The 57,079-nt window shown below is 62.4% G+C and carries 54 protein-coding genes and 3 tRNA genes (1 of these 57 cut by a window edge); 22 read left to right on the plus strand and 35 right to left on the minus strand.

The window, feature by feature from the left end:
• On the minus strand, positions 1-1,241 hold a 1,241-nt coding region (locus AAFM29_RS04320), incomplete at its 3' end, for a 3-methyl-2-oxobutanoate dehydrogenase (2-methylpropanoyl-transferring) subunit alpha (RefSeq protein WP_341711588.1).
• A 77-nt stretch (positions 1,242-1,318) separates the two neighbouring features.
• Positions 1,319-2,275 carry a thymidylate synthase gene (gene thyA / locus AAFM29_RS04325; RefSeq protein WP_341711589.1) on the minus strand — a complete coding sequence of 319 codons (957 nt, stop codon included), beginning with the start codon at positions 2,273-2,275 and terminating at the stop codon, positions 1,319-1,321.
• A 91-nt stretch (positions 2,276-2,366) separates the two neighbouring features.
• On the opposite strand from thyA, the gene AAFM29_RS04330 reads away from it, so the two are divergent.
• The 4 genes from AAFM29_RS04330 (at position 2,367) to AAFM29_RS04345 (ending at position 4,895) form a co-directional block, all read left to right on the plus strand.
• Positions 2,367-3,515 carry an aminotransferase class I/II-fold pyridoxal phosphate-dependent enzyme gene (locus AAFM29_RS04330; RefSeq protein ID WP_341711590.1) on the plus strand — a complete coding sequence of 383 codons (1,149 nt, stop codon included), beginning with the start codon at positions 2,367-2,369 and terminating at the stop codon, positions 3,513-3,515.
• A gap of 131 nt (positions 3,516-3,646) precedes the next feature.
• A tRNA-Pro gene (locus AAFM29_RS04335) sits at positions 3,647-3,723 on the plus strand.
• 85 nt (positions 3,724-3,808) lie between these two features.
• Positions 3,809-4,237 carry a low molecular weight protein-tyrosine-phosphatase gene (locus AAFM29_RS18080; protein WP_371830714.1) on the plus strand — a complete coding sequence of 143 codons (429 nt, stop codon included), beginning with the start codon at positions 3,809-3,811 and terminating at the stop codon, positions 4,235-4,237.
• A gap of 112 nt (positions 4,238-4,349) precedes the next feature.
• Positions 4,350-4,895, plus strand: a complete 546-nt coding sequence (locus AAFM29_RS04345; protein WP_341711592.1) for a LysE family translocator — start codon at positions 4,350-4,352, stop codon at positions 4,893-4,895.
• Between the two features lie 3 nt (positions 4,896-4,898).
• Here the strand turns inward: AAFM29_RS04345 and recG are convergent, their stop codons facing one another.
• Positions 4,899-6,962, minus strand: a complete 2,064-nt coding sequence (gene recG, locus AAFM29_RS04350; protein WP_341711593.1) for an ATP-dependent DNA helicase RecG — start codon at positions 6,960-6,962, stop codon at positions 4,899-4,901.
• A gap of 143 nt (positions 6,963-7,105) precedes the next feature.
• Here recG and AAFM29_RS04355 point away from each other — a divergent pair, with 143 nt between their 5' ends.
• The 3 genes from AAFM29_RS04355 (at position 7,106) to mfd (ending at position 11,492) form a co-directional block, all read left to right on the plus strand.
• Positions 7,106-7,543, plus strand: coding sequence for a hypothetical protein (locus AAFM29_RS04355; protein ID WP_341711594.1), 438 nt, complete (start codon positions 7,106-7,108; stop codon positions 7,541-7,543).
• A 63-nt stretch (positions 7,544-7,606) separates the two neighbouring features.
• Entirely contained in the window at positions 7,607-7,885 is a 279-nt protein-coding gene (locus tag AAFM29_RS04360; RefSeq protein ID WP_341711595.1) for a succinate dehydrogenase assembly factor 2, read from the plus strand.
• Positions 7,886-8,000: 115 nt separating this feature from the next.
• Positions 8,001-11,492 carry a transcription-repair coupling factor gene (gene mfd, locus AAFM29_RS04365; protein ID WP_341711596.1) on the plus strand — a complete coding sequence of 1,164 codons (3,492 nt, stop codon included), beginning with the start codon at positions 8,001-8,003 and terminating at the stop codon, positions 11,490-11,492.
• Here mfd and AAFM29_RS04370 read toward each other — a convergent pair.
• On the minus strand, positions 11,489-12,811 hold the full coding sequence (locus AAFM29_RS04370) for a GGDEF domain-containing phosphodiesterase (protein ID WP_341711597.1): 1,323 nt from the start codon (positions 12,809-12,811) through the stop codon (positions 11,489-11,491). The genes mfd and AAFM29_RS04370 overlap by 4 nt on opposite strands.
• Positions 12,812-12,943: 132 nt before the next feature.
• Between AAFM29_RS04370 and AAFM29_RS04375 the strand changes: the two genes are divergently transcribed.
• On the plus strand, positions 12,944-13,723 hold the full coding sequence (locus AAFM29_RS04375) for an NAD kinase (RefSeq protein WP_341711598.1): 780 nt from the start codon (positions 12,944-12,946) through the stop codon (positions 13,721-13,723).
• A gap of 97 nt (positions 13,724-13,820) precedes the next feature.
• Positions 13,821-13,895: transfer RNA gene (locus tag AAFM29_RS04380), tRNA-Asn, on the plus strand.
• 9 nt (positions 13,896-13,904) lie between these two features.
• Here AAFM29_RS04380 and AAFM29_RS04385 read toward each other — a convergent pair.
• On the minus strand, positions 13,905-14,642 hold the full coding sequence (locus tag AAFM29_RS04385) for a sulfite exporter TauE/SafE family protein (RefSeq protein WP_341711599.1): 738 nt from the start codon (positions 14,640-14,642) through the stop codon (positions 13,905-13,907).
• Positions 14,643-14,701: 59 nt separating this feature from the next.
• Here AAFM29_RS04385 and AAFM29_RS04390 point away from each other — a divergent pair, with 59 nt between their 5' ends.
• A complete protein-coding gene (locus AAFM29_RS04390) occupies positions 14,702-15,319 on the plus strand; it encodes a GNAT family N-acetyltransferase (protein ID WP_341711600.1) in 618 nt (205 codons plus the stop codon).
• Between the two features lie 18 nt (positions 15,320-15,337).
• Here the strand turns inward: AAFM29_RS04390 and secA are convergent, their stop codons facing one another.
• Positions 15,338-18,091: a preprotein translocase subunit SecA gene (gene secA, locus AAFM29_RS04395; RefSeq protein ID WP_341711601.1), complete on the minus strand. Its 2,754-nt coding sequence runs from the start codon at positions 18,089-18,091 to the stop codon at positions 15,338-15,340.
• Positions 18,092-18,183: 92 nt separating this feature from the next.
• Positions 18,184-18,486, minus strand: coding sequence for a hypothetical protein (locus tag AAFM29_RS04400; RefSeq protein WP_341711602.1), 303 nt, complete (start codon positions 18,484-18,486; stop codon positions 18,184-18,186).
• 57 nt (positions 18,487-18,543) lie between these two features.
• Between AAFM29_RS04400 and argJ the strand changes: the two genes are divergently transcribed.
• Positions 18,544-19,770 (plus strand): bifunctional glutamate N-acetyltransferase/amino-acid acetyltransferase ArgJ, encoded by a 1,227-nt coding sequence (gene argJ / locus AAFM29_RS04405; RefSeq protein WP_341711641.1) that lies wholly within the window; start codon positions 18,544-18,546, stop codon positions 19,768-19,770.
• Positions 19,767-20,567 (plus strand): inositol monophosphatase family protein, encoded by an 801-nt coding sequence (locus AAFM29_RS04410; RefSeq protein ID WP_341711603.1) that lies wholly within the window; start codon positions 19,767-19,769, stop codon positions 20,565-20,567. The genes argJ and AAFM29_RS04410 overlap by 4 nt, the downstream gene beginning before the upstream one ends.
• Here the strand turns inward: AAFM29_RS04410 and trxA are convergent.
• The 9 genes from trxA to AAFM29_RS04455 form a co-directional block, all read right to left on the minus strand.
• Positions 20,564-20,884, minus strand: a complete 321-nt coding sequence (gene trxA, locus AAFM29_RS04415) for a thioredoxin (protein WP_173214253.1) — start codon at positions 20,882-20,884, stop codon at positions 20,564-20,566. The genes AAFM29_RS04410 and trxA overlap by 4 nt on opposite strands.
• A 50-nt stretch (positions 20,885-20,934) precedes the next feature.
• Complete coding sequence (gene addA, locus AAFM29_RS04420; protein WP_371830713.1) at positions 20,935-24,435, minus strand: double-strand break repair helicase AddA; 3,501 nt, start codon at positions 24,433-24,435, stop codon at positions 20,935-20,937.
• Positions 24,399-27,398: a double-strand break repair protein AddB gene (addB, locus tag AAFM29_RS04425; RefSeq protein WP_341711605.1), complete on the minus strand. Its 3,000-nt coding sequence runs from the start codon at positions 27,396-27,398 to the stop codon at positions 24,399-24,401. The genes addA and addB overlap by 37 nt, the downstream gene beginning before the upstream one ends.
• Positions 27,391-28,113: a nucleotidyltransferase family protein gene (locus AAFM29_RS04430; RefSeq protein ID WP_341711606.1), complete on the minus strand. Its 723-nt coding sequence runs from the start codon at positions 28,111-28,113 to the stop codon at positions 27,391-27,393. The genes addB and AAFM29_RS04430 overlap by 8 nt, the downstream gene beginning before the upstream one ends.
• Entirely contained in the window at positions 28,110-29,099 is a 990-nt protein-coding gene (locus tag AAFM29_RS04435) for a phosphotransferase (protein WP_341711607.1), read from the minus strand. The genes AAFM29_RS04430 and AAFM29_RS04435 overlap by 4 nt, the downstream gene beginning before the upstream one ends.
• Positions 29,096-29,533 carry a tRNA (adenosine(37)-N6)-threonylcarbamoyltransferase complex ATPase subunit type 1 TsaE gene (gene tsaE / locus AAFM29_RS04440; RefSeq protein WP_341711608.1) on the minus strand — a complete coding sequence of 146 codons (438 nt, stop codon included), beginning with the start codon at positions 29,531-29,533 and terminating at the stop codon, positions 29,096-29,098. The genes AAFM29_RS04435 and tsaE overlap by 4 nt, the downstream gene beginning before the upstream one ends.
• Positions 29,530-31,872 (minus strand): PAS-domain containing protein, encoded by a 2,343-nt coding sequence (locus tag AAFM29_RS04445; RefSeq protein ID WP_341711609.1) that lies wholly within the window; start codon positions 31,870-31,872, stop codon positions 29,530-29,532. The genes tsaE and AAFM29_RS04445 overlap by 4 nt, the downstream gene beginning before the upstream one ends.
• A 73-nt stretch (positions 31,873-31,945) precedes the next feature.
• On the minus strand, positions 31,946-33,355 hold the full coding sequence (gene ahcY, locus AAFM29_RS04450) for an adenosylhomocysteinase (protein WP_341711610.1): 1,410 nt from the start codon (positions 33,353-33,355) through the stop codon (positions 31,946-31,948).
• A 128-nt stretch (positions 33,356-33,483) separates the two neighbouring features.
• Positions 33,484-33,948: an S-adenosyl-L-homocysteine hydrolase gene (locus AAFM29_RS04455; protein WP_341711611.1), complete on the minus strand. Its 465-nt coding sequence runs from the start codon at positions 33,946-33,948 to the stop codon at positions 33,484-33,486.
• Positions 33,949-34,121: 173 nt separating this feature from the next.
• Between AAFM29_RS04455 and AAFM29_RS04460 the strand changes: the two genes are divergently transcribed.
• Both AAFM29_RS04460 and AAFM29_RS04465 read left to right on the plus strand, forming a co-directional pair.
• Positions 34,122-34,601 (plus strand): peroxiredoxin, encoded by a 480-nt coding sequence (locus AAFM29_RS04460; protein ID WP_341711612.1) that lies wholly within the window; start codon positions 34,122-34,124, stop codon positions 34,599-34,601.
• A 78-nt stretch (positions 34,602-34,679) separates the two neighbouring features.
• On the plus strand, positions 34,680-34,958 hold the full coding sequence (locus AAFM29_RS04465; RefSeq protein WP_341711613.1) for a hypothetical protein: 279 nt from the start codon (positions 34,680-34,682) through the stop codon (positions 34,956-34,958).
• Positions 34,959-34,962: 4 nt separating this feature from the next.
• Here the strand turns inward: AAFM29_RS04465 and folE are convergent, their stop codons facing one another.
• Positions 34,963-35,574 carry a GTP cyclohydrolase I FolE gene (gene folE / locus AAFM29_RS04470; protein ID WP_341711614.1) on the minus strand — a complete coding sequence of 204 codons (612 nt, stop codon included), beginning with the start codon at positions 35,572-35,574 and terminating at the stop codon, positions 34,963-34,965.
• Positions 35,575-35,743: 169 nt separating this feature from the next.
• Here folE and AAFM29_RS04475 point away from each other — a divergent pair, with 169 nt between their 5' ends.
• Positions 35,744-36,142, plus strand: a complete 399-nt coding sequence (locus AAFM29_RS04475) for a metallopeptidase family protein (protein ID WP_341711615.1) — start codon at positions 35,744-35,746, stop codon at positions 36,140-36,142.
• Positions 36,143-36,189: 47 nt separating this feature from the next.
• On the opposite strand, the gene AAFM29_RS04480 is transcribed toward AAFM29_RS04475, so the two are convergent.
• Positions 36,190-36,266, minus strand: a tRNA-Arg gene (locus AAFM29_RS04480).
• A 44-nt stretch (positions 36,267-36,310) separates the two neighbouring features.
• Complete coding sequence (locus tag AAFM29_RS04485; RefSeq protein WP_341711616.1) at positions 36,311-36,733, minus strand: NUDIX domain-containing protein; 423 nt, start codon at positions 36,731-36,733, stop codon at positions 36,311-36,313.
• 91 nt (positions 36,734-36,824) lie between these two features.
• On the opposite strand from AAFM29_RS04485, the gene AAFM29_RS04490 reads away from it, so the two are divergent.
• Both AAFM29_RS04490 and AAFM29_RS04495 read left to right on the plus strand, forming a co-directional pair.
• Positions 36,825-37,004 (plus strand): Flp family type IVb pilin, encoded by a 180-nt coding sequence (locus AAFM29_RS04490; RefSeq protein ID WP_341711617.1) that lies wholly within the window; start codon positions 36,825-36,827, stop codon positions 37,002-37,004.
• 116 nt (positions 37,005-37,120) lie between these two features.
• Positions 37,121-37,297, plus strand: coding sequence for a Flp family type IVb pilin (locus AAFM29_RS04495; RefSeq protein WP_341711618.1), 177 nt, complete (start codon positions 37,121-37,123; stop codon positions 37,295-37,297).
• On the opposite strand, the gene AAFM29_RS04500 is transcribed toward AAFM29_RS04495, so the two are convergent.
• The 5 genes from AAFM29_RS04500 to AAFM29_RS04520 all read right to left on the minus strand — a co-directional run bounded on the left by AAFM29_RS04500 (position 37,254) and on the right by AAFM29_RS04520 (position 42,749).
• Positions 37,254-38,840 (minus strand): M48 family metalloprotease, encoded by a 1,587-nt coding sequence (locus AAFM29_RS04500; protein ID WP_341711619.1) that lies wholly within the window; start codon positions 38,838-38,840, stop codon positions 37,254-37,256. The two genes, AAFM29_RS04495 and AAFM29_RS04500, sit on opposite strands and share 44 nt — an antisense overlap.
• A gap of 99 nt (positions 38,841-38,939) precedes the next feature.
• A complete protein-coding gene (locus AAFM29_RS04505) occupies positions 38,940-39,884 on the minus strand; it encodes an acetyl-CoA carboxylase carboxyltransferase subunit alpha (protein ID WP_341711620.1) in 945 nt (314 codons plus the stop codon).
• Positions 39,885-39,893: 9 nt separating this feature from the next.
• Positions 39,894-40,772: a tyrosine recombinase gene (locus AAFM29_RS04510; protein ID WP_341711621.1), complete on the minus strand. Its 879-nt coding sequence runs from the start codon at positions 40,770-40,772 to the stop codon at positions 39,894-39,896.
• 1 nt (position 40,773) lies between these two features.
• Positions 40,774-42,417, minus strand: a complete 1,644-nt coding sequence (locus AAFM29_RS04515; RefSeq protein ID WP_341711622.1) for a hypothetical protein — start codon at positions 42,415-42,417, stop codon at positions 40,774-40,776.
• A gap of 197 nt (positions 42,418-42,614) precedes the next feature.
• A complete protein-coding gene (locus AAFM29_RS04520) occupies positions 42,615-42,749 on the minus strand; it encodes a hypothetical protein (protein ID WP_341711623.1) in 135 nt (44 codons plus the stop codon).
• Between the two features lie 75 nt (positions 42,750-42,824).
• Here AAFM29_RS04520 and AAFM29_RS04525 point away from each other — a divergent pair, with 75 nt between their 5' ends.
• The 5 genes from AAFM29_RS04525 to AAFM29_RS04545 all read left to right on the plus strand — a co-directional run bounded on the left by AAFM29_RS04525 (position 42,825) and on the right by AAFM29_RS04545 (position 47,562).
• Entirely contained in the window at positions 42,825-43,391 is a 567-nt protein-coding gene (locus AAFM29_RS04525; RefSeq protein WP_341711624.1) for a shikimate kinase, read from the plus strand.
• Positions 43,382-44,491: a 3-dehydroquinate synthase gene (gene aroB / locus AAFM29_RS04530; RefSeq protein WP_341711625.1), complete on the plus strand. Its 1,110-nt coding sequence runs from the start codon at positions 43,382-43,384 to the stop codon at positions 44,489-44,491. The genes AAFM29_RS04525 and aroB overlap by 10 nt, the downstream gene beginning before the upstream one ends.
• A gap of 112 nt (positions 44,492-44,603) precedes the next feature.
• Positions 44,604-46,004, plus strand: a complete 1,401-nt coding sequence (locus AAFM29_RS04535) for a peptide MFS transporter (protein ID WP_371830715.1) — start codon at positions 44,604-44,606, stop codon at positions 46,002-46,004.
• Positions 46,001-46,771, plus strand: coding sequence for a cyclase family protein (locus tag AAFM29_RS04540; RefSeq protein WP_341711627.1), 771 nt, complete (start codon positions 46,001-46,003; stop codon positions 46,769-46,771). The genes AAFM29_RS04535 and AAFM29_RS04540 overlap by 4 nt, the downstream gene beginning before the upstream one ends.
• Entirely contained in the window at positions 46,771-47,562 is a 792-nt protein-coding gene (locus AAFM29_RS04545; protein ID WP_341711628.1) for an enoyl-CoA hydratase/isomerase family protein, read from the plus strand. Before AAFM29_RS04540 ends, AAFM29_RS04545 begins: the two co-directional genes overlap by 1 nt.
• Before the next feature lie 39 nt (positions 47,563-47,601).
• Here the strand turns inward: AAFM29_RS04545 and AAFM29_RS04550 are convergent, their stop codons facing one another.
• The 11 genes in view from AAFM29_RS04550 to AAFM29_RS04600 are tightly spaced (at most 41 nt apart) and all read right to left on the minus strand, a layout consistent with a single transcriptional unit that may run on beyond the window.
• The gene (locus AAFM29_RS04550; protein ID WP_341711629.1) at positions 47,602-47,973 is read right to left on the minus strand and encodes a tRNA-binding protein; all 372 of its coding nucleotides are present in this window, start codon (positions 47,971-47,973) and stop codon (positions 47,602-47,604) included.
• A complete protein-coding gene (locus AAFM29_RS04555) occupies positions 47,973-50,012 on the minus strand; it encodes an acetyl/propionyl/methylcrotonyl-CoA carboxylase subunit alpha (protein WP_341711630.1) in 2,040 nt (679 codons plus the stop codon). Before AAFM29_RS04555 ends, AAFM29_RS04550 begins: the two co-directional genes overlap by 1 nt.
• Before the next feature lies 1 nt (position 50,013).
• Complete coding sequence (locus AAFM29_RS04560) at positions 50,014-50,442, minus strand: DUF6196 family protein (protein WP_341711631.1); 429 nt, start codon at positions 50,440-50,442, stop codon at positions 50,014-50,016.
• A complete protein-coding gene (gene bioB / locus AAFM29_RS04565) occupies positions 50,442-51,470 on the minus strand; it encodes a biotin synthase BioB (RefSeq protein ID WP_341711632.1) in 1,029 nt (342 codons plus the stop codon). Before bioB ends, AAFM29_RS04560 begins: the two co-directional genes overlap by 1 nt.
• Complete coding sequence (locus tag AAFM29_RS04570) at positions 51,467-51,928, minus strand: DMT family transporter (protein WP_341711633.1); 462 nt, start codon at positions 51,926-51,928, stop codon at positions 51,467-51,469. Before AAFM29_RS04570 ends, bioB begins: the two co-directional genes overlap by 4 nt.
• Positions 51,925-54,168, minus strand: coding sequence for a methylmalonyl-CoA mutase (scpA, locus tag AAFM29_RS04575; protein ID WP_341711634.1), 2,244 nt, complete (start codon positions 54,166-54,168; stop codon positions 51,925-51,927). Before scpA ends, AAFM29_RS04570 begins: the two co-directional genes overlap by 4 nt.
• A gap of 7 nt (positions 54,169-54,175) precedes the next feature.
• Positions 54,176-54,787, minus strand: a complete 612-nt coding sequence (locus AAFM29_RS04580; RefSeq protein WP_341711635.1) for a glutathione S-transferase family protein — start codon at positions 54,785-54,787, stop codon at positions 54,176-54,178.
• Positions 54,787-55,572: an enoyl-CoA hydratase-related protein gene (locus AAFM29_RS04585; protein ID WP_341711636.1), complete on the minus strand. Its 786-nt coding sequence runs from the start codon at positions 55,570-55,572 to the stop codon at positions 54,787-54,789. The genes AAFM29_RS04580 and AAFM29_RS04585 overlap by 1 nt, the downstream gene beginning before the upstream one ends.
• A gap of 41 nt (positions 55,573-55,613) precedes the next feature.
• On the minus strand, positions 55,614-56,063 hold the full coding sequence (gene mce, locus AAFM29_RS04590; protein WP_173214194.1) for a methylmalonyl-CoA epimerase: 450 nt from the start codon (positions 56,061-56,063) through the stop codon (positions 55,614-55,616).
• Entirely contained in the window at positions 56,060-56,320 is a 261-nt protein-coding gene (locus AAFM29_RS04595) for a hypothetical protein (RefSeq protein WP_341711637.1), read from the minus strand. Before AAFM29_RS04595 ends, mce begins: the two co-directional genes overlap by 4 nt.
• On the minus strand, positions 56,317-57,079 hold the 3' portion of the coding sequence (locus tag AAFM29_RS04600) for an acyl-CoA carboxylase subunit beta (protein WP_341711642.1). The gene runs 770 nt beyond the window's last position; the window shows 763 of its 1,533 coding nt (coding positions 771-1,533); its start codon lies off the right edge, out of view — the gene reads right to left on this strand; the stop codon is at positions 56,317-56,319. The genes AAFM29_RS04595 and AAFM29_RS04600 overlap by 4 nt, the downstream gene beginning before the upstream one ends.

Raw genomic sequence — 57,079 nt, forward strand, 5'->3', positions numbered from 1 at the left:
TCCTTGAGATGCCAGGGCAGCTCTTCGAACACATCCTCGAACATGGTGCGGAAGGGATGGTGGAGACCGTGGCCGAGAATGCCGTTGGCCTCGGCTTCCTTGGTCACCTTCTTGACGTGTTCGGCGGCCTCGAGATCCATCTTCTCCTGCCGCTCCTCGTCCCATTCACCGATCGCGATGAGGTGGTTCTTCAGGCGCATCACCGGATCGCCCAGCGGCCACTCGGTGCGCTCCTGCGCGCTGCGATAGCCGGTCGGATCGTCCGAGGTGGAATGCCCTTCCGCCCGGTAGGTGAAGAATTCGATCAGCGTCGGCCCGGCATTGGCGCGCGCGCGGTTGGCGGCCCATTGTTCGGCGGCGTAGCAGGCGAGCGCATCGTTGCCGTCGACGCGCAGCCCGGCGAGGCCGTAACCCAGCGCGCGCGCGGCGAAGGTTGTGCGCTCAGCCCCGGCAAAGCCGCTGAAGCTCGAGATCGCCCACTGGTTGTTGATCACATTGAGAACGACTGGGGCGTTGTAGACAGTCGCGAAAGTGCAAGCCGAATGGAAGTCACCCTCCGCCGTGCTGCCTTCGCCCACCCAGGTCGCCGCGATACGGCTATCGCCCTTGATCGCGCTGGCCATCGCCCAGCCCACTGCCTGGGGCGTCTGCGTGGCGAGGTTGCCACTGATGGTGAAGAAGCTGTGTTCGCGGCTCGAATACATGATCGGAAGCTGGCGGCCTTTCAGCTTGTCACCCTTGTTCGAGTAGATCTGGTTGATCATCTCGATCATGGGGTAGCCGCGCTGGATCAGGATGCCCTGCTGGCGATAGCTGGGGAAGACCATGTCATCCGCCGCCAGCGCCATCGAGGCCGCGACGCTTGTCGCCTCCTCGCCGGTACACTTCATGTAGAAACTGGTCTTGCCCTGCCGCTGGCCTCGGAACATGCGCTCGTCAAAGGCACGCGTCATGGCCATGTGGCCAAGCATCTTGCGCAAGGTATCCGGGTCGAGCTTCGGATCCCACGGACCGTGCGCCTTGTTGTCTTCGCCCAGCACGCGGACAAGCCCGAATGCGAGCTCATGCATGTCCTTGGGATCGCAAGTCTCGTCCGGGCGCGGCTGCTTACCCGCTTCCGGAATCTGCAGGTGCGAAAAGTCGACCGTGTCGCCGGGCCGGAACTTCGGTTCGGGAACGTGCAGCGCCAGCTTGGGGCGATTTCCGCCCTGTTGTGCCGCTCCGTCGGGCCTGTCGGCCATAGAGTCTCTCCCAGACGCAATCTTACGCGTAAGCGTTATATTATTTCACGCGCGCGAAACGGTCAAGGGGAGCCGGATCACACGGCGACGGGCGCCTTGATGGCCCCGTGCGGCGTGTAGTCGCGAACCTCGAAATCCTCAATCCGATAGTCGAAGATCGTGGGCGGCCGCCGCAGAATAACAAGTCGTGGCTGGCCCACCGGTTCCCGGGTCAGTTGCTCTCGAATCAGGTGTTCGTGATTGAGATAAAGGTGGGTGTCCCCACCCATCCAGATGAACTCGCCCGGCTCCAAGCCAGCCTGTTGCGCCAGCATGCATTGCAGCAGGGCGGCCGACCACAGATTGAAGGGCAGACCCAGCGCAACGTCGCAGCTACGCTGGTAGAGCAGACCGTTGAGACGCCCGTCGGCGACGTGGAACTGGTAGGTTTTGTGACACGGGGGCAAGGCCATGCGGTCGAGCTCTGCCACGTTCCAGCCCTCGACGATGTGCCGCCTGCTACCGGGATTCTTCTGGAGCGACTCAACCACTTCGGCGACCTGGTTGATCCCCTGGCCCTTGCGGAACAAACCCCCGGCCACCGGTTGGTAAGTTGGCCAGTCGACCCATTGTTTGCCATAGACCGGACCGAGATCACCCCAACGCGCGGCAAAACCTTCATCATCGGCGATCCTCTGGACGAAGTCTTCCAGCGCGATCTCTTCACCGGTTTCCTCGACGTAGCGCGCGTGCGGCCATTCGTTCCAGATCTTCACGCCCTGCAGGACGAGCGGCCTGATGTTGGTATCGCCGGTCAGGAACCACAGCAGCTCGCGCGTCGCGGTCTTCCAGAAGACGCGCTTGGTCGTGATAAGCGGCATGGCCCCGTCCGCGAGATCGAAACGCAGCATGGCCCCAAAGACCGAACGCGTGCCGATCCCCGTGCGATCGACCCGCTCGCTACCGCCAACCCAAATGCGCTCCATCAGGTCGAGATATTGCTGTTCGAAATGATCGCTGGCGGCCGACATCGTGCTTTCCATCAAGCGGGCCATGGGAGAATGGAGTGGACAGCGGCCCGTCGCAATTGCGCATGGCCTATCCATCCACAATGCTTGCGATACAAGGGCGGATCGAGGGGGCAAGATGGCACTGCAATTCGATCCACAGGACGAAATCATCTGCATTGGCAGTCATCGCGAACTGGCCGACGATGGATCGGTCCTGCCGCCGATCGCGCAGGCCAGCCTGTTCCGCCAACCCGACATGGCTACCCTGTTCGACGGTCTCGCCCGAGAGCACGAAGTCGCGGTCTATTCGCGCGGGACAAATCCGACGCTTTCCGTGCTGGAGGATGCCCTAGCCCGGCTCGAGCGGGGCGAGGCATGCAAGTGCTTCGCCAGCGGCATGGGCGCCATCGCCGCGACCCTGACCGCCTTTCTGGAGGCTGGCGACCATGTGCTGTTTGCCGGCACGATCTATGGCCCGACCATCGAACTTGCACAGCGACTGGAAGGTTATGGCATTTGCTGGAGCCGCACCGATGTGACCGACCTTGGCGGCATCACTGCCGCATTGCGCCCCGAAACACGCGTCCTCTACATGGAAAGCCCAGGCTCGATGTTGTTCGGTCTGCTGCCCATCGTCGATCTCGCCGCCTTGGCCAGGGACCGCAGCATCGTCACTATGCTCGACAACAGCGTAGCAACGCCACTGCTGCAGAAGCCGATCGAACTTGGTGTCGATCTCGTGCTTCACAGCTGTTCCAAGTATATCGGCGGGCATAGCGATCTTGTCGGCGGAGCCGTGGTAGGGAGCGCCGCCCACATCGAACGCATTTTCCGCAAGGGTTTGCTCCTTCTCGGGGCTGCAATGGCACCGTTTACAGCATGGCTGTGCCTGCGCGGCTTGATGACGCTCCCTGTGCGCCTCGCCAAGCACCACGAAGATGCACTCACCTTGGCCAGCTGGCTTGCCGAGCATCCTCGCGTGCGTCGCGTCTTCCATCCGGCCCTCGCTAACGATCCACTCCTCACGCAACAAATGCGGGGCCATTCAGGCCTTTTCTCGTTCGAAGTCGACGGTAGCTTTGCCGATGCCATCGCAATCGCCGACCGCTTGCGCGTCTTCGGCCGCGCCGTCAGCTGGGGCGGACCGGAAAGCCTGGTGATGACCGGCCACAAAGCGAACCCGGTGGAAGTTTCACCTGCCCTTCCCGCATCCCTCCTGCGATTGTCGGTGGGGTTCGAAGGTGTGGCGACACTGCAGGAAGATCTTGATCGTGCCCTCGGCTAGCCCGTTCGACGCCACCGCTGTGCGATTAATTTCGAGCGGCCCGTGTTTGCGCTTGAAAGCCATGGGCCCCGTCGCTATTGGGCGCGCCTGCTTCGCACCCGCCGCATCAAACCGCTGCGGGCCGATCCGGTCGGGGAGTAGCTCAGCCTGGTAGAGCACTGTCTTCGGGAGGCAGGGGCCGGAGGTTCGAATCCTCTCTCCCCGACCATTTCACTTGCGCTGGCGCAGGCCAACCGCAAGCGCGGGAGGAAATCCTGACCACCCCCTCCGTCCTGTTCGTCTGTCTCGGAAATATTTGCCGCTCGCCTTTAGCTGAGGCCGCCTTTCGTCGTGCAGCCGAACGCGCAGGACTGGCTGTCGAAGTCGATAGCGCCGGAACCGCGGACTATCATGTGGGCGAGCCCCCCGATCCGCGCAGTATCGTCGAGGCGGCGCGTCACGGGATCGACATTCGACACTATCGCGGCCGACAGCTCTCGGTGGAAGATTTCCATCGGTTCACCTGGATAGTCGGCATGGACGCTTCCAACATGACGAACATCGCGCTTCGCAACCCGGGCGATGGTAAGGCGCGCATCGTCATGTTGCTGGATCTCGTGCCTGGCCGTGAAGGCGCGGATCTGGCTGACCCTTGGTATGGTGGCGAAGATAATTTTCGCGACACCTGGGCCGATGTCACTGCGGGCGCCGCAGCCCTGGTCAGACTGCTTGGCAAGACGTAAGTATAAAAATATCAAGGATATAATGCAGATGCCTTCCGCCGAATATTTGATCGCATTCACCATTGCTGCGGCATTTCTGACTATCGTGCCGGGTCTAGATTCGGCGTTGGTCATGCGGACTGCAACCGTCGAATCGGCACGCCGTGCCCTTTTCGCAGGACTGGGTATCGCAGCAGGTTGCATCGGCTGGGCGGCTATCGTCGGCGCGGGGTTGGGCGCTCTCCTGGCCGCATCGGAAATCGCCTATACCGCACTCAAATGGTGTGGCGCGCTCTACCTGTTTTATCTGGGCGTGAAGCTGATCCGCTCCCCCAGAAAGTCGCTAGATGAAGCTCCTGAATCGAACGATAAGGGGGCTGGTTCCGGTTGGTTCCTTCGCGGTTTCCTCACCAACATGCTCAACCCGAAGGTCGGCGTCTTCTACGTCTCATTCCTACCCCAGTTCATTCCGGCTGGCGCCCACGCCTTCCTCAGCAGCCTCCTGCTGGGCTCGATCCACGGTGCGTTGGGCGTGATCTGGTTCGCGATCCTGATCGCGGCGACGCAACCGGTTGCTCGTGTGCTGCGGAAACCAGCCGTGCTCCAGTGGCTGGACCGGCTGACCGGCGGTGTTTTCATCGCCTTCGGCCTTCGCTTGCTGGTGAGCGAGCAGCGCTAGAGGCTAGCCACCGCGCAAGGTCTTAACCCCATAGTCGCGCTCGAAAAGGTAGAGCAGCGTCCGCGCGGCTTCGCCTCGAGGGCCCTCAAGACCGCCATCGCGCTCCATCAAGAGACGCGCATCGTCATAGGCGGTCGGAAGCAACGCGGTGATCTGCTCAAGGCTGGCGACGGTAAATGGGGTATCGCCCGACTGGCGCGTGCCCAGCAGTTCACCCCCACCCCGCAAGCGTAAATCTTCCTCGGCGAGGCGGAAGCCGTCTTGCGTCTCGCGCATCAGGGCAAGTCGCTCACGCGCGGTCTCCGAAAGCGTATCGCCACGCAGCAGGACACAGACCGACTTTTCCGACCCCCGCCCCACTCGGCCGCGCAACTGGTGCAACTGGGCCAGACCGAAACGTTCGGCCTGCTCGATCACCATCAGCGTTGCGTTGGGGACGTCGACCCCCACCTCGATAACGGTGGTTGCAACCAGCAGCTTGGCATCGCCGCTGGCAAAGCGTTCCATCGCCGCGTCCTTCATTTCGGGCGCGAGCTGGCCATGCACCATGACCACATCGCGTCCAAAGCGCTGCTCAAGGGCGGCAAAGCGCGCCTCGACCGCGGCAATCTCCTCCGGCCCGTCCATCTCGCGCACCATCGGGCAGACCCAGTAAGCCTGCCGCCCCTCGGCAATCTGCGCCGCAAGGCGATCGACCAGAAGTCCGATCTTGTCCTGCCCCATCACTACCGTTTCGATGGCCTGGCGCCCCGGCGGCAATTCGTCGAGCTTGCTAACGTCGAGCTCGCCATATTGCGCCAGTGTCAGGGTGCGCGGGATTGGCGTAGCCGTCATCGCCAGCACATGCGGCGCACGGCGCCCCTTGCTCGCGAGCATCAGCCTCTGGCCGACGCCAAAACGGTGTTGCTCGTCAATCACGACCATCGCCAGATTGTGGTAGCTAACCTTGTCCTGGAAGATCGCATGGGTGCCAACAACGATATCGATGCTGCCGTCGAGGAGATCCATCAGCGTCGCCTCGCGCGCCTTGCCCTTGTCGCGTCCGGTCAGCAGGGCAACCCGCGCGCCCGTCGGCTCGGCCATCCGGCGCAGGCTTTCGAAGTGTTGCCGAGCAAGAATCTCGGTCGGAGCGAGCATGGCCGCTTGTGCACCAGCTTCGACCGCGATCAGCATGGCCTCAAGCGCCACCACGGTCTTGCCCGCGCCGACATCGCCCTGAAGCAAGCGCAGCATCGGCGAATCCTGCGCCATGTCGCCTTCGATTTCGGATATCGAGCGTTTCTGCGCGCCCGTCAGCGGGAATGGCAGGTCAAGCTTGGCCCGGTAGCTGCCGTCTCCACGCAGCGGTTGTCCCTTGCGTTTGCGATTGTCTGCACGCACCAGCATCAATGCTAGGCTGTTCGCCAATAGTTCGTCATAGGCCAGCCGATCGCGGGCGGTGGCGTTTTCACCTTTGTGCGCCAGGACCACGGCGTCTCGCCATGCTGGCCATTCTTCCTTCTCGACCTGGCGGGGTTCGATCCACTCAGGCAGCTCCGGGGTGCGCGCCAGCGCCTGTTCCACCAGCGCCGCGATCTTGGGCTGGGTTAGCCCTTCGGAAAGGCGATAGACCGGTTCGCATAGCTGCCCCAAGGTATCCCCGCCTTCTTCCACCACGTGATCGGGGTGGACGATCTGGAGCATGTCGCCAAAGCGTTCCAGCTTGCCCGCAACCCAGCGAGTCTCGCCCACAGGCAGCAGCTTCTTCGCCGAATAAGATGCTCGCCCGAAGTATGTCAGTGCAAGGATATTGCCCGCGCTGTCCTGTGCCAGCACGCGATAGGGCGCGCGCGCCGATCTTCCCGAGCGATGCTCGGTAACAGCAAGGCGAATAACGATCTGCTCGCCCTCTCCTGCCTCGTCGAGATTGCCCACAACGCGGCGCGAAACGAAACGCTCTGGCAGATGGTAATCAAGATCGCGAACCCGCGTCAGACCGAGCTTTTCGAGGGGCTTCTTAAGTTTCGGCCCGACGCCGTCGAGCGCATCGGTCTCAGTGAAGAGCGGATTGAGGATATCGGGCCGCATCGCTGCCTAGCGTTAGAATATCGACGGACCAATGCAAAGCCGTAGCCGGGTCTCTTTCCCGGCATTCCCAAGCACGATTATGTCTAATTGAAATTCCGTGCTACGCCCTCGCTCAGGGTTGCTTAGTACATGGGGGGATTGCCATGCTTAGTAACTTCAAGACCATCGCAGCTGCCGTCGCGATCGCTGCACTGCCGGTGTTCGCTGCGCCGGCCCTGGCACAGGATGAACCGGAAGAAGCGCGGACCACATATATGGTCATTCTACTGAAGCTGGCGCCAGATGCGGGCGACCGGTGGAGCGAGCTGATGGAGAAGTACTATGCTCCAGCCGCAGCAGCAGCAGGACTACCCAAGACCGAAGTACACTGGATGATGGACGGCAGCTGGGATCTCATGTTGCTACGCCCAATGCCGCGCGGCATGTCAGCCCTCGACACCCATGCCTCCCCTGAAAGGAAGGCATTCTGGGCCGAGCTGATCAAGATCGCCGGCAGCGAAGAGAAGGCGAAGGAGATCAATGCGGAGGACGACAAGCTCGTGTCGGAGTCGGTTCGCTACTTCTCGCATACGCACCCTTGATCGATCACGTCTGATGAACCAGAGGGGCGCTTTCCAAAGCTGCGGAAGGCGCCCCTTTCTCTCATGCCCCAAGCCCTGACATTCGAAGGCCGCAAGCAACGCGCCAAGTTTCGTTCCTGGCATCGCGGCACGCGTGAGGCCGACTACATGATCGGCGGGTTCTTTGATCGCTATCACGAGGCTTGGGGCGAGGAAGAACTGGCCTGGTTCGAGGCCCTGCTCGAAGAGGATGATGTCGACATCATGGCCTGGGCGCTCAAGGCCCAGCCGACCCCTCCTCGCTTCGAAGGGCCCCTTATGGCAGCGATGCAGCAACTCGACTACGTCGACATCCCCCGTTGACGCGCGGGCGCTGACCTTTATCTGACCAGCTTGAACACCGCACCCCCTTCCCATTCGGGCAGGGGGCAATCGTGCGTGCACGCAATGCCCATTTTGACCAGACGCCAGGATTCCGATGCCCGACCTCTCCCAGATCCTGAAAGCCCGCGATGCACTGACGCTCGCACAAGTCGCGCGCGGTGCGCAGCCCCTGGTCATGGCGGATCTTGCGCGCGCAAGCGCGGGTCGCGCCGTCTTTATCGCCCCCGATGATGCGGCAATGCGTGGGGTGGTCGAGGCTGCCGGATTCTTTGCCCCCGAACTGGAAGTAGTCGAGTTCCCCGCATGGGACTCCCTGCCTTACGACCGCGCCAGTCCCGCGCTGGCGATCAGTGCGCGCAGACTCGCCACATTGCATCGCTTGCAGACGGGCAAATCCAAGGCGCAGCTCGTGGTGACCACGGCCAACGCCGTCCTCCAGCGCGTGCTGACGCCCTTCCGAATTCGCGAGAGCGTGCGCGAGTTCAAGGTGGGCAGCGAAATCGGTCGCGAAAGTCTGGCGGCGCTGCTCCAACGGCAGGGCTACAGCCGTACCGACACCGTGATCGACAAGGGCGAATATGCCGTTCGCGGTTCGATCGTCGATATCTTCCCCAGCGGGATGGAGGAAGCGCTACGGCTTGATTTCTTCGGTGACGAACTGGAGAGTCTTCGCAGCTTCGATCCCAACACGCAGATGAGCACGGGTCGGCTCGAATCCCATCTGCTCTTGCCCGCGAGCGAGGCCCTGCTGGACGAGGACAGCATCAAACGCTTCCGCGGCCGTTACCGCGAGATGTTCGGCGCGCACGCTACCCAGGATCCGCTTTACGAGGCCGTCAGCGAAGGTCGGCGCCTGGCCGGCATGGAAAACTGGCTGCCCCTGTTCGAAGAACGGCTCGCAACCCTCTTTGATCATCTCGGCAAGGACGACCTCATAGTGATCGACAGCGCCGCGCTTGGTGCGGCAGAAGAACGCATCAAGGACATCGGCGACTATTTCGACCAGCGCAAGGCCGCCAGCGGGCAAGCGAAAGGCAGTTATCGCCCGCTCGATCCTGCGACACTCTACCTTGCGCAGGATGAGTTCCGGACCGCGCTGGCCTCTACCCCCGCGCATCGGGCAACCCCCTTCGACGAGCCTGAGAGCGGCAAGGTCGTCAGCTTCGGATTCCGCTCGGGTCGTGATTTCGCGCCTGAGCGCGCCCGAGGCGACAATGTCTATCCGATACTTGCCGATCATCTGAAAGCCCTCGGCAAGGCAGGCAAACGCCCGCTGATCGCCGCCTATTCCAAGGGCAGCCGTGCGCGCATCGCCTCCATCCTCGGCGAGGCGGGGGAGTCGGTACAGCTTGCCGAAACCTGGCAGGAGGCACTTGGCCTCTCGGCCAAGGGCAAGCCTGTTGCGATGATCCTGCCGTTGGAGGCAAGCTTCGCCAACGACGAGATTGAACTGCTCACCGAGCAGGATATCCTCGGCGACCGGCTTGTAAGGCGGAAGAAGAAGCGGCGCGATGCCGACGCTTTCCTCGCCGAACTTCAGGCGCTGAGCGTGGGCGACCTCATCGTCCACACCGAACACGGGATCGGCAAATACCTCGGGCTCGAACCGATCAGTGTCGGCAAGTCGAAGCACGATTGCGTGATGTTGGAGTACCGCGGCGGCGACAAGCTCTACATCCCGGTCGAAAATATCGATGTGCTCAGCCGCTATGGCAGCAGCGAAGAAGCGGTGATGCTCGACAAGCTGGGCGGTGAAGCCTGGCAGAAACGGCGCGCGCGGCTCAAGGAACGTATCCGCGAGATTGCCAGCGAGTTGCTTCGCACAGCGGCGGCGCGTGCACTGCGCAAGGCGCCTGTGCTGGAAGTCGAACAAGGCCCCTATAACCAGTTTCTCGATCGCTTCCCGTGGGAGGAGACCGAAGATCAGGACCGCGCGATCGGCGACGTGCTGGCCGATCTCGAAAGTGGCAAGCCAATGGACCGGCTAGTCTGCGGTGATGTTGGCTTCGGCAAGACCGAGGTCGCGCTGCGCGCCGCGTTCGTTGCCGCAATGAACGGCCAACAGGTCGCGGTGGTCGCCCCCACCACGCTCCTCGCGCGCCAGCATTTCGAGAATTTCTCGACACGCTTCAACGGTTTCCCGCTCAAGGTCGGCAGGCTCTCGCGCCTGGTCCCCGCCAAGGAGATGAAAGATACCCGCGACGGGCTGGCAAGCGGCGATATCGATATCGTCGTCGGGACTCATGCGATCCTGTCGAAGCAGACCGAATTCAAGAACCTCGGCCTGGTGATCGTCGACGAGGAGCAGCGCTTCGGGGTCAATCACAAGGAAAAGCTCAAGCAGTTACGCGCCGATGTGCACATGCTGACCCTGACAGCGACTCCGATCCCTCGAACGCTGCAGATGGCAATGACCGGGCTACGCGAGCTTTCGACGATCCAGACCCCTCCGGTCGATCGTCTTGCTGTGCGAACCTACGTGATGGAATGGGACGATATGGTCATGCGCGAGGCTCTGCTGCGCGAGCATCATCGTGGGGGCCAGAGTTTCATCGTCGTTCCGCGCATTTCCGACATGGAAGGCGTCGAGGAATGGCTGCGCGAGCACGTGCCGGAAGTGAAATTCATCGCCGCGCACGGCCAGATGGGCGCAGGCGAGATCGAAGAGCGGATGAGCGCCTTTTACGAGGGCAAATACGATGTGCTGCTCGCCACCACGATCGTGGAAAGCGGGCTTGACCTGCCAAGCGCAAACACCATCATCATCCACCGTGCCGACATCTTCGGCCTGGCGCAGCTCTACCAGTTGCGCGGCCGCGTCGGTCGCTCCAAGCTCCGTGCCTACGCCTATCTCACCTACGCCGCCGATACGCAGTTGAGCGAAGTAGCCGAAAAGCGACTCAAGGTACTGGGTGACCTCGACAGCCTTGGCGCGGGCTTCCAGCTGGCCAGCCATGACCTCGATATTCGTGGTGCCGGCAACTTGCTGGGCGACGAACAGTCAGGGCATATCCGTGAGGTCGGTTTTGAACTCTACCAGTCGATGCTGGAGGATGCGATTCTCGCTGCCAAGGCAGGCGAGATGGGACTGGAGGCGAAGCGCGAAACGGTGAGCCCGCAGATCACCGTCGATGCCCCGATCATGATCCCGGAGGACTATGTGCCCGATCTGGCCGTCCGCATGGCGCTGTATCGTCGCCTGAACGACGCGCAGGACAAACCGGAGATCGAAGCCCTCGCAGCCGAGATGATCGACCGCTTCGGCGATCTTCCTGCTGCGACCGCCAATCTTGTCCGCCTGATCGAGATCAAGCACCAGGCGATCGAAGCCAATATTTCCAAGATCGATGTCGGTGCGGCGGGAACGCTGGTGACCTTCCATCAGGATAGCTTCCCCGACCCGGCGGGCCTGCTCGCCTATGTCGAGCGCCTGCAGGGAACCGCCAAACTGCGGCCTGACATGAAACTGGTAATCAGCCGTGCATGGGGCTCTCCAGAAAGCCGCCTCAACGGGCTGTTCCAGCTCACCAAGGGATTGTCGGGCATCGTACGCAAGGCACAAAAGAGCGAAAAGAAGGCTGCTTAACTCACTACAAGGGAAAGAAATTCCTGCGGCACAACAGGCTCGGAACGCAAGAACCCCTGATAATACTCGCAGCCCTCGGCAGCGACCAATTCCCGCTGGGCATCATTCTCGACGCCTTCGACGACGACCGCGAGGTCCAGCGCCCGTGCCATAGCAAGGATCGCGCGGAATACCGCCAGATCGCGTTCGTCTTCCAGCACACCGTCGATCATCGATCGATCGAGTTTGATGCAGTCAATCGGCAGAACTTTGAGGTAGCGGAAGTTGCAGAATCCCGCGCCGAAATCGTCCAGCGCCAGGCGAATGTCGAAGACTTTTAGCTGGTCGAGCACGTGCCCCACGCGATCGAGATCGGCGAGCAATACCTGCTCGATGATTTCGAGCGTGATCCGATCGAGTGGAAAGCCCGTCCGCTCGGCAAGGCGCGCGAACTCAGTCGCGAAACTTTCTGCGGCAAGGTCTGCGGGCGTGATGTTGAGCGAAAGTCGCAAATGCCGCGGCCAATGCACCGCATGCTCAAGTGCGCGCTGGGCGATATGACGTGAAAGCTGCGCAACATGGTCTGCGCGTTCGGCAATGTGGAACAGCGAACTGGCTCCAATCCGTCCGACGGTCGGATGGTGCCAGCGCGCCAGGGCCTCCGCCCCGATCACCCTGTCGTCTGCCAGGGCATATTGGGGCTGGAACAGGATCTCGATCTCGTCCTTGTCAATCGCCGCCAGCAGGTCTGCCTCGAGCTCGCGATAAGAGCGGCCAAGTCGCGCCACTTCGCCCGTCGACCAGTCGATACGGCGGCCGTGCCCTTCACGCATGCGAGCCTGAACTTCCGAGAGTCGGTCGAGGATACGATCGGGAGGGTCGCCTTCAGTCACCCGCATCAGCGCGATGCGCGGCCACAGCCGCAGGCTTGCCCCGCCCTCTTCGGGATTTGCAATCGGCATGGCGATCGCGTCCGCCAACGCTTCAGCCAGCCATTGCCATCGTTCGCGGCTGCATTCCTGACGCGCCAGGAGAAGGAAGGCCCCGCCACTGACCCTGGCCGCCAGCCAATCACTCGATTCGAGCTCGTCAGCGGCAAAATGCTTGATTCGCTGCGCGACTTCTACCAGCGCCCCGTCCCCGGCGCTCTCGCCAAAGGCGACATTGACGGTGTCGATCCGCCCGAGCGAAATCATCATGGCGTGGATTGGGCTAGGCGCCGCCTTGGTTGGCCGATCATTTTGCCAACGGACAATCATGGCACGGGCATGCGCCAGATCGGCCAAGCCTGTAAGGCCGTCTCTCGACCCATGGGCCATTTCGGTGGGGACACTCGCCATGAGAACGCTCTTATCGCGGTCGCGCGGGAGTTATGCCAGCAATTCCGCTCTGTTGCCAAATGGGACGCACCCCCATAGGAACGCCCGGCAACCCGGCGCACCCAACGCCTGGTCGGGAGGAAGCACGGGATTATGGCCGAATACAGCCGCCTTGCCTTGCTGGCATCCGATGCTGAGCGGGCGCAGGAAGCAGCAACGCTCTACCGCGAAACTTTCGACTGGGTGCCGCTCGACGAGGCGGACGCAGTGGTCGTCCTCGGTGGCGACGGCTTCATGCTGCAAAGTCTGCACGCTATGCTGGACAGCGGACACATCCTGCCCGCCTATGGCGTGAACCTCGGTACGGTCGGGTTCTTGATGAACCGCAATCGCAAGACCGACACGCTGCTCGGCCGGATCACGCGGGCCAAGCCGCACACGATCGCCCCTTTGCTGATGCAGGCGGTCACGCAGGATGGTGAGCGGCACAGCTGCTTCGCGATCAATGAGGTTTCACTGCTTCGCGAAACGCGCCAAACCGCCAAGATCGAGGTATCGGTGGACGACAAGGTCCGCATCCCCGAACTGGTCTGCGACGGCGTGCTGTTGGCGACACCTGCCGGATCGACGGCTTATAATCTGTCCGCAGACGGCCCGATCCTGCCGCTCGATTCGCAACTCCTGGCCCTGACCCCGATCAGCCCATTCCGTCCGCGGCGTTGGCACGGTGCCATCCTGCCAGATCGCAGCGAAGTGCGGCTCCGCGTGCTCGAAGAGGAGAAGCGCCCAGTCAGCGTGGTGGCCGACCAGCGCGAAGTCCGCGATGTTGCCGAAGTGCGCCTCGCCATCGCCCGCGAGAGGGAGCTCACGCTGCTGTTCGACCCGGGTCATTCACTCGACGAACGCATCGTTGCCGAGCAATTCGTGGTGTGATCGGCAACGCCGCTGTGCATCGCACAAGAATTGCCAAATGCCCGCTTGCCAAACCGGAATCGCCCCCATATAGGCGCACCCCTGCCTGACGGGCTGCTCCCCGATAGCTCAGCGGTAGAGTAGGTGACTGTTAATCACTTGGTCGTTGGTTCGAATCCAACTCGGGGAGCCATTATTCTTCTTACAATCCGAGCAGAAGCCGTCCGCCTACCCAGATGGTGAGTGCGGCGGTAGCCCAGCGTATCCATGTTTGCGGCAGGTATTTCAGGGCCAGAAGGCTGCCGATCTGGCCACCAATCGCCACAGCCAGCAGCAACGGCAATCCGGTGTCGACGGCCAGCGCGAGACGCCCCGCTCCGCCCTTGAGAATCTGTCCTCCCAAACCGAAAATCGAATTAATCAGGATGAACAGGCTTGCCGTAGCCGCAATCGCGCGGGGTGCGTTCCAGCGCGCCAGGTGCAGCAAGGGGGCGAGGAATATCCCACCACCGATCCCCACCAATCCCGCGAGGTAGCCCAGGGGCGCAGACACGACTGGCATGTAGCGCGCGGCCCATGTCGGATCTCCCTCCCGTGCCTTGACCGGCAACAGCAAGGTCAAGCCGGTCAGCACGAGGCTAGCACCGAGGATCGCAAGAAAGGCCGCTTCGTCGATCGGGGTCAACCCACCGAGGAAGGCGGCAGGTGCAGCAATTGCCGTCAGTAGTAGGGCACCACGCCACGGCGTAACTCCCGCTCTCGCGAAGCGGATCGATCCGCCAGTGACCACCACAATATTGCAGGCCAGTGAGAGCAGCGGGAATATGCGGTAATCGATGCCCGAAAGCGCCAAAAGGGCGCTGTAGGTCGATCCACCCCCGAAACCGACACTGGCGTAAAGAATCGCGGTGAGGAAAAAGCCGATTGCCAGGATGAACATGCGCGTGACCTAGACGCTCCCCTGCCCCACAGCTAGCCTGCTTTCGAGGGAGAAAACAGATGCAGGCCAGTGACATCGATCTGGGTCCCGAGTTGAAACGGGCGGATCGCGGCGATGCCGCCATTATCGGCAACATCACTGCCGATGCTTTTCGCAACGACCCCTTCAACCTGTGGCTGTTCGGGAACTTTGCGGGGATCAGGAACCTGTTCAACCTGCAGGCGCGGCGGATCTACGTGCCGCGCGGTTATTGTTATTCGCTCGGCAACGAGGGCGCCTGCATGTGGATGTTGCCTGGCGGCGATGCGAACTTTAGCTTTTGGGACTATGCCCGGTTCGCCATCCCGACCGCCGTCCTCTGCGGCCCCGGTGCAGTGAAGCGTGGCGTGCGCACAGGCGAAGCGATGGACGCGCGCCATCCGGGTTTTGAGCACGCCTATCTGTTCAGTATCGGAGTCAGGCCAGCTTCGCAGGGCAAGGGATTGGGCCGCAAGCTGATCCAGCCAGTACTCGACGCCTGCGACCGTGCAGGCCTGCCTGCCTATCTCGAGAACTCGAACCCGCAGAACACAGGGTTCTACCGCAGCTGCAGCTTCGAAGAGATGGGCGATCCAATCTTGCCGGAACCGGACAGCCCGCCGCTCGTGCCGATGGTGCGCCAGCCCCGCCACATTTAGCAGCGGGGCCGGTCTGCCTCAGGCGCTGATCGCGCCGTGACAATGCTTGTACTTGTTGCCTGACCCGCAAGGGCAAGGCGCATTGCGGCTGATCTCCAACCCAGCAAACGGGTTGTCGGAGACAGAGCCACCAGGCCCTACTGCGGCACGGGGGCTACCGGCAAGCGACCCGAACAGCTCTGCACGCCCCGCAGATCCATCGCCATCATTCGAGTCCTCAAGACCCGAAAGCGGATCGATATGCCCCGTAAGAAAATCCGGTAGATCGGGCAGCGACATCTGGGGGAGCGGCTCAGGTTCCTGAATCTCGATCCGCATGAGCTTGCCGGTGACCGTTTCACGCAGCTTGTCGAGCATGTTCTCGAACAGGCTGAAGGCTTCCTGCTTATATTCGTTCAAAGGCTGCTTTTGCGCGTGGGCGCGCAGGCCCACCACCTGGCGCAACGCATCGAGCGTCGAGAGGTGATCCTTCCACTCGCCGTCGAGCTCCTGCAGCAGAACGCTCTTCTCGATCCGCCGCCACAGGCCGGCATCGTCCTTGGCCAGCTTTTCTTCCATCACGCGATCAGCGCTTTCGCGGACGCGCTCTTCGATCAGTTCAGGCTCGACGTGGTCTTCCTGCACCCACTCTTCGATTGGGAAGTGCAAGCCCAGCACTTCGCCGAGCTTTGTCTTGAGACCTTCGACGTCCCACTGTTCCGGATAGGATCCAGGAGGGCACGCAGCGCCGACCATGGCGTTGATTGCATCGTGGCGCATGTCGACCACAACATCATCCACCGCCTCGCTATCCATGATCTCTGCGCGTTGCTCGTAGATTACTTTGCGCTGGTCGTTCATCACGTCGTCGTATTGTACGACCTGCTTGCGGATTTCGTAGTTGCGAGCCTCGACCTTCTTTTGCGCGGTCTCGATGGCCTTCGAAAGCCACTTTGAGCCGATGGCCTCACCATCTTCCAGGTTCGAATTCATCATGCGGGCGAAGAGCGTGTCCGGGCCGAAGATGCGCAACAGGTCATCTTCGAGGCAGAGGTAGAAACGGCTGAGTCCCGGGTCACCCTGGCGGCCCGAACGACCGCGGAGCTGGTTGTCGATACGGCGGCTTTCATGCCGCTCGGTACCAAGCACGAACAGGCCACCAGCATCCAGCACCCGCTGTTTCTCCGCCGCGATCTCGGCCTTGATCCGATCGATAGCGGCATCGCGCCCTGCCCCTTCGGGCATATCGCTGAGTTCATCCTCGATACGGAATTCGAGATTGCCGCCCAGCTGGATGTCGGTGCCGCGGCCAGCCATGTTGGTGGCGATGGTGACCGCGCCGATCCGGCCGGCCTGCGCAACAATATGTGCTTCTTGTTCGTGGAAGCGCGCGTTCAACACCGCGTGCGGCACGCCTTCCTGCTTCAGGAATTCGCTCAGTAGTTCGCTTTTCTCGATCGAAACGGTACCCACCAGCACCGGCTGGCCAAGCTGGTTCTTCTCACGGATCGCCTTGGCGATGGCTTTGAACTTGTCTTGCGTGTTCTTGTAGAACTCGTCTTCTTCATCAATGCGTTGCACGGGTACGTTGGTCGGAATCTCGACCACGTTCATCTTGTAGATGTCCCAGAATTCCGCAGCTTCGGTCGCGGCGGTGCCGGTCATGCCCGAAAGCTTGGGGTACATACGGAAGTAGTTCTGGAAGGTGATCGAAGCGAGTGTCTGGTTCTCGGGCTCGATCTTCACCCCTTCCTTCGCTTCGACTGCCTGATGCAGACCATTCGACCAGCGGCGACCGTCCATCATGCGACCAGTGAACTCATCGATGATGACGACCTTGTCGTCCTTCACGATGTAATCGGTGTCGCGCTTGAACATGTGTACCGCGCGAAGTGCCTGGTCGAGGTGGTGGACCACCTGGGTGTTTACGACATCGTACAGGTTGTCGGACTGCAGCAGGCCCTTCTCGATGAGGATTTTCTCGACCTCTTCAGTCCCTTCCTCGGTCAGCTGGATGTTCCGCTGCTTTTCGTCCTTTTCGTACCAATCCTCGGGGAACTGCTTCACCACTTCATCGATCGCGATGTAGAGTTCGGACTTGTCCTCGGTCGGCCCCGAAATGATCAGCGGGGTACGTGCTTCGTCGATCAGGATCGAATCGACCTCATCGACCACGGCGAAATTGAAGGGGCGCTGCACCATCTGGCTGCGCTCATGCTTCATATTGTCGCGCAGGTAGTCGAAACCGAGTTCGTTGTTGGTCGAATAGGTGATGTCGGCGTTGTACGCGTCACGCCGTTCAAACTCGTTGAGGTTGGGCACGATCACACCGATCGTCAGGCCAAGGAACTTGTGCAGGCGCCCCATCCACTCGGCGTCACGGCGGGCGAGATAGTCGTTGACGGTAACGACGTGGACGCCCTTGCCCTCGATTGCGTTGAGATAGGTCGCCAGCGTGGCCACTAGCGTCTTGCCCTCACCGGTGCGCATTTCGGCGATTTCGCCACGGTGAAGCACGATACCGCCGATCATCTGCACGTCGAAGTGGCGCATGCCAAGCACGCGAACCGATGCCTCGCGCACGGTGGCAAAGGCTTCGGGCAGGATGTCGTCAAGCGTCTTGCCTTCGGCCAATTGCGTGCGAAACTTGTCGGTCTGGGCAGCAAGCTCGGCATCACTGAGCGCCTGAAGCTGGGGTTCCAGGGCGTTGATCTGATTAACGATCTTGCTGAGCGATTTGACGTAGCGATCGTTGGAAGAGCCGAACACGGCCTTCATCACGGTGTTGAGCATGGATGGGATACCTTGGGGTGAATGCTATCTGGCAAATGCCCGCGCACCAGATCGGTGCCGAGCAAGCGGGAAAATCGTAATTCTGCCGGGCTCTATTCGAAGGCGCGATCGACGCCGAACATCACCGTGGGAATAACCACACGCACGCTCTCGCAAGGGCGGCATGGCGTAACCTTTTCACCCCGCGAGCGTTGCTGACGCTGGCGTTCGGCACAGGTGACCTTTTCTGCCTTGCCCGAGTCATCCGCCTTCTGCGTAAGCTCGAGCGTGGCCCCCATGGCGTCGAGAACACTCGCATGCGCAGGCGCATTCACGGCAGCAAGGCCGGTGATCAATGCGAGGCAGGTTAGCAGGCGACGCAACATGGTGGAGACCAGATAAGCCCTCACTCCCATCGCGTCCACCCCTGCATGGCCGTTTACCAGACGCCCAAGAGTTCCTATCGGCGCGGAATGGATCTTGAAACATCGCCACTCGCCCGGCCCTTCCCCCAATTGCCCCCAATAGAGGGGGTCACGCTGCGCGTGGCACGGGCGCACTACAAGACATGGGATCGCTGCGATCTGACACTGGTTGAGGTCGCGCCCGGCACGGCAATCGCCGGCGTCTTCACCAAGAGTGCTTGCGCATCGAGCGAGGTTGAGCTGGGTCGCGAACACTCCAAGGCGGGCCGTGCGCGGGCGTTGGTCGTCAATGCGGGCAATTCAAACGCCTTCACCGGCTATCGCGGACGTGAAGCAGTCGAACAAATCATGGCGCAGGTCGCCGAAGCATTGGATTGCTCGCCGGCCGAGGTCTTCGTGTCCTCAACCGGGGTGATCGGCGTCCCCCTGCCAAAGGACAAGGCGCGCGAAGGCGTTGCGGCAGCCTTGAGTTCCAACCCTTGCGGTTGGGAAGAGGCGGCGAGCGCCATCGGGACGACGGATACTTTCACCAAGGGCGCCGGCGCCTCTGCGATGGTCGGTCAGACCAGGGTCGAGCTAGCTGGCTTCATCAAGGGTAGCGGCATGATCGCGCCCGATATGGCGACGATGCTCGGCTACATCTTCACCGACGCAGCGATCGAGCCCGGATTCCTGCAAGAGATGATGTCGCAAGCCAATGCGGCGAGCTTCTCCTGCATCACCGTCGACGGCGACACGTCGACCAGCGATACGGTGCTGCTTTTCGCCACCGGAAAAGCGGGCAATGCGCCAATCACCGGTTGGACCGACCCTGGTGCCGATGCATTCTACAGCGCCCTGCTGCAGGTCTGCCGTGAACTCGCGCATCTAGTGGTGCGAGATGGCGAAGGTGCGCAAAAGTTCATCGAAATTGCGGTCGCGGGTGCTGCCAGTGACGAAAGTGCGCGCCGTGTGGGATTATCCATCGCCAACTCACCGCTCGTGAAGACTGCGATCGCCGGGGGCGATGCCAATTGGGGACGCGTCGTCATGGCGGTGGGCAAGGCAGGCGAACCGGCTGACCGCGACAGGCTCTCGATCGGCTTCGGCGGAACCTGGGCAGCCAGGGACGGGCAACCACTGCCCGATTACGACGAAACACCGGTCGCAAGGCACCTGTCTGGTCAGGACATTCGCATCGATGTCGATTTAGGCGTCGGAGATGGTCGGGCAACGGTTTGGACCTGCGACCTGACGCACGGCTACATCGCGATCAACGCCGATTATCGCTCATGAACACACTCGATCATTCGATCCACGCGCTGATGAAGCGCGTGACCGAGCAGGCCATCCTGCCGCGGTTTCGCAACCTCTCGGGCCGCGAGATCATCGAAAAGGCAGAAGACGATCTTGTCACCATCGCCGATCGCGAAGCCGAACAGATACTGGCCGAAGGGCTAAGCCTGATCGACCCCTCACTGGCCATCGTCGGCGAGGAGGCGGCCCATGCTGACAAAGGGGTGCTGGACCATCTCGGAAGCGATTGCTGGATCATAGACCCTATCGATGGGACCCATAATTTCGCACACGGCCACGCACCATTCGGCATCCTGCTCGCTCGCGCCAGCGGCGGCCTGGTACAGTCAGGTTGGATCTACGACTGCGTTTCCGGGCGGTTCTGCAGCGCACATCGCGGCGGCGGAGCCTTCGTCGATGGCGAACGCGTGACTGCCCGCTCGACCGGCGAGACGCCACCGGTGGCGGCAATCTCGGTCATCTTCCTGGAACCCGGACGACGCGAGTTGGTCCATGAGCACGTATCGCCGCATTACCGGACGGTTGATGCGCCACGCTGCGCTGCGGAGCAGTATCCGCGGCTGGGGCTTGGCGAGAACGATGTATCCTTCTTCGAGCGAACGCTCGCTTGGGACCATGCGGCCGGTACGCTTTGGCTGGAAGAAGCCGGAGGCCGAGTGGCGAGACCTGATGGCTCACCCTACCGCGTCGACGAATGGGCGCGGCGCGGACTTATCGGCGCGGCGAGCCCTGCCCTGTGGGAACAGCTCGCCGCGCTATATTCGAAACTGGATTAAAGAACGCTCTCAAGCCACTGCTTGAGCTGGCCCTTCGGTGCCGCACCACGCATGTGCGCGGCGGGCTGGCCATTCTTGAACAGCACCAGGTACGGAATCGACTGGACGCCCATTCCGCCGGGAACGCTGGGATTTTCCATGATGTCCATCTTCGCGATGGTCACCTTGTCACCCAGTTCGTCAGACAGTTCTTCGAGAGCCGGTGCGATCATCTTGCACGGGCCACACCAATCGGCCCAGAAATCGACGAGTACGGGCTTGTCTGAATCGAGAACGTCAGCCTTGAAGCTGGCATCGGTAACGGCGGTGGTTGCCATGGGGGAATCTCCTGAAATCCTATTGAACCCGATGTGGGTCAAACCGACAATTACTCAAGCGGTGGTAAGACAAAGCTTTCCTGCGAGACCGCAAACGCACTCTTGTAAACATCGAGTGTAACCGGCGGCAAGGCGATGAGCTGCGGGGTCTGGGTATAGAGCACCGCCGCCTCTACCGTACGTCCAGGATAGATCTTCTCGAGAGCAGCGACATAAGCGGCCATCTGGCGCAGCGTGCTTTCCGGGACTCCCGCAACATCACTGGGCGGGCGTCGCGCGGTCTTGAAATCGACCACGGTGACCTTCTCGGATGTCACCAGAAGGCGATCGGCTGTTCCCAATACGACCTGTCCGTCAACCGTGGCAGCCAGTGGCACCTCCGCCAGCGCATCCGGCCCGAAAATCGAACCAAAGCCGGGATCGGCGAGCACCGCCAGCGAACGGGACAGCATATCCGCATGCTCCGTCGCTTCGATATCCGGGGCCTGACGCGCCAGCCACTTCCGCCCAAGCTCTTCGCGCTGGCCATCCGGAACCTGCGGTAATCGTTCCAGGAGAGCGTGAATCAGAGTGCCCCGACGTGCCGCCTGACCCGGTGGCAACGGGGGATCGCTACCCTCAGCATCCCCGAGACCCGAAGGAGAAAGGGGTCGCGGCGGGCGTGGCTCCGGCCCGACTGATCGCTGCGCCCAGTCGGGCAATGCAGGAAATTCCTCAACGGTCGAAGGCTGACTAGCGGGAATCGAGGGTGCCACCTCTCCGATCTCCCAACGTGCCCCCCACAGCGGGTCTGCCAGTCCTTCGCCGGGATCGAACAAGGCTCGCAGTCGGGCGTACCAGCTATCCTCATGCGGTCCGTTCCGGACGTCACGCGGGCCGAGCGAGCCGCCAATGAACAAAGCCTCCTGCGCGCGGGTCATGGCGACGTAGAGCAGGCGCCAGTGTTCTTGCATGGCACGAACAGTCCGTTGTTCCTCCACAAGGCGGATGGGCCCGACCTTTTCGCCCTTGGATAGCGGGGGAAGCGGCACCTCACGCGGTTCGCCCATGCCGAGCTGCCGGTCTTCGAGCGCGAGATCGCCAGACGGGTCGGGCCTGATCGCCGCATCAGCAAGGATTACTATCGGCGCTTCCAACCCCTTGGAACCGTGGACGGTCATCACCCGCACCTGATTGTCGCTCTCGCCCGCCTCACGCTTCAATTCGCCATCGCCTGCATCGAACCAACGAATGAAGCCTTGCAGGCTGGCCGTATGCGCGCTGGCGAAAGCATTGGCGGCGTTGAGCAATTCGTCGATCGGATCGTTCGCTTCGCGCCCCAAGCGCGCGACGAGCTTGCGTCGCCCATCCATCGGTCCGACGAGGATCCAGTGAAGCAATTGCTGCGGGCTGTCGAAGTCCGCGCGGCGCAGTATTTCGCGTAGGAGGTCGACCGTGCGGTGCGCAACGTCGTCCTCGGCGCGCCGCAAATGTTCCCACAGGGCTTCCTTGCGAGGGCGATACCCAAATTTGAGCAATTCCTCCTGGCTCCACCCAATCAGCGGCGAAACCAGCAGGCTGGCGAGCGTCAAATCATCGAGCGGTTGCGCGGCGAAGCGAAGCACAGCCATCAGGTCCTTGACCGCCAACGGGTTGCCGAGCCGCAGCCGATCGACTCCCGCCACCGGGACGCCGTGCCGATAAAGCCGCGCAACAATCAACGAAGCGAGGTCGCGACGCTTCTGTACCAGCACCATGATGTCGCCCGCAGTTGCCCGACGCGCCTTGCCTCGTACCAGCGTGAATCCAGGCCCCTCTGGATCGAGCCATTGCTTGATCTGCAGTGCCAGCTTGTCGGCCAGCTTACGGTCGTGTTGGCCGAGCCAGCTTTCGTCCGCCTCGCCATCCTCCAGCCCGCTGTCTGCATGTATCGTGTTCCACAGCACCACCTGTCCAGGCTCGTCGCTGCCCTTGTGCTCATCGTCACGCTGGTCGAGGCCAAGGCCATCGAAGCCGATCGCATCGATCGCACGATCGACGAACGAGAGCACGGTCTGGTTCGTGCGATAGCTGCGCCGGAGGCCGTATTCCTCGAGCCGACGGATCTTGGGTGCGCCGCGCAGTTCGGCCATAGCCTCGGCATTGGCCGCCATCCGCTCGCGGAAATAATCGCGCGCCTCACGGAAGTTCTCCGGGCTGGTACCCTGGAAGCCGAAGATCGCCTGCTTGTAATCCCCAACCGCGAAGATCGTGCGGATCCGATCGCCCTGTGCGCCCTCACCCGCAAAGAATTCGTCGGTCAGCGCCTTGACGATCGCCCATTGCGAGGCGTTGGTGTCCTGCGCCTCATCGACCAGGATATGATCGAAGCTGCGATCGAGCTTGTAGCGGATCCAATCGGACATCGCGTTGTCGGACAGCAGGTCCGCAGCGCGGGCAATCAGATCGTCGAAGTCGACCAGTCCCTCACGCTCTTTGGCCTCTTGCCACTTTAGCGCAAAGGCCCGCCCGGCTTCGAGCTGCGGTGCGAGAAAACCCGCCAGGTCAAGCAAGGCCCTGCGTTCGCCGACCGCAGCGACCGCTTCGGCGATCGCCTCCTGATTGGCTGCGAAACCCGGATCGGCTTTCTCCGCGCCCGCCATCTTGCGCGGGGCCCCATCCTTCTTGAGCAGCGTTTCGAGAAAGCCGTCGAGCGTAGCCAAGCGCTGGGTGCTATCACCAGCCAACCAGCTCGCGATGAAATCCGCCGCCTTCTGCCCCGTTGCCGCCGACCAATCGCGGCAAGCCGACTGGCAGGCCTGGAGAATACGAACCGGAAAGTTCGCATCCGAGCATGCATCTGCTACCCAGGCTTCGTTCGCATGGGCAGGAATACCGAGGAGTTGATGCACCCTCGCCACCATCGGCGGTTGCCAGCTTCCCGCGCCTTCCCACAGGTCCATTTGCTTCGCGCAGCGCATCAGCCAGCCGCGCACTGCGTCGGGGCCCTTGCGGCGGCTCATCTCGGCCACCGCACCGAGCACATTGGGGTGACCGGTTTCGAGCAATTCGGCGAGCACCTGGCGGCTCAGCAATTCACGCTCGCGGTCCTCCATCGGACGGCTGCCGGGAAGCAGGCCCGCTTCGGTCGGGAACGCAGCGAGCAAATATTGCGCGAAGGCATGGATCGTATCGATACGCAGGCCGCCGCCCGGGCAATCCAGCACACGCGCGAAAAGCGACCTCGCACGCGACTGGGTTTCAGGATCGATCGGCGCCCCTAAGTAACCCAGTTCCTGCGCCAGCTGGGTCTTTTCCATTCGCACCCAGCGCGCGAGCACCGTGTTGACGCGCACGGCCATTTCCGCAGCGCCCGCCTTGGTAAAGGTCAGGCAGAGTATCTGCGAAGGATCGGTCCCCGGTTCGAGCAGGAGCCGCAGCACCCGGGCCGACAGCACCTGCGTCTTGCCCGTCCCAGCACTGGCCGACAACCATACGCTGTCGAGCGGATCGACCGCCAGCGCCTGTTTGTCCTTGAGCGGGTAGATCGTGCCGCTCACGCCGCATCCTCTCCATCTTGCGAGGCGATCCATTCGTCGAGCCGCATGAGCTGGTCGAACGTATCGTAGGCCGGATAATCCGGATTCTCCCGCGCGGTGAACGGATCACCGCCCTTGATGAAACGTGCGATGGCTACGGCAAGCTTGTCGGCAGTATGTGGGAGGAAGTCCTCAGGCAGGACGCCGCTGGTCTTGCGCCCGACCTTGAGCGGAACGTCGACATAGCCGAAGCCATAGTCGTTATCCGCACGACCAAGCGACCAATATTCATAGCCCCCCGGTGCGCCGGTGAGTCCGTCGAACCCGTTTCGTTCGGCAATCAGGCCCAGAATCCCGAGCTGCAGCGCATAGCCCTGCTCCACCATCGCAGCGCTCGGAGGCTTGCCGGTCTTGTAATCGATGATGGCCAGCGTCCCGTCGGCCATGCGATCGATCCGGTCCGCGCGGCCGTGGACGTGGACGCCCTCGAAGGTCATCGCGCCTTCCTTTTCGACCGCCACGACTTCACGATCATCGTAGCTTTCGACCTGGTCCTGGATCCACCGCAACGCCGCCTCCAGGCGCGGCTGCCACAGCCCTCGCGTCAGGGCATCGGCGTTGGCCTCGTCCAGCACCACTTCCATGATTGGCGCCAGTGGGGCTTCAGGATCGATCCTTCGGGCAAGATGCCAGCGCTGGAGAATTTCATGCGCAATGTTGCCCTGCCACTGCGGTGACGGATCGGCGTCGAGCGGCTCGAGATCGCGCAATTGCATGATCTTGTTGGCATAGAACTGGTACGGATCGCCCAGAAGACGGTCGAGCGCGGTGGCCGAGATGTCGACATCGCGCTGTTCCGGCGAAGGAACCGGTTTCGGGCGCGGATACGGAGCTACCCGCTCGGCGCGAACCATGGCCCGGGCCAGCTCTACTGCACGCGTTTCACGGTGGCGGTCGAGCAGTTCCCCCAGCAGTGCCTCGACCCGCAGCAGGAAGCGCGAAGGGATCGCCGGACCGCCCTCGTCGCGATCGGCACGGCTCAGCACCACTTCCGGCGCGCCGAGTGCACCGGCCAAATCATGCGCCGACAACCCGATCCGGAAGTCCGCGCCCGGCACGCCGAGCGCGCGCAACACTGCTGGCGCCAGCAGTGCATCGACGCTTCCGCGAGCGGGCCAGCTCCCTTCATTCAGGTTCGCGCAGATCACCAGGTCGGCGCGATTCATGCGGCTTTCGAGCAGGCCGAGCACCTGCACCCGGGCATGTCCGCCATAGGGTGGGCGCACAGCAAGCTGTTCCATCGCATCGCGCAGCGCGACCGCCGCTTCGCCTCGCTTGATCCGAAAGTCTGCGGCGCGAGCCTGCAGGCGTAGCTCCTCGACGAACCCGGCCAGCGCACGGCCATCTTCGCGCGCCCACAGCTTTTCGCCGCACAGCGCCTCGCCCGCCGCAGCCAGCGTATCGAACAGATCGGCGAGCGCGACCTCCTCTTCCATCGCCAACAAGGGTGCGAGCACGCCCTCGACCACTGCGAACCACTCGCCAAGGCGCGGGTGTCGCTGCGATAGCTTCTCGGCGATTTCTGCAAGCGGCTTGAGCCCGCCGGCCTTGCGCGGCCCACGCAACTCCCGCTCGACGCGGCGCAATTGGCGAAGCCATGTTCCGCGCTCCATCCCGGCATCGACCAGCGGATGGCCAAGCAGTGCCATCAGTGGCACTGGCGCGGCATCGTCCGCGATCACCTCGGCCAGCAGCAAGAGCAGCCGCCCTGCGGCGGTCTGCGACAAGGGGCGTCCGGCCGAATCGTCCGCGACGATATTCCAGCGCGCGAGGTGATGGACCACGCGTCGCGCCAGGCCCCGGTCGGGAGTGATGACCGCAACCCGTTTCTCTGGGTTCTCGACGGCTTCGCGCACCAGCAGCGCGATCGCCTGCGCTTCTTCCTCGGGGTTGGCGGTTGTCATCACGCGCACCCCAGACAGGCGGCGCTTCTCTGCCGACAGGTCGACCCAGCTCTTGCTCGCCTCCGGCGGCAGGAACAGCGACCCGATTGCGTGGCTGCGTTCCGGCTCGGATGCACTCATGCCGCGACGATGCCACGGCTGCACCTCCTCGCGGCGGACGGACATGCGGTTGAGCAACAGCTTGAGATGGTATTGCGGGTGGGTAACCGCATCATCCCTGGCAAACGGAGTGTCGCCCGGCTCGGGCGCGGCACCCGCGCGGCCAAGTTCCTCCCAAACGGCATCAGGCATGGTCAGGTCGAAATCGGGCAGGATCACTGCGCCCTGCGGCAAGTGCGCGACCACGCGCAAAAGCTGGGCCAGCGAAGGCGCGGCGCTGGTCACGCCCGCCGCGATGATCGGTGTTGGAGGCGGGTTGGCCTTCCATCGCGCCGCAGTATGCTCGAAGAGGCGATTGCGCCGAGCTGCGGCATCGAGGGCACCCCATTCATCGAGTCTTGCCAGCCATTTGGCCTGGACCGTTGCAAAGAGATGCAAACTCTTTTGCCAATGCCCTGAAAGCTTGTCGTCGAACAAGTCGAGCACCCGGTCGGAGCGCAATTCCTCCGGGCCGATCCCTTCGACCAGCAAGCGATCCATCGTGGCTGCGGTCTCGCGTGCCAGGCGCAGCAAGGTCGCTCCACCTGGGGGATCGTCCATGCTCTCGCCGATCAGCTGCGCCAGTGCGAAAAGCCGACGCTGTAGGTCGATCGCCGGTGGTATGTCCGCCGCGCCCAGCGGATCGAGCAAGGGCCCCAATGTCTCGTCGAGGTCGAGATCGCCGATCACCGCCATACGCGGCATCAGCATGCCTTGTGAACCGCTTTCACCCGCATGCCGGATGAAGGCTTCGGAAATGGTTCGCCGTGCCCGGCTGCTTGGCAATAGCAGTGTTAGACGTGCGAGCCCGAACTCGTGCTCGGCGTAGCGGGGTACCAGACCAGCGACCAGCGCATCGGCAAAACCCCTGTGCGCGGCGATCGAATAAATCGTCGGTCCCGGGCGGTCAGCCACCCCTCAGCGCCTCCTCGGTCGGGGCGATATGCGCTGGCGTGCCGACCTCGTACCACAGCCCGGTGAAGGCGAGCCCAAACAGCCGCCCTTCCGCGATCGCGCGATCCCACAGCAGATTGGTCGAGAACGCGCCCTCCGGCGCATCGCGCAGCAGGCGATGCGAAACGATCTGGATGCCGGTGTAAATGAAGGGCGCGATACGGCCCGGCAGTTTGCGGGTCAGGCGGCCCGCCGGGTCCATGTAGAAATCGCCGGTTCCGTCGAAGTTGAAGGCGCGCGCGTGACTGACCACCAGCAACAGAGCGTCCATGGCATCGGGGTCCCAGCGCGCGGACAAATCGACAAAGGCATTGCGTGGACCGTCGAGCCAGATGCTGTCGGCATTGCAGACGAAAAAGGGGTCGGGCAGCAGCCCTGCGCCAAGCGCCTTGGCCATGCCACCACCGGTTTCGAGCAGGTGATCGCGCTCGTCGGATATCGTCACCGCAGGCTGCTTGCGCGGCTTGGTGTGGGCCTCGATCGAATCCGCCAGGTAGTGGACATTGACCACCGCCTTCTCGACCCCCGCATCTTCGAGCCGGTCGAGCGCACGATCGATCAATGGCTTGCCCGCAACGCGCACCAGTGGCTTGGGCGTCGCGGCGGTCAGCGGGCGCATGCGCTTGCCCAGTCCCGCAGCCATCAACATGGCGGTGTCACTGACAAGAGTGCTCACGCGATCGTCCCACCCAATTCGTCACGCAGGCTCTGAGGGATGTTCGCATCGAACCAACGTGCAACCGGTGCCATCGCCTCATGCGCGAGATCACGCTCCATCGCCGCCCACACGCGTGGGATCATATCGAGATAGCGCGGTTTGCCGTCACGCTTCCACAGGCGCGTGAAGATGCCGACGATCTTGGTATTCCGCTGCGCGCCGAGCCGGGCATAGTCGGCCTCGAAATGCTCGCCCGGCTGCGCGGCGGCACGATAACGACCGAGCATCTCATGCTCGAGCTCTTCCGAAACATCGCGACGCGCATCCTGCAACAGGCTGACGAGGTCGTATGCGGGATGCCCCACCAGCGCGTCCTGGAAATCGATCAGGCCCTGCGCCCCCGCCAGCTTGCCGGGTTCGAGCAGCATGATGTTCTCTGCATGGTAGTCGCGCAGCACGGTGACCCCGGGATCTTGCCGCCACAGCAGCGGTTCCAGCGCCTCTTCCCATGCCTCCGTCCAGCTTCTGACGTCGACGTCCAGCCCGACAGCGGGGCAGTACCACTCAGTGAAAAGGTCGACCTCACGGCGATAGATCGCCATGTCATAGGGCAGAAACGGTCCCGGCGGCAGGCGATGGAGCTGCACCAACGCGTCGATGGCCTGGGCATAGACGTGGCGCTCGTCTTCGGGATACTCGTCGATCCATTCGCGCATGCGATGGTCGCCGAAATCCTCGGTCAGCACCCAGCCCCTCACTGCGTCTTCGGCAAGGATATGCGGCGCGCAAAGGCCATTGTTCTCCAGCCAGTGCGCCACGTGTAGGAACGGGCGCGGGTCTTCATGCGGCGGCGGGGCGTGCATCAGCATGGCGCTGTGTCCACCCATACGCAGACGGAAATAGCGGCGGAAAGAGGCGTCGCCGACCAGCGGAGCGATCTCCGCCCCTTCCCATTCGGTGTCGCCAAGAAACTGGTGGATGCCTTCGGGCAGCGCGTCGCTCATGGCCAGCGGCTTTGCCAATTGTCGCCCGGGGTTACAACGGCCTGTCGACCCTCGCCCACTTTTTCGAGCGTGATCGAAAGGCAACCTGCCTCATGCGCGAAACCGCCCGCATGGTCGGGCCACTCCGCCAACAGCACCGCACCTTCGCGATAGTCGTCGAGACCCAGCTCCTCGACCTCGGAAGGATCCTCCAGCCGGTAGAAATCAGCGTGCACCAAGGGCAGGCGCAGGCCATCGTAGGTTTCGACGATGGTGTAGGTCGGCGAGGGAACTTCACCGGTGTGACCCAGTGCAGCGATGATCGCCCGGGCGAGCGTAGTCTTGCCGGTGCCCAGGTCGCCAGTGAGGGCCACGACGTCCCCAGGCACCAATTTGGCGGCTATCCGCGATCCGAAGGCCTCCATCGCGGCAAGATGCGGCAGCGGGACGCTCACGGCAAGTGGATGGTCGCCGTGGTTCCGGCGTTCTTACGGCTATGGATTTCAAGCGTGCCGCCATGCGCCTCGACCAGCTGCCGAGCCAACGGAATGCCCAGCCCCTGACGTCGTTCGATGCCCTTGCCATCCGGAGCCATGCGAATGCCTTCCAAGGCACGGGCAAGTTCGTGCTGGTTCATGCCACTGCCGTTGTCGGCGATAACAATCTTCGTCACTCCGCGGGCCTTGCCGATATCGACCACGATACGTCCACCGCGCGGCGTGCCCTTGATCGCATTGTCGAGCAGTTGCGAGATCGCGCGGCGCAGTTGCTGGGGATCGGCGGAGATCGACTTGCCCGAATCGCCCTTGAGATCGAGCGTGAGACCAGCGTCCACGATCCGCTGTTCCTCCGCACGAACGATCTGCGTGACGAAGGGCAACAGGCTGATGTCTTCCTTGCGGAGCGGCATGAGCCCAGCCTCGCTCTGCGAAAGGTCGAGCACGTTTTCGACCTGCTCGGTCAGTTTGCCGACCGAAAGCGAGGTCGCCTGCACATACTCCATTGCCTGCGGGCTCAATTCGCCAGCGACTCCGCTCGAAAGTAGCTCGGCGAAACCGCCGATCGAGGTAAGCGGGGTACGGAATTCATAGCTCATATTGGCGAGGAAGCGGGTCATCACCGCATCGGCCTCCTCCAAGGCACGGTTGCGCTCGCGCAGCGCCTCTTCTGCCTGGCGCGAGGCCGTGACGTCGAGCACGGTTAGCAAGCCATTGCCGTCCGGCAGGGGTACGCCAGCGAAATCGAGCGTGCGCCCATCGGCCATCTCGATGATGCCTTCGCGCTTCTTGCGGTCGAGTGTGGCCGAACGGATGATATTGCCGACCTGCGCAATTGCCTTGGGATCCGCCAGGTTCTGCGCGATCGCCTCGAGCAGGTCCTCCGCCTGTGGATGACCATCGAGCACCTCGGGATCGACGCCCCAGGCGCCGGCAAAGCCTCGATTCCACAGCTCGAGATGGCCATCGGGCGCAAACACCGCCAGCGCTTCGAACAGGCTATCGAACGTCGCTGTGCGCGTCCTCAACAAGGTGTCGCGCGTCGCCGACAAGGCCAGTTGTTCTGTACGGTCTTCGGCAATCATGACCAAGCCACCGTCGGGTAGCGGTTGAGCGACAATGCGCAGATGCGTGCTGTCTGAAAGCGGCCAAGCCTCTTCGTGCGGCTCGTCGCGCAGGAACCACTGGGCCAGTTCGTTGCGCCAGGCCGGGAAGTCGCGCACTTCGGGTATCCGCCCCGCCTCACGCGCAATCAGCAGCATTTGCTCAAACGTCGTACGATCGTTGACCACTCCCGGTGGCAGCGAGAACACGCGATGGAACGGCTGGTTGGCGAAGGTCATCCGGTGCTGCGCATCGAACTGTGCAACGCCGATCGATAGCTGGTCGAGCATCGAACGCTGCGCCTCACGGAACGCGCGGAACTCGCGCGCCTGCTCTTCCATCTCTTCGATATCTACCGCGTAGCCGGCAATCCCTTCTCCGACGAGTGGCAGGTCGGTCACGCGTACGGTGCGGCGCGCATTATGGATCGTCGCCGACAGGATGCGCTCTATCGGCTGACGGCGATCGGCGGCCTGCTGTGCCACCTGCGCCGCCGTACGCCCGCCGACGGTTTCGACCAATTCGATCTGGCGTGCCACAACCTGATCCGCGCTGTCTGCGCCAACCGCATCGACGTAGGCCCGGTTGACGAGCCGCAGTTTCATGTCGGCACCGCGGAACCACATCGGCATAGGCGCGGCCTCGATAAGGCCGACAAGTGCGCCGAAATCGTCACGGGCCCGCGCGGCCTCCTCGCGCAAATTGCTCAGTTCCGACTGGCTTTCGCTGTAGTCAAAGACCCAGATCAGCGCGGCACCACTCGGCGAAACCGCAGGGTCGGCCAGCGATCCCTGCAATGCCAGCGCGCGGCGTGAGCCGGGAACGGTAAGCGAAATCTTGAACGGCTTCGCCGTCTTCTGAGTGCGCCGCACGTGGCGCGTCAGCTCCTCAACCTGTTCTTCGCTGAAGCCGTTTCCATCGAGGTCCCCCAATTCACTGAGGAACTCCGGAACTCTCGCCAGTCCCAGCCACCGCGCCAACCGATCTGGCGCTTCGATTCTGCCGTCGGTCCTTACCAGTAGCGGGACTGCGGGAGATTCCTCGATCATCCGCGCCATGCGCAAGGCAGAACGACGGCTGGCGACCGATTTTTGCTCCCGCCCGCTGGCACGCAGCATCACCCAGACCGCTCCAGCGGTCCACAGAGCAAGCAGCAGGCCTGCTACGGCCACCATTGCGGGCATGGACTCCATCACTCGCCAGCTATGCCCACGGGCGCGGGGATGCAATGGCAAGCCATTGCCGTTCCCCGCAAAGGATCATCGCTTAGTAGCGATAGTGATCCGGCTTGAACGGTCCTTGGACCGGAACCCCGATATAGTCGGCCTGCTTCTGACTGAGCTTGGTCAGCTTTACGCCCAGCTTGTCGAGATGCAGTGCAGCGACCTTCTCATCGAGGTGCTTGGGCAGAACGTAGACCTGGTTCTCATACTCGCCACCCTTGGTCCACAGCTCGATTTGAGCCAGCGTCTGGTTGGTGAAGCTGAAGCTCATCACGAAGCTGGGATGACCCGTAGCGCAGGCAAGGTTCACCAGGCGTCCCTTGCCCAGCACGATAATTTCCTTGCCATCGGGGAACTTCACTACATCGGTACCGGGCTTGAGCTCGTTCCATTCATAGTTGTCGATAGCGGAGATTTGAATCTCGCTGTCGAAGTGACCGATATTGCAGACGATCGCCTTGTCCTTCATCGCTTCCATGTGCGCAGCGGTGATGACGTGTTCGTTGCCGGTCGCGGTGACGAAGATGTCAGCCTTGGTCACGGCCTCTTCCATCGTCACGACTTCGAAGCCGTCCATTGCCGCCTGCAACGCGCAGATCGGATCGATCTCTGTTACGAGGACACGAGCACCGCCGTTACGGAGCGACTGAGCCGAACCCTTGCCGACATCGCCAAACCCGGCGACGCAGGCAATCTTGCCAGAAAGCATGACGTCGGTGGCCCGGCGAATTGCGTCGACCAGCGATTCGCGACAGCCATAGAGGTTGTCGAACTTCGACTTGGTCACGCTGTCGTTCACATTGATTGCCGGGAACGGCAGTTTGCCGCCCTTGGCGATGTGATAGAGGCGATGGACGCCGGTGGTCGTTTCTTCAGACACGCCCTTGATCGCCTTCACCGATGCGGTGAGGTAGCCCGGCTTCTTCGCGACAAAGGCTTGGAGCGCACGCTGGAACTCGATCTCCTCGGCATTCTGCGGTTCGGGCAGCTCGTCACCAGCTTCAATGCGAGCACCCCAGAGCGCGAACATGGTTGCGTCACCACCATCGTCGAGAATCAAGTTCGCGGTGAGATCGGGATCCTCGTCGGTCGACCAGTCGAAGATAGAGCCGACATAATCCCAATAGTCCGCCAGGCTTTCGCCCTTCACAGCGAAGACCGGGATATTGCGCGCAGCGATCGCGGCGGCAGCATGGTCCTGGGTCGAGAAGATATTGCAGGTCGCCCAGCGCACATCGGCACCCAACGCCACCAACGTCTCGATCAGTACCGCAGTCTGGATGGTCATGTGCAGCGAACCGGTGATCCGCGCACCCTTGAGCGGCTGTGCGCTCCCATATTCCTCGCGCAGTGCCATCAGGCCCGGCATTTCGGTTTCGGCGATGGCGATTTCGGCGCGGCCGTAATCGGCCAGAGCAATGTCCTTGATGACGTAATCGGAGAATGCGGTCACGCTGGGGGTCCTCGAACTGCGGGAAACGATACGCCGCAAAGGAAAGGGGCGGCGCTGATTGCGCCGCCCCTAGCCCCTCCCCGGTTCGAGGGCAACAGCCCCCTCAGCGACCCGCGCCGGGGTGCGGCCTATCGCGCGGCAAAGCGCCCGCCGATCTGGGGGCCCGGTCCCAGCAACTCGTTTGCTGCAAGCACCACGTCACCAGCGTTCTTCGTTTGCGAGAGATCGGTAGCGATCCGTTTCAGCTCGCCGCATCCCAGCCAGGGATGACCGCGGCCGTATTCGTTGGCGATCCCCACGCTCATCTTGTCGAGCGCTCGCTTGGCGCCCGAAGTGCCGTGCTGCCTGACCAGCCCCGCTTCGAGCGTGCGGGCGGCATCGTTAAGCAGAGCGAGATGAGTGGCGGAGAAACGGCCATATTGCTGCTGGAAGTTGTCGCTGCCCGTCCGACATCGCAAGGACGTGACCATCAGCATGATATCGAGGCGACGTATCTGTTCCGCCTCATCCTTGCTGAACGCCTGTGCCGCGACCGGCATTACGATCATCGCAGCCGCTGCCACCACTGCTGCGAATTTTCTGAATCCGTTCATCGCCTGCCTCCCCGCGGATCAATCCCCATTGCCGCACAGGATCAGGCTAGGCGCAGTGATTTACCGGATTTTAAAGGGCTGCGGTAAAGCGAAATTAACCAAGCGGGCGTGTTGCAAGTCCAGGCACCCCGCCCTACCTCCACGGGCGGACGGTACAGAGAAGGATTCATCCAATGACGATTTCGGTAGGCGACAAGCTGCCTGACGTAACCTTGGTCAAGGCGACCGATGCCGGACCGGAAAAGGTCCAATCGAGCGATTATTTCAAGGGCAAGACCGTAGCCCTTTTCTCGGTACCCGGCGCTTTCACCCCTACCTGCTCGGCACGCCACCTTCCCGGCTATGTCGACAAGGCCGAGGAGCTGAAGGCCAAGGGCGTGGACGAAATCGTCGCGACCGCGGTCAACGATGCCTTCGTCATGGGAGCATGGAAAGCCGCCAATGGCGCCGATGCGGTTACCATGCTGGCGGACGGGAATGGCGATTTTGCTGAGGCTGTCGGCCTGACGATGGACGGTTCGGGCTTCGGCCTGGGCAAGCGCGGCCAGCGCTGGTCGGCGATCGTCGAGGACGGCGTGGTCAAGGAACTCAATGTAGAGGCTCCAGGCGATTTCTCCGTCTCGAGCGCGGAGTACCTGCTCGGCCAGCTATAGGCCCATATCGTTCCATTTGCGGACAAACTGACGCCCCGTCTTGCGCGACTCGCAAGGCGGGGCGCAGTCATTCAGACCATGGCCAGCATTGAAACCGAGGGACCGGCCGAAACGGACCCAGAGCGCGATTTCGGCGCCCTCCTTGGCTGGGAATCACACCCTGCCGGCGAGCGCCTGATGCTGGTCATGCAGAGCTCGCGCAAGACACCGAAAACAGACAACGACGTGCGCGACTTTCGCTACTTTTTGACCAAGGAACAAGCGATCCTGCTCGGTAATTACCTATTCCGCATGGCTGGCGCGACCGCACCGCGCACCGCGCGACCAGGGCTGATCGAAAGATTGTTCGGACGCTGATCGATCAGCCGTAGCCCATCAGGCTCAGCACTTCCTTGCGGCTGCGCTGATCCTCCAGGAAGGTCCCCATCATCCGGCTGGTGATCATGCCTACACCCGGGGTACGAACGCCGCGAGCGGTCATGCAGCTGTGTGATGCTTCGATAACAACCGCGACGCCTTGCGGCTGGAGGTTCTCCCAGATGCAATCCGCAACTTCCGCGGTCAGGCGTTCCTGAACCTGCAGGCGCCGCGCGAAGCCGTGCAGCACGCGGGCCAGTTTGGAAATTCCCACGACACGGTCATTAGGCAAATAGGCGATCGCGGCCTTGCCGATGATCGGTGCCATGTGATGTTCGCAGTGCGACTGGAATGGGATGTCCTTGAGCAGGACGATTTCATTGTAGCCACCCACTTCCTCGAAGACGCGGCTGAGATGGTACGAAGGGTCTTCCTCGTAACCGAGACAATATTCCTTCCACGCGCGCGCAACCCGCGCAGGCGTGTCGAGCAACCCTTCTCGCTTCGGATCATCACCCGCCCACTCGATCAGCGTGCGGACTGCATCCTGGACGTGTTCCGGCACCGGCGGCTTGCCGCGCGGATCATCCTCGTCGGGTCCAACCAGACTGCTCACTTGCCTGTAATCCTCTCTATTCGATCCCAGATGCGGCCACGAGGGCCTCCTTTGCGGATCAGGCCGGTTTTTGCAAACCACATAGAACTCCGGCGACGCACTCCCGGTCCCAACGCCGAGTGGGTCGCGTTCAGTTGCCCCCGTGCAGACTCGCGCCCATGTTAAAGCGATGAGACACCCCTTCTCTGGTCCGACCCAGCAGGAAATGCAGCTGATGGCGGAAGAAGTTGTCTTCGCATTGCCCGAGGAGTTCCGCGTTGCACTGGGCGAGGTCGTCATGCGGGTCGAGGATTTCGCGACCCCAGAACAGCTCGAATCGGTTGGCATCATAGACCGCTGGCAGCTCACGGGCCTGTATGAGGGAGAAGCTCTGCCTGACCGTTCAATCTGGGAAAGCGGTCGCACGCCGGCGCGAATCTGGCTCTTTCGAAAACCGCTGATCGCCGAATGGTGGACCACCGGCGTCTCCATGGTCGATCTCGTGAGGCACGTGGTCGTGCATGAGGCCGGGCATCATTTCGGTTTCAGCGATGAGGACATGCACCAGCTCGAAGGCGAAGTGGACTGATCCCGGAACCACAAAAGCCCATCCCTCTTGCGAGGAATGGGCTTGTATGGCGCACCCGAAAGGATTCGAACCTCTGACCCCCAGATTCGTAGTCTGGTGCTCTATCCAGCTGAGCTACGGGTGCGCTGGAGGGCGCCACATAGGGGCGCCTTTCAGGCTTGGCAATCCCTAATCCGAAGCTTTTTCGAACAGCCCGCGGGCCAGTGCAATATCGAGCGGAGGCTTCTCGAGCGAGCCGAGTTCGCTTGGCGAAAACCACCCCACTATACCACCCTCAAGTGCCGCCACCGGGGCCCCTGACCATTTCGATTTGTAAAGGAGTATGACAAGCTGTTTGGCCGCGCCATTCGGTAGGTCCTGTGCAAATCCTGCCGGTTCAAGCTCTTCTAGAACCAACTCCAATCCAAGCTCCTCCTTGATCTCCCTGACCAAGGCAAACGACGGACTTTCCCCGATTTCCACCTTTCCGCCGGGAAACTCCCACAAGCCTCCGTGATGCTTTTCTAGCGGCCTGCGATGCATCAGCCAGCGGCCAGCATCATCGAATAGCGCCAGCGCCACCACACATGTCCATGTCGGGATTTTTTCCAAACTGCACCGCTCTTTCAAGACTTTCTTAACTCTCAGGCCAGTATCTAGTCGACGTCAGCTTCGACACAGTGACGAGTGGGGCAACGTTGCAATGGTCAAATTCCTCAAGAAATTGGGACACGACACCAGCGGCGCCACGGCCGTCGAGTACGGACTGATACTTGCTCTCATCTTCCTAGCGATGATCGGGGGCGTCCAGGCTTTTAGTGCGCAAACGATCAAGATGTGGACCGATATCAGGACCACCATCGAGACCGCAGTCGGAGCCTGAAGAAGACGGTGCAGCGGGTGTTAGGGAATTTTCAACACCTCAAGCACAAAACGATGATCGCTCGAGCCGGGGTTTCGGGGAGAGCCGGGAACGAAGACTGAACCAGGAGACGTAACATGAAGTTCATCAAGAAGCTGCGCCGCAACGAAGAAGGCGCCACCGCTATCGAATACGGTCTGATCGCTGCCCTGATCGCTGTTGCTGCGATCACCGCCATGCAGAGCCTCGGCACCCAGCTTTCGACCACGTTCAACAAGGTAAGCACCGAATTGACCAACGCGAACACCGCCTAAGTAGCCTTCGCATTATAGAAAAGGCGGCAGGAGCGATCCTGCCGCCTTTTCCTTTGCCTGAGCGAAAGGTCGAGCATCGGCTCCCGCGCACGACGATCTTGACCTTCTGGCCCGCAATCACGCCGTCATTGGCGCCTAGGCCATTCAAGACCCGGAAGCGCTCCACCTGATTGTCGGAATAGGCCATACGTGACGCCAGGCTGGCCACCGTATCACCACTGCGAACCGTGATCACATCGATCACCCGCGGAATTATGTTCCCAGCCTGCTGCGCAGTGATCCGGCGCATCGATGAAAACATCCCATTGAAAGTCGAAGCCTGGCCAGCCGGCGTGATGGCTAGGAAATGGTAGGCACGATCGCTGGCGAATTCATAAGCGAACACTGTCACGTCGACCTGGTTGCCACCCGAAGCTACCCGCGCGGTGCCGTAGGCCGCCGGCAATCCATTCACCGAGGTCCGCTGGATTGACGACGGGGTTACCTGTTGCTGGTCGCTCAATCCTGCGAACACAGCCTGCACATATGTGTTCAGATTGCCGTTATACTGACCCATCGAGAGCTGCGCCTTGCCGCTCTGCCCATTCACCGTCACCGCGCGGGTGCCATTGACCATGAAGAAGCCCTGCGGCGCGGTGAACGCAAAACGAAGTTCGGGGTGGATGAACTCCCTACCCTCGATCACCCCCTGCTTGGGATCGTCGCCATAGAGCAGGCCGTCGATACGCGTCAGGAAGGTGTCGCGATTGGTAACGCCAGACATCCCCTGTGCCGACGCATTGGCGGTTGCGACCCGGCTGGCCGGATCTGGGTGGGTAGATGCCCACTCGGGAATCGTTGCATTGTCACGCCCTTGCAGGCGGGCATCGAGCGCATTCTGCGCCGCGAGACTCTGCAGCACCGTGGCCATGGCATGTGGGTCATAGCCTGCCTGATTCAGATAGCGGACGCCAAGCGTATCGGCTTCAAGCTCCTGCGTCCGCGAGAACTTGAGGGTCAGCAGTTGCGAGCCCTGCATCAGCGTCTGGCCAAGCTGCTGGCCCAGACCGGAATTGCCGAGCAGGATGCCCGAAAGGATCGCCCCGGCAGCACCCAAGAGATTGTTGCGCTGTGCCGCGGCCTGCCGCCTTTGCGAATGGCGGGCAGCCACGTGGCCGACCTCATGTCCCAGGACGCCGGCAAGCTCGGCCTCGTTGTTCATCAGCGCGACCAATTGGCGCGTGGTGTAGATATAGCCACCGGGGATCGCGAAGGCGTTGTTCACCGGACTGTTCAGCAGTGAAACGGTAAACGAATCGCGCGCGTTACCCAAACCGGACTGCACGGCAATGTTCTTGCCCACCTGCTCCACGTAGACCGCCTGCGAACCGGTCATCGCGCCGCCGAACTCAGCGAGCAATTCGGGATGCGCTTCGGCACCCGCTTGCGCTTCGGATTGCGTGATGGGCGCGCTGGAATCGGGGATTGGCCCGCCCACGCAGCCTGAAAGAGAAAGGGACAAGGCGGCAGTAGTTATGATCAGCTTCAGCTTGGTGCGCGACATTCCGGACTCCCCATGAGTCGGCGCGGCGCCACAGCGCCGTCCGTAAGTTCGTGTATGAATTGCAGAACAGGTGGCGGGACCGATTGGTTCCCGCTCCCGTCAACCGGCGATCTGAAGGAAGCGCTCTTCACGCATGCGCCGAAGTTCGTCACCTCCGAAGCGGGACAGCTTGTCCAGCTCCTCCCCAATCGCGGTGCCCAAGGCATTTGCCGCACCCTGCGGATCGCGATGCGCACCGCCTATTGGCTCAGCCACAATGCGGTCGATCACGCCGAGTTCGGCGAGGTTTTGCGCGGTGACTTTCATCGCTTCCGCCGCATCGGGCGCCTTCTCGGCGGTGCGCCACAGAATCGAAGCGCAGCCTTCGGGTGAGATCACTGAATAGATTGCGTGTTCGAGCATGAGCACACGTTCCGCGCTTGCCAGCGCGACCGCACCACCCGAACCACCTTCTCCAACGATCGCCGCAACCATCGGCACACAAAGCGCCAGGCAGGCCTCGGTCGAACGCGCGATGGCTTCGGCCTGACCGCGTTCTTCTGCTTCGACACCGGGAAATGCACCAGACGTGTCGACCAGTGTGACCACCGGCAGGCCAAAGCGGCCGGCCAGTTCCATCAGGCGTATCGCTTTGCGATAGCCTTCAGGTTTGCCCATTCCGAAATTGTGGCGGATGCGGCTGGCCGTATCATTGCCCTTTTCGTGCCCGATCAACACGACCTTGCGCCCATTGAGCTTGGCGAAACCGCCCAAGATCGCCTCGTCATCGCCGTAGCAACGGTCGCCGCCAAGCGGGACGAACTCCTCGAACGCATACTCGACGTAGTCACGAAAATGCGGGCGTGCCGGGTGGCGGGCCACCTGGGTCTTCTGCCAGGGCGTCAGCGACTGGTATGTGCTCGCCAGGAGGTCCGCGCTCTTCTTCTCGAGACGTGCGAGTTCCTTGGAGATATCGACATCGTCACCCTCGGCCGCATTGCGCAATTCGGCGATGCGCTGCTCGAGCTCGGCGACGGGCTTCTCGAATTCGAGATAGGAAATCATCGGCACGCGCTAGTCTGATGCGGCGCGGCGTGCAAGCGGATGCCGCTCATTTACCAGCTTCACCAGCCGCTCGGCGTCGACATGGGTGTATATCTGGGTGGTGGAAATGTCCGCATGGCCCAGCAGGGTCTGTAGGGCCCTAAGGTCCGCCCCACCCTCGAGCAAATGCGTGGCAAAGGCATGGCGCAGCACGTGGGGACTGAGTTTCTCCGGCGGCAGGTCCGCGCGGACGGCAAGCTCTTTGAGCATCTGGAACAGGCGGACGCGCGAGATATGGCTGTTGCGCGACGGAAACAGCCACGGGGACCCCGTCTCACGGAGCGCAAGCCAGCGCGACATTGCCGCCTTAGCGCGTTGACTCACCGGTACCATCCGGGCCTGCCCCCCCTTGCCCGTAACCGTCAGGAAGGGCGCATCGCGCGGAACGGCAGAAAGTGGCAGTGAGACCAGTTCAGTGGCACGCAAGCCTGAGCCATAGAGCAGCTCAAGCAACGCCAAGAGACGCACCGGCGACGGTTGATCGCCTTCCGCTTCACGCTCAGCCTGGCCGAAAAGTGCATCGACCTGCTCATGTGAGAGGATCTTGGGAAGTGGACGGCGCATCGCTGGTCGCGGCAGTGCATGGGTAGGATCGTCTGTGCGCAATCCTTCATCGACCATGAAGCCATAGAACTGGCGCAAGGCCGAGATCTTCCGCGCCACGGTTGCAGGCGCCAAGGCCGACCAACCCTGCGCAAGCCGTGCTAGATGCGACGGTTTGGCATCATCCAACGAGCGACCCAACATCTCTTCAGCCTGCTCAAGATCGCGGCCATAGGCGAGGATCGTGTTGCGCGCCGCTCCACGCTCGGCAGCGAGCATGGCGAGGAAATCGGGGACGGCGCTCACGTCAGGCGCGCGCGACCGCCTCCGCGGCGATCATGCGGGCTTCCGCCTCCAGTCCAACGCGGCGGAGTGAGGAAACGATGTGGAACAGGTGCCGAGCGGTCATCCGGTCCCAGCTATCGCCCTGCATGCCAAGTCCGGCCAACAGGGCAACCAGTGTTGGATTGCCGACCCGCGCAGCGCCATCAATGGCTCGCGTCCAACGAGTTTCACCACCCAGGCTAATCGACAGCTTGCCGCTGTATTCATTGATCGTCGCCTGATCGAGACGACCAAGGCCGGCAAGACCAGCGAGCAGCATTCGCGACTTGCGCTGCCCCGATGAACCATCATCGTCGAGGAAGTTGTCCATCTCCCCATCGGTCACTGCCTGGCGCCGGTTAGGCGCGGCAATAGCCAATAGCGCCCAGCCGACCGAACCCTGCTCGACCACATTGGCCCACAGCATCGCATCGCGATCGAGTCCGGCGCTAAGCATCGATGCTATCAATTCGCCCGCATCATCCGAAAAATCCTCCTGCGCGGGCAGGCGGGCTGCAGCATAGGCGGTCAGAACCATGCGCCCGTAGGCGAAGCCACCGGCATCGCTCCACACATCGCGGATCGCGGCCAGCCGCGCTGCCGGATCGGTACCGACATAGGCTTCGCGCAGGCGCGCAGCACGGGTTGCCGCATCGCTATCCCCGCCGCCCTCGGCATGGATTTGGCCATATAGGTCAACCATGGCCGAAGCGGAAAGAATGCCGCTCTGTCCAGCAACGTCTGAACCAGCCACACGTTGAAGGAACGGCAGGGCCGGCGTTACCGCAGCGCTCTTGAGCAGAGCGGGTGTCAGATCGTCGATCAGCCCTTCGGGGACCGGTTCGCTCAGTGCATTGGCCAGTGCAAAACGCCAAGGGGTGATATCCGAGACGTCGTCCCACTCGATGGTCACAGCCTTGCCGCCTGTCCCCGCAGCGCCGGCAAATCGTTGTGCCAGGAGAACATCGATTGCGGCCATCTGGCCGCTGTTCTGCAGCCTTCTCAGATCGTTCTGGGCGCGTGTCTCTTCGCCCGCGAAGGCAGCGCAAATGCCCGAAAGCATCTTCCATTGCGCATCCTCGCGGTCAGTGCGCACCAATCTGACTGCAGGGCACGCACCGACAATGTCCGCTGTGCCAATATAGGCATCGATCGCCGCGGCGGCGAGCGCGGGCGAGTAGTTGGCGGTGTCGATATCCTGCACCAGCGCACGAGCCACCGAATATTCGCCCATCATATTGAGCGTGCGCACCCGCAGGGTCGCAAACTCGACAGGGTCCATGCCTTCGGGCGCAGCCAATCGGCTCGCGAGCGCCCGACGCAGCAATATGTGCCCCCAGCGCGAAACCATCGGCTTGTTGGTGCCCTTGAGCGCTGCCCGGACCAGTGCGGCGGGCTGCTTGGCCAGCGAACCGCCGGGCAACCCGCCTTCGCTGGTGGCGAGAACACCCGCTCGCTCCATCGAGCGCCGAGCCGCCGCAGGGATATCCGCACTCGGCTTGAGCCCAAGGAAATCGTCGAGCTCGTCGGTCGACATCTCCTCGAGCTCCTCGAGCGTCGGGAGCTTGGTCAGATCGAAGCCGGCAACTGCGGGCGCTGCGTCCTCACCTGTCGGAAGAGCCTGCACCACTTCGCCTGGACGAACGGGAGCCGACGCGGTCGGAGATGCGACCGGGGCCTGGGTGGCCCGAGGGGCCGGCACGGGAGCGGGGGCTGGCGCGGGCGTATCAAAGCCAGGGGGTAACAGATCCTCCGGCGCAGACTGCGCGAGGACCAGCGACGAGGTCAGCGCCAGTACCGCACCACCGATCAACCAACCAGATTTCATCGCGCACTCTCCGGCAGTTCCACCGCCTGCTCGATCGGATGCAGCGGCTCTTCACCCCCATCGATCAACGCCAGCGCACACAATAGCAAGAACAGCAACGCCAGCACGCCTCCGATCCGCTTCCTGCTCATGACCAAGTTTTTCGCGTCCCGTTCCAAGTGCTGATACCTTGCCCGCGCCCTAGCCCATCTCTAGGCACGGCGGCAATGACCCACGCGCTCACCTTGACCGATGCGGAGATCGCCGGGATCGCGCGCCGGCTCGACCGGCCGGTGGTTCTGGTCGGGCTGATGGGTGTGGGCAAATCTACCATCGGCAAGCGTATCTCCGCGCTATTGGGCACCGATTTCGTCGATGCCGACGAGGAAATCGAGCGCGCGGCGGATCGATCAATCCCCGAAATCTTCGCCGACTTTGGTGAAGCCTATTTCCGTGACGGCGAACGCCGCGTGATCGCACGATTGATGGAGGAGCATCACGGGGTGATCGCCACGGGTGGCGGCGCCTTTGTCGACCCCGAAACCCGCGCATTGATCCTCGAACGTGGGCTTGCCGTCTGGCTGGACTGTGCAATCGACACGCTGGTTGCACGGACTGCACGTCGCGATAATCGGCCCTTGCTCAAGGACGGCGATCCACACGAGATCCTGTCACGGTTGCGCGAACAACGCGGGGATGCCTATGCGGAGGCGCAGATCCATGTGCTTACCGATGACGGTCCGCACAACGAAACCGCATATCGCATCCTGGAGGCGATCGACGCATGGCTATGATCCCGGTTGAACTGGCCGGCCGCAGCTATCAGGTACTCGTCGGGCATGGCCTGCTCGACGATGCCGGTACTCATGCGCGGAAGTTCCTGCGCAAGGCACGCGTTCCCGTGGTGGCCGATGCCAATGCCTGGGCCGCGCATGGTGAGCGGCTGATCGGAGCGTTTGCCTCCGAGGGTTTCGAAATCGCCCTCTATGTGGTCGAGCCCGGTGAAGGTTCGAAGAGTTGGGACAGCCTTGCACGATTGGTCGACTGGCTGCTGGCGGAAGGCGTCGAGCGTGGCGACCATGTCCTAGCTCTGGGCGGGGGCGTGGTTGGCGACCTCACCGGTTTCGCCTGTTCGATCCTCAAGCGTGGTTGCGGCTTTGTGCAGCTGCCCACCACCCTGCTTGCGCAGGTCGACAGTTCGGTCGGCGGCAAGACCGCCATCAACACCAGCGCAGGCAAGAACCTTGTCGGGGCCTTTCACCAGCCTTCGCTGGTACTCGCCGATCTCGACACCCTCGCCACCCTGCCTCCGCGCGAGCTGCGCGCCGGTTATGCCGAGGTGTTGAAATACGGCGTGCTGGGTGACGTGGACTTCTTCGAATGGCTCGAAGGCCAGGGCGCGGCGGTGGTCGGGCTTGAGAGCAAGGCTCTTGAACGCGCTGTCGCCGACAGCGTCGCCGCCAAGGCCCGCATCGTGGCGGAGGACGAGCGCGAAACCACGGGAACGCGTGCGCTGCTCAATCTCGGCCACACCTTCGGCCACGCCTTGGAGGCGGAGACCGGCTTTTCCGACCGCTTGCTCCACGGCGAAGGCGTTGCGCTCGGCATGGTCCTGGCGGCACGCTATTCTGCGCGCCGCGACCTGATTTCCGATGCCGAAGCGGAACGCGTCGCTCAAGCCGTCACCAGCGCAGGCCTCCCGGCAGAAGTTTCGGACCTCGGCTTGGCCTGCGACGGCAAAGCCCTGGTCGCGCATATGCTGCACGACAAGAAGATGGATGCGGGCACCCTGCCCTTCATCCTGCTGCGCAGCATTGGCGAAGCATTCGTCGCCAAGGATGTTGCGCTGGATGATGTCGCCGGTTTCCTCGACGGTCAGCTTTCCACCACCTGATTCCGCATCATTGCTGCGCAGCATTTATCAACGTCGCTGACCGAAGATTGCGAGACAGGCCGGTTGTCAGCCGTTATCCCCCTGCCCAAACGGACAAATTGGGGGGATGGCGATGACACTGGCCGAAGCGACGCCTGAGCTGGAAAACGTGAGCCAAACCGACAGGGCCTTCCTCGGTCATCCCAAGGGCCTCGGTTATCTCGCATTTACCGAGGCGTGGGAGCGGTTCTCCTTCTACGGCATGCAGGCGCTGCTGGTCCTCTACATGACCAAGTCGCTGCTCCTTCCCGGCAATGTCGAACAAGTCGCCGGAATAGAACAGCTCCGATCGATCTTCGGCGGCATCGACGGGCAACCCTTCGCCAGCGCGATCTTCGGAACCTATGCAGCGAGCGTCTATCTCACCCCCATCCTCGGCGGCTGGCTGGCGGACCGCGTGCTTGGCAAGCGGCGGACGGTGCTGATTGGCGCGGTCACCATGGCCATCGGCCACTTCCTGATGGCGTTCAATGTGACCTTCCTGCTCGCCTTGCTCTGCCTCATCCTTGGTTCGGGCATGTTCAAGGGAAATATCGCTAGCCAGGTCGGCAGCCTCTACAAGCCCGAGGACCTGCGCCGCGCGGACGCCTTCCAGATCTTCTACCTCGCCATCAATGCCGGCGTCATCGCCAGCCCGCTGATCGTCGGCAGATTGGGTGAAACGCTGGGCTGGCACTACGGCTTCGGAGCCGCAGGTGTCGGCATGCTGGTGGGACTGGGCATCTACCTGGCTGGGCAGAAGTACCTGCCGGCGGAACATTTCGACGTTCCAGCAAGGACCGCCAAGCCATCCGAGCCGATGTCGCGCAATGATTGGCTGGCGACCATCGCGCTCATCTTGTTGATTCCCGTCCTTGCGGTCGGGATCGTACCCAACAACCAGATATTCAATGCCTATCTCGTGTGGGGCGACCGCGATTTTGCGCTCTACTGGGGCGGCGAAAAGCTGCCGACCACATGGCTGATCACGCTCGACGCGGTGGTGTCGGTGAGCTTTCTCGCCATCGTCGCAGCCTTCTATCGCTGGTGGAAGACCAAATGGCCCGAGCCCGACGAGCTCACCAAGATCATCATCGGCTCGCTGTTTTCGATCGGGGGGATGGCCTGCCTCTACCTCGCTGCCTCAACCACTCCGGTCGGCGAAAAAATCGGGTTGTTCTGGCCGGTTATGTTCCATGTCGTGAACTCCATCGGCTTCGCACACATGCTGCCCGTCAGCCTTGCGCTCTTCGCGCGGCTCGCGCCCAAACAGATCAACGCCACGGTAATCGGCCTCTACTACCTCTCGCTGTTCGGTGCGAATTCGATGGTCGGTTGGGTCGGCGGCTGGTTCGAGACCATGCCGGTCACGCGGTTCTGGCTGATCCACATGGGCTTTGCCGCCGCTTCCGGCTTCGTCTTCGCACTGTTCAAGCTTCTCCTGGCGCCGCGACTGATGCATGATGCCGCGCCGGAGGACGCCGCACTCGCATGACCCGTTTCGTCGATCTCTCGATCCCCATCACCAATGACGTGATCTCCGACCCGGAGGTGATGCGACCGAAGATCACCTACATGACCCACGAGAACACCTGGCAGCAGATTGCCATGTTCTTTCCGGGGCTGGAGAAAGACGATCTGCCCGACGGCGAAGGCTGGGCGGTGGAGGTGCTCGAACTGTCGACCCACAACGGCACGCATATGGACGCACCGTGGCATTTCCATTCGACCACCGACAATGGGGCAAGCCCTGCGCCGAGCATCGACGAGGCGCCGCTCGATCGCTTCTTTCGTCCGGGTGTGAAGCTCGATTTTTCGCACCTGCCCCACGGACATGTCGTGACCGCTGCGGAAGTCGAGGAAGCTTTCGACCGGATCGGATACACTCTGCAGCCGCTCGACATCGTGCTGGTGCAGTCGGGCGCCGTGTATGGCACCGAGAATTTCACCGACCAGGGCGTGGGCCTTGGCGCCGAAGCGACCCTATGGCTGACCGAGCGCGGGGTCGAAGTGGTTGGGACCGATGCGTGGAGCTGGGACGCGCCCTTCAGCCACACTGCCCGCCGCTGGGCCGAAAAACGCGATCCGGCAATTATCTGGGAAGGCCACAAGGCGGGACGCATTCGTCCCTATTACCAGATAGAAAAGCTGACCAATCTCGCCTCGCTACCCAGCCACGGCTTTATGTTCAGCTGCTTCCCGGTGAAGATCGAGCGCGCTAGTGCCGGCTGGATTCGGGCAGTGGCGATGATGGACGATTAATGTCTGAGGACTTCAAACTCTTCCGCGTCGAACGGCAGGATCATGTCGCCACGATCACAATCGACAGGGCTGATCGGCGCAATGCGTTGACCCCGGAGATGCTCGTTTGCCTGCGCGAGATCGCAGAATCCATGAGAGGTGATGGCGTTACACGGGCTGTCATCATCCGTGGCGAGGGCACCGATTTCAGCGTGGGTGCCGATATTGAAAGAATGGGTGGCGAAGCGCCACCTGTGGCCGTGATGCGCCGTGTTGCGCAGAATGGTGCACTAATGATCCGCGCAATTCGCGAAATCCACCAGCCTACCATTTGCCTGGTTCGGGGTGTCGCGACGGGTGGCGGGGCCTGCATCGCATCGGCATGCGATTTTCGGATCGGAACGCCTGATGCGCGGATAGGCTATGGCGAAGCGAAGCTGGGCATCAATCTGATGTGGCACGCCTTGCCGCTCGCGATTCAAACGGTGGGGCTCTCACGAGCCAAGCGAATGGTGATGACAGGCGAACTGTTTGCTTCGGACACGATGCTGGATTGGGGATTTCTCGATGAGATTGCACCTGACGGCGAGGCCGAGGAACGCGCCATGCAAATGGCACAGTATTACGCGGCCTTGCCGCCTGTCGCGGTCCAGATGATCAAGCGAAGCGCCAATGCCTGGGCAGGTGCCCTGGATCAGGCTGTGATGCACGCGGATGCCGATCAGTGGTTGCTCGCGACCCGCACAGAGGACTTTCGCGAGGCTATTGTTGCTTTCCGCGAGAAACGGCCCGGGAACTTCACCGGCGATTGAACCCACGCAGAATTGGCCAAGGCGGCCCTTGACTGGTCGTTAGAACAGGCGCGATCCTTCGGGCACCTTCACGTCGGGCGCGAACAGCACGACTTCGCCAGCCTGGTCGGCGAACCCCAGCGTCAGCACTTCGGACATGGCCGGGCCGATCTGGCGCGGCGGGAAGTTGACCACAGCGGCCACCTGGCGGCCGGGCAACTCGTCGATCGGATAATTCGCCACGATCTGCGCGCAGCTCTTCTTGACCCCGATAGTCGGCCCGAAGTCGATCTGCAGACGATAGGACGGCTTGCGCGCCTCGGGAAACTCCTCCGCGAACAGGATCGTGCCGATGCGAATATCGACCTTGAGGAAATCCTCGAACCCGATTTCGTCCGCGGCGGGCGCCGAAGGGTCATGGAGGAGGTGCATTACTCGAGCTCCAGGATCACCGCGTCGACCGCCAGGCTATCGCCCTCAGCAGCGTTGATCTTTGCCACCGTCGCCTGCTTTTCGGCACGCAGGATGTTTTCCATCTTCATCGCCTCCACCGTGGCGAGCGGTTGGCCCGGCTGGACCTCTTCACCCTCGCCCACGTGCAGCTTCACCAGCAGGCCCGGCATCGGGCAGATGAGCAGCTTCGAAAGGTCAGGCGGGATCTTCTCGATCATATGTTCGGCAAGGTGCGCGATCCGGGCCGGAAGGACGCGCAACTGGTGGGTCGCGCCACGGGTGGTGATGGCATAGCCGGCGCGGGTGCGCGCCAGCTGCAATGTCAGCCCTTCGCCCGCAACCTCCTCGTCCCCGCCCAGCTCGACATCTACCATCGCATCGCCAGGCGTGTATTCCATCGACAGCGCCACGGGTTCGCCATCGACGGTGATGGCCTCTTCCTCCAGGCTGACGGCATAGTCCGTGTCGCCAATGCGCACGGCCCAGTCGCCGGGCGGCAGCATGGTGCCATCGAGCTGCTGGTCGATCCGCCGCGCACGATCTGCATCGGCGGTAGCGATCACGCCACCGATTGCAGCAAGGCCCCGCCGCAGTTCTGTCGATGCTGCAGCGCCATAAAAACCCTCTGGGTATTCTTCGGCGATAAAGCCGGTGGTCAGTTCACCCGAGCGGAAGCGCGGGTGCTGCATGATCGCGCTGAGAAAATCGACGTTATGGCCCAGCCCTTCGATGCGGAAAGCGTCGAGCGCCTGCACCTGCAGGTCGGCCGCTTCATCGCGGGTTTCACCCCAGGTGACCAGCTTGGCGATCATCGGGTCGTAGAACATCGACACCTCGCCTCCCTCGAACACGCCATCGTCGACGCGGATGCCGCCAACGCCGCGACGGCCGTTCTCCGCCCCGTCATCGGCCCACGGTTCGACCGGAGGCTGGTAACGCACCAGCCGGCCCGTGGAAGGCAGGAAGCCGCGATACGGGTCTTCGGCGTAGACTCGGTTTTCGATCGCCCAGCCGTCGATCTTGACCTCGTCCTGCGTGATCGAGAGCTTTTCGCCCGACGCGACGCGGATCATCTGCTCGACGAGGTCGATGCCGGTGATCGCTTCGGTTACCGGGTGTTCGACCTGCAGCCGGGTGTTCATTTCGAGGAAATAGAAGCTCTCCCCGCTCGGATCCGCGCCGCTGACGATCAACTCGACCGTGCCTGCACTGTAATAACCCACCGCGCGCGCCAGCGCGACGCACTGCTCCCCCATGGCTTTGCGCATCTTGGGCGTGACGAAAGGCGACGGCGCTTCCTCCACCACCTTCTGGTGGCGGCGCTGGATGCTGCATTCGCGCTCGTTGAGGTAGAGAATGTTGCCGTGCTGGTCGCCGAGGATCTGGATCTCGATGTGGCGCGGATTGAGGATGAACTTCTCGATGAACACGCGGTCGTCGCCGAAACTGTTCAGCCCTTCGCGCTTCACGCTTTCGAAGCCCTCGCGCACATCGGTTTCATTATAGGCCAGGCGCATGCCCTTGCCGCCGCCGCCCGCACTGGCCTTCATCATCACCGGATAGCCGATCTCGTTGGAGATACGCACCGCGTGCTCGGTATCCTCGATCTCGCCCACGAATCCGGGGACAACATTGACCCCCGCTTCCTTGGCCAGCTTCTTGGACTCGATCTTGTCCCCCATCGCGGCGATCGCGCCCACCGGCGGGCCGATGAAGGCGATGTTTTCCTTCGCCAGCGCCTCTGCAAAGCTGGTGCGTTCGGAGAGGAAGCCGTAGCCCGGATGCACGGCCTCGGCCCCGGTCTGCTTGCAGGCAGCGATGATCTTGTCCGCGATCAAGTAGCTTTCGGCCGCAGGCGCTGGGCCGATATGCACTGCTTCATCCGCCATCCGCACGAACGGCGCGCGGGCATCGGCATCGGAATAGACCGCCACGGTCTGGATACCCATGCGGCGCGCGGTCTTGATGACCCGGCATGCGATTTCGCCGCGATTGGCGATGAGGATTTTTTTGAACATGTTATTTCTTCCGCAAGTCTCGAATTAACGCGAGTACCGCAGGCCCCATCGATTCCGGACAACCCCAATAATCGAAGATGCCGCCAACGCTGCTGTTCTGTCCGCAAGTAACGAAGACGCCCGTGCCTAGCGCAGATTTTATGGTGCTGGCCAGCCAGCCAACGAAGCCGGAATTGTCTTGCCCCTCTTCGAAATGGAAGCACCAGATAGTAAACGGTTCACGCGAATTAGGACCCGCGGGCACCAGAAAAGACCATACGTCGTTATCGCGCACGGACGCCAAGCAGTCGCTTGGCATCGTAAATGGCGCGCTGATTGAGGTCTCGATGAACTCGTACGGACGATCGAACAGCGTCAATCGTGCATCTGCAATTACACGGCGTAGACGAAGGTCGGTCTCCACTGCTGTTTCGTACGACACACTGACCATTAGGCTGCGGCTCCCATGGGTCGCTCCGCCTCCGCCACCTTGCACGCCCGCATCGGTTCTTCCTGCTGGAGCGCGGTCAGCCCCAGCTTGGCGAACAGCGCGGCGTCGCTGTCGTCACCCGCGTTGGGTGCGGTGAGCAGTTTGTCGCCGGTGAAGATCGAGTTCGCGCCGGCGAGGAAGCACAGCGCCTGCGTTGCTTCGCTCATGCTTTCGCGCCCGGCGGACAGGCGCACCATGCTCATCGGCATCGTGATCCGCGCCACAGCCACAGTGCGGACGAACTCGATGTCGTCGATCTTGGCGAGCGGCGTATCGGCCAGCATGTCGCCCAGCACCGTGCCCTTGACCGGCACCAGCGCGTTGACCGGCACGCTTTCGGGATGCTGCGGCAGCGTAGCGAGCGTGTGGACGAAGCCGACGCGATCCTCGCGCGTCTCGCCCATGCCGACGATCCCGCCCGAACAGACATTGATCCCCGCCGCACGGACATTGGCCAGCGTGTCGAGCCGGTCCTCCATCTTGCGGGTGGAGATGACGCGCTCGTAATATTCCGGGCTGCTGTCGATATTGTGGTTGTAATAGTCGAGCCCCGCCTCGGCGAGCATGTCGGCCTGTTTCGGCGTGAGCATGCCCAGCGTCATGCAGGTTTCCAGCCCCATCGCGCGCACGCCCTTCACGATCTCGACGATCGCGGGCATGTCGCGGTCCTTGGGATTGCGCCAGGCGGCACCCATGCAGAAGCGCTGGCTGCCTGCATCCTTGGCCTGCGCTGCCTTCTGGAGGATCGACTGGACCTCCATCAGCTTGGTCGCCTCGACCCCGCTATCGGCCTTCACCGACTGCGAGCAATAGCCGCAATCCTCCGGGCAGCCGCCGGTCTTGATGCTGAGCAGTGTGCAGAGCTGCACCTGCTCGGGCGGATGGAACTCCCGGTGCACGCTCGCTGCACGGAACAGAAGTTCGGTAAAGGGGAGATCGAACAGGCCCGCGATTTCATTGCGTGTCCAGTCGGTGCGAACTTGGGTCATACGGGTTTCCTGGCGAGATAAAGGCCAACCGCCATCACGGCGATGCCCAACAGCCGTTTTGGCGTCAGGGCGCTCTGGATTGCTCCGAGCCAGCCGAAATGGTCGATGGCCGCGGCTGCGACGATCTGGCCAAGCAGCACGAAAAAGATCGCATTGCCCAGCCCTATGCGGGGGGCGGCATAGGCAACCGAGGTGGCATAGAACAGCATGAAAATCGCGCCAAACCAGATATATGGCGTTTCGAAGGTGAAGGCCGCGCGCGACGGGACACCGGTCAGACCGACCAGCACCAGCGCGATGACGAGCCCGACCGCAAAGGTAACTGCCGTCGCTGCCATCGGTCCTCCAAGCTGCTTGCTGAGGCCGGAGTTGAATGCAGCAAACGCCGGAATCCCGATCCCGGCTGCAAACATCATGGCTGCGACGGGCAAGAAAGCGCCCGAAGTGGGTCCGCTCACTCGGCTGCCTCCATTTCCTCGCCTGCGGGCGGCATGTTGTGGCCCAGCAGGCGCAGCATGTCGGCGGCGCATTCAACCACGTTTGAGCCCGGGCCATAAATGCCCTGCACCCCGGCGCGCTTGAGGAATTCGTAGTCCTGCGCCGGGATCACCCCGCCGGCAGTGACCTTGATATCGGCCCGCCCCGCCTCGCGCAGCAGCTCGATCAGTTCGGGAATCAGCGTCTTGTGCCCTGCCGCGAGGCTCGAACATCCAACCGCATCGACGCCATTTTCCAGCGCCATGGCGCAGGTTTCCTGCGGGGTCTGGAACAGTGGACCTGAAAGCACGTCGAAGCCCATGTCGGCGAAGGCGCTGGCGATCACATTGGCGCCCCGGTCGTGGCCGTCCTGGCCCATCTTGGCGACCATGATCCTGGGCTTGCGCCCGAGCCGCCGCGCGACCGCCTCTACCCCCTCGACCACCTGGGCATAGCGGCTGTCACCGGCATAGGCGGAGGCATAGATGCCCTTCACCGGGCGCGGCATTGTATCGTAGCGACCGAAGGCGGCCTCCATCGCGGCGGAAATCTCGCCCAGCGTCGCGTCTTGGCGAGCGCATTCGACCGCGCGGGCAAGCAGGTTGATATCACCCTTGGCCTGCATTTCCGCGACCACCGAAGGCGGCAAGGGACCGCCCTTCTCATCACGCCCATCGGCCAGCGCGGCGCGAGCCGCGCGCGGATCGGCGGCGGCCGCTTCGGTCAGCGCCTTGAGCGCCGCCTGGCATGCGGCCTCATCGCGCCCGCCCCGCACCCGTTTGAGCCGCGCGATCTGCGCCTCACGCACCGCGTGGTTATCAACCTCGAGCGTTTCGATCGGGTCCTCTTCCGCCTTGCGGTACTTGTTGACGCCGACGATCACCGTCTCACCCCGGTCGATGCCGGTTTGCTTCTGCGCGGCGGCGGTTTCGATCGCAGCCTTGGGCTTGCCGGTGCCGACATAGGCGGTCATCCCACCCGCAGCGTCGACCTCCTCGATCAGCGCCCAGGCATCATCCACCAGCTGCTTTGTCAGCGCCTCGACGTAGTAGCTGCCGCCGAGTGGGTCGACGACGTTACAGATGCCGCTTTCCTCCTGGATCACCAACTGGGTGTTGCGCGCGATGCGGGCGGAAAAATCGGTCGGCAGCGCGATGGCTTCGTCCAGCGCATTGGTGTGGAGCGACTGGGTCCCGCCCAGCACGCTAGCCAGCGCTTCGATCGTGGTGCGGATAACGTTGTTGTAGGGGTCTTGCTCCTGCAGCGACACGCCACTGGTCTGGCAGTGCGTGCGCAGCATCTTGCTGCGTTCGCTCTTGGCGCCCAGCCCGTCCATCACCCGCCACCACAGCGTGCGCGCGGCGCGCAGCTTGGCGACTTCCATGAAGAAGTTCATCCCGATGCCAAAGAAGAACGACAGGCGACCGGCGAACGCATCGATATCCAGCCCCGCGGCCATGGCGCGCTGGGCGTATTCCTTGCCGTCGGCGATGGTGAAGGCCAGCTCCTGCACCGCCGTCGCCCCAGCCTCGTGCATGTGATAGCCCGAGATCGAAATACTGTTGAATTTCGGCATGTTGGCCGATGTATATGCGATGATGTCCGAAACGATCCGCATGCTTGGTTCGGGCGGATAGATGTAGGTGTTGCGGACCATGAACTCCTTGAGGATGTCGTTCTGGATGGTCCCGTCCAGCTTGTCCTGCGACACACCCTGCCGCTCCGCAGCGACGATGAAGAAGGCCAGCACCGGGATCACCGCGCCATTCATGGTCATGCTGACCGACATCTGGTCGAGCGGGATCTGGTCGAACAGGATCTGCATGTCGGCGACCGTGTCGATCGCCACGCCCGCCTTGCCGACATCGCCCACCACGCGTGGGTGGTCGCTATCATAGCCACGGTGCGTTGCGAGGTCGAAGGCGACCGACAGGCCCTTCTGCCCCATGGCGAGGTTGCGGCGATAGAAGGCGTTCGATTCCTCGGCGGTCGAGAAGCCGGCATATTGGCGGATCGTCCATGGACGGCCCGCATACATGCTGGCCCGCACCCCGCGCGTAAAGGGCGCGAAGCCCGGCAGGCCGGGATCCTCGGCCACGTCCTCGCCGGTGTAGAGCGGCTTGATCGTGAAGCCTTCGGGCGCATGCCAGTAGAGGTCCTTGCCGCGAACCTCCTTCTCGGCGAGCGCTTTCCAATCGGCGGGGGTCGGTCTGTCGGTCATGTCGTCCTCAGGCGGCGGCGCTCGGGCGGGCGCTTACCTGTTCGTGCCAGCGGTAAAGCGCGCCGTTTTCGGGGGATGGCCCACAGCCCACGAAGGTCGCGAAATCGACCGTGGTGAGCAGCAGGATGTCGGCCATGGTATAGCTGTCACCCGCCAGGAATTCGCGGTTCTCGAGACTGCGATCGAAGAAGGCGAAAGCATCGGCGACGCGCGGCACATTGGCCTCACCCCACTCGGCATTGCGGCCAGGCAGGGCGGCGGTGAACGCATGGGTGTGGATCCAAACCTGCCCAACCGGGATCATCGCGATCATCTCGACCCGGCGGCACCACATCTCGATCAGCCCGATTTCCGTCGGCGTGGTGCCGAACAGCGCAGGTTCCGGATGGAGCGCCTCAAGGTACCGGCAAATCGCGACGCTTTCGGCAATCACGGTGCCGTCATCGAGTTCGAGTGCAGGGGTCTGCCCACGCGGGTTGAGCGCGAGATATTCGGGTGACTTGTGCTCACGCGCGGGGATCGAAAGCTCCTTTGACGGCAGCTCGATCCCCTTCTCCGCGGCGAAGATACGCACCCGGCGCGGGTTGGGCGCAGGGTTCGGTGAGTCGTAGAACAGCATCAGCAGCCCTTGAACTCGGCCTTGCGCTTCTGGAGGAAGGCCATGCCGCCCTCCATCGCGTCCTGGCTGGCTCCAGCGATCCGCTGACCTTCCGCCTCGGCAAGGAACACCTCGGTGATATTGCCGTCCATCGCGGTGGCGATATTGCGCTTCATCGTTGCGTAGGCGAGCGTCGGGCCGTTCGCGAGCTTCTCGGCCAGCGCCTTGGCTTCGGCCAGCAGCGTATCGTCATCGCATGCCTTGTAGATCAGGCCCCATTCCTCCGCCTGCTCGGCGCCGATCTTTTCGCCCAGCATCATCATGCGGGTGGCGCGAGCGCGGCCGATGGCGCGGCTTAGCAGCCAGGTCGAACCGCCATCAGGCACCAGGCCGATGTTGACGAATGCCTGGAGGAAATAGGCGCTCTTGCCGGCGAGCACGAAATCGCCCGCCAGGGCAAGCGAACAGCCCACGCCGGCCGCAGGGCCGTTGACCGCGCAGACCACCGGCACCGGCGCGCGCAGCACCAGGTTGACCGCGGGGTTGTAGTGGTTCTGAAGCGCACGGTGGCTGCCGCCCTTGTTCTGCAGCGCGCTGCCCTCACCCCGGGCAGCAAGGTCGGCACCCGAACAGAAACCCTTGCCCGCACCGGTGATCAGCACCGCACGCGCATCGCCCAGATCATAGAAAGCCGCGCCGATCTCGTCCGCCATCTGCGGCGGCATCGCGTTGAGCCGTTCGGGCCGGTTGAGCGTAATGGTGAGCAGCGGTCCTTCGCGCTCGACGATAATGGTTTCGTAGGACACGTGTTTCTCCCTCGAACCCTCCGCAGCGGGAGGGGTTTGCCTTAATTCGACCAGTGCGAGTCGCCCTTGGGCGTCTCCATGATTTCGGTAAGCTGGCCCATCATATCCTTCGGGTGAAGGAAGAAGATCGGCGTGCCGTGTGCGCCGATGCGGGTGGGGCCAAGGATGCGCTTGCCCATCCCTTCGAACCAGCTGCGCGCTTCCTCGATATCCTCGACTTCGTAGCACAGGTGATGCTGCCCGCCCGACGGGTTGTTCTCGAGGAACTTGGCAATCGGGCTGTCCGGGCCGAGCGGTTCAATCAGTTCGATCTGCGTGCCATGCGTGTCGTTCTCGCCGGGCGTATCGACGAAACAGACCTTCACTCCCTGCGCCTCCAGGTCGAAGGGCTTGTGGAATGAGGTCGCGCCCATGACATCACGGTAATAACGGATCGATTCCTCGATCGAAGGCGTCGCGACGCCGACATGGTTGAGACGGCCGAGTTTCATTTAATAATTCCTGTCAGTTCCAAGCCGATTGAAATCACACACAGGCTGGCAAAAACCCAGAAAAGAGCAGCCATTGCCTTTTGCCAAACGACCGCCATGCCAAAGTTGGAATCTCTCGAGCTGATTGGCCTGGGTTCAACCGAATCTACCCAATCCTTCGGAATCTCACCGGCAGATGACCAGCGCTCCGCCAATCTCCACAACCAGAGACCAAATACCGCAAGTAGGGCGGCAAAGAAGGCTTTGGCGATAATCATAGCGGAATATTGTCGTGCTTTTTCCACGGGTTATCAAGCTGCTTGCCACGCAGCTTGCGTAGGCCCAGCACGATGCGTTTCCGGGTCGAATGTGGGTAGATCACCTCGTCGATATAGCCGCGCTGCGCGGCGACGAAGGGGTTGGCAAAGCGGTCTTCGTATTCCTTCGTCTTCTCGGCAATCTTGTCGGGATCGTCGCGGTCCTGGCGGAAGATGATCTCCACCGCACCCTTGGCACCCATCACCGCGATTTCCGCGGTGGGCCAGGCGTAGTTGAGATCGCCACGCAGGTGTTTTGAGGCCATCACGTCATAGGCGCCGCCATAGGCCTTGCGGGTGATCACGGTGATCTTGGGCACGGTCGCCTCGGCATAGGCGAACAGCAGCTTGGCGCCGTGCTTGATGATGCCGTTGTGCTCCTGCGCCGTGCCGGGCAGGAAGCCGGGCACATCGACAAAGGTCAGGATCGGGGTTTCGAACGCATCGCAGAAGCGCACGAAGCGCGCGGCCTTCTTCGAACTGTTGATGTCGAGCACGCCCGCCAGCACCATCGGCTGGTTGGCGACCACGCCCACCGTGCGCCCTTCGACCCGACCGAAACCGCAGATGATGTTGCCCGCATGCGCAGGCTGGATCTCGAAGAAATCGCCTTCATCCAGCACCTTGCGGATGACTTCGTGCATGTCATAGGGCTGGTTGGCGTTGTCGGGGATCAGCGTGTCGAGGCTTGGTTCCTCACGGTCCCAGGCGTCGGCCGTG

The organism is Erythrobacter sp. (assembly GCF_038133525.1).
Classification (GTDB): domain Bacteria; phylum Pseudomonadota; class Alphaproteobacteria; order Sphingomonadales; family Sphingomonadaceae; genus Qipengyuania.

Coding starts and splice junctions, on each gene's coding strand:
- AAFM29_RS04385 (WP_341711599.1), bottom strand. CDS start 14,642: ATGTTCATCCTGGCAATCGGCTTTTTCCTCACCGCGATTCTTTACGCC.
- AAFM29_RS04465 (WP_341711613.1), top strand. CDS start 34,680: ATGGCCAGCATTGAAACCGAGGGACCGGCCGAAACGGACCCAGAGCGC.
- AAFM29_RS04400 (WP_341711602.1), bottom strand. CDS start 18,486: ATGGGAGTGAGGGCTTATCTGGTCTCCACCATGTTGCGTCGCCTGCTA.
- AAFM29_RS04550 (WP_341711629.1), bottom strand. CDS start 47,973: ATGCACCTCCTCCATGACCCTTCGGCGCCCGCCGCGGACGAAATCGGG.
- AAFM29_RS04435 (WP_341711607.1), bottom strand. CDS start 29,099: ATGAGCGACGCGCTGCCCGAAGGCATCCACCAGTTTCTTGGCGACACC.
- AAFM29_RS04595 (WP_341711637.1), bottom strand. CDS start 56,320: ATGATTATCGCCAAAGCCTTCTTTGCCGCCCTACTTGCGGTATTTGGT.
- AAFM29_RS04555 (WP_341711630.1), bottom strand. CDS start 50,012: ATGTTCAAAAAAATCCTCATCGCCAATCGCGGCGAAATCGCATGCCGG.
- AAFM29_RS04360 (WP_341711595.1), top strand. CDS start 7,607: ATGCCCCAAGCCCTGACATTCGAAGGCCGCAAGCAACGCGCCAAGTTT.
- AAFM29_RS04410 (WP_341711603.1), top strand. CDS start 19,767: ATGAACACACTCGATCATTCGATCCACGCGCTGATGAAGCGCGTGACC.
- AAFM29_RS04460 (WP_341711612.1), top strand. CDS start 34,122: ATGACGATTTCGGTAGGCGACAAGCTGCCTGACGTAACCTTGGTCAAG.
- AAFM29_RS04495 (WP_341711618.1), top strand. CDS start 37,121: ATGAAGTTCATCAAGAAGCTGCGCCGCAACGAAGAAGGCGCCACCGCT.
- AAFM29_RS04355 (WP_341711594.1), top strand. CDS start 7,106: ATGCTTAGTAACTTCAAGACCATCGCAGCTGCCGTCGCGATCGCTGCA.
- bioB (WP_341711632.1), bottom strand. CDS start 51,470: ATGACCCAAGTTCGCACCGACTGGACACGCAATGAAATCGCGGGCCTG.
- AAFM29_RS04345 (WP_341711592.1), top strand. CDS start 4,350: ATGCGGACTGCAACCGTCGAATCGGCACGCCGTGCCCTTTTCGCAGGA.
- aroB (WP_341711625.1), top strand. CDS start 43,382: ATGGCTATGATCCCGGTTGAACTGGCCGGCCGCAGCTATCAGGTACTC.
- recG (WP_341711593.1), bottom strand. CDS start 6,962: ATGCGGCCCGATATCCTCAATCCGCTCTTCACTGAGACCGATGCGCTC.
- AAFM29_RS04370 (WP_341711597.1), bottom strand. CDS start 12,811: ATGGCGAGTGTCCCCACCGAAATGGCCCATGGGTCGAGAGACGGCCTT.
- thyA (WP_341711589.1), bottom strand. CDS start 2,275: ATGGCCCGCTTGATGGAAAGCACGATGTCGGCCGCCAGCGATCATTTC.
- AAFM29_RS04540 (WP_341711627.1), top strand. CDS start 46,001: ATGACCCGTTTCGTCGATCTCTCGATCCCCATCACCAATGACGTGATC.
- trxA (WP_173214253.1), bottom strand. CDS start 20,884: ATGGCAACCACCGCCGTTACCGATGCCAGCTTCAAGGCTGACGTTCTC.
- AAFM29_RS04390 (WP_341711600.1), top strand. CDS start 14,702: ATGCAGGCCAGTGACATCGATCTGGGTCCCGAGTTGAAACGGGCGGAT.
- AAFM29_RS04525 (WP_341711624.1), top strand. CDS start 42,825: ATGACCCACGCGCTCACCTTGACCGATGCGGAGATCGCCGGGATCGCG.
- mce (WP_173214194.1), bottom strand. CDS start 56,063: ATGAAACTCGGCCGTCTCAACCATGTCGGCGTCGCGACGCCTTCGATC.
- AAFM29_RS04375 (WP_341711598.1), top strand. CDS start 12,944: ATGGCCGAATACAGCCGCCTTGCCTTGCTGGCATCCGATGCTGAGCGG.
- argJ (WP_341711641.1), top strand. CDS start 18,544: ATGGATCTTGAAACATCGCCACTCGCCCGGCCCTTCCCCCAATTGCCC.
- AAFM29_RS04505 (WP_341711620.1), bottom strand. CDS start 39,884: ATGATTTCCTATCTCGAATTCGAGAAGCCCGTCGCCGAGCTCGAGCAG.
- addA (WP_371830713.1), bottom strand. CDS start 24,435: ATGGATCGCCTCGCAAGATGGAGAGGATGCGGCGTGAGCGGCACGATC.
- AAFM29_RS04490 (WP_341711617.1), top strand. CDS start 36,825: ATGGTCAAATTCCTCAAGAAATTGGGACACGACACCAGCGGCGCCACG.
- AAFM29_RS04580 (WP_341711635.1), bottom strand. CDS start 54,787: ATGCTGTTCTACGACTCACCGAACCCTGCGCCCAACCCGCGCCGGGTG.
- AAFM29_RS04455 (WP_341711611.1), bottom strand. CDS start 33,948: ATGAACGGATTCAGAAAATTCGCAGCAGTGGTGGCAGCGGCTGCGATG.
- AAFM29_RS04545 (WP_341711628.1), top strand. CDS start 46,771: ATGTCTGAGGACTTCAAACTCTTCCGCGTCGAACGGCAGGATCATGTC.
- AAFM29_RS04560 (WP_341711631.1), bottom strand. CDS start 50,442: ATGGTCAGTGTGTCGTACGAAACAGCAGTGGAGACCGACCTTCGTCTA.
- AAFM29_RS04475 (WP_341711615.1), top strand. CDS start 35,744: ATGAGACACCCCTTCTCTGGTCCGACCCAGCAGGAAATGCAGCTGATG.
- secA (WP_341711601.1), bottom strand. CDS start 18,091: ATGCTCAACACCGTGATGAAGGCCGTGTTCGGCTCTTCCAACGATCGC.
- AAFM29_RS04330 (WP_341711590.1), top strand. CDS start 2,367: ATGGCACTGCAATTCGATCCACAGGACGAAATCATCTGCATTGGCAGT.
- AAFM29_RS04535 (WP_371830715.1), top strand. CDS start 44,604: ATGACACTGGCCGAAGCGACGCCTGAGCTGGAAAACGTGAGCCAAACC.
- mfd (WP_341711596.1), top strand. CDS start 8,001: ATGCCCGACCTCTCCCAGATCCTGAAAGCCCGCGATGCACTGACGCTC.
- AAFM29_RS04500 (WP_341711619.1), bottom strand. CDS start 38,840: ATGTCGCGCACCAAGCTGAAGCTGATCATAACTACTGCCGCCTTGTCC.
- scpA (WP_341711634.1), bottom strand. CDS start 54,168: ATGACCGACAGACCGACCCCCGCCGATTGGAAAGCGCTCGCCGAGAAG.
- AAFM29_RS04520 (WP_341711623.1), bottom strand. CDS start 42,749: ATGAGCAGGAAGCGGATCGGAGGCGTGCTGGCGTTGCTGTTCTTGCTA.
- AAFM29_RS04445 (WP_341711609.1), bottom strand. CDS start 31,872: ATGGAGTCCATGCCCGCAATGGTGGCCGTAGCAGGCCTGCTGCTTGCT.